Source organism: Ensifer canadensis (assembly GCF_017488845.2).
Lineage (GTDB): Bacteria > Pseudomonadota > Alphaproteobacteria > Rhizobiales > Rhizobiaceae > Ensifer > Ensifer canadensis.
Map to the genome: position 1 here is coordinate 675,453 of NZ_CP083374.1, position 57,406 is coordinate 732,858.

The 57,406-nt window shown below is 59.0% G+C and carries 52 protein-coding genes, 1 tRNA gene and 1 pseudogene (1 of these 54 running past the window's edge); 30 read left to right on the plus strand and 24 right to left on the minus strand.

Annotated elements, in window-relative coordinates; genetic code table 11:
• The first annotated feature begins 16 nt into the window (after positions 1-16).
• Entirely contained in the window at positions 17-577 is a 561-nt protein-coding gene (locus tag J3R84_RS36505; RefSeq protein WP_057216586.1) for an NADPH-dependent FMN reductase, read from the plus strand.
• On the opposite strand, the gene J3R84_RS36510 is transcribed toward J3R84_RS36505, so the two are convergent.
• The 3 genes from J3R84_RS36510 to J3R84_RS36520 form a co-directional block, all read right to left on the minus strand.
• Positions 564-803: a hypothetical protein gene (locus J3R84_RS36510; protein WP_203528489.1), complete on the minus strand. Its 240-nt coding sequence runs from the start codon at positions 801-803 to the stop codon at positions 564-566. The genes J3R84_RS36505 and J3R84_RS36510 overlap by 14 nt on opposite strands.
• An 85-nt stretch (positions 804-888) precedes the next feature.
• Entirely contained in the window at positions 889-1,119 is a 231-nt protein-coding gene (locus tag J3R84_RS36515) for a hypothetical protein (RefSeq protein WP_057206861.1), read from the minus strand.
• On the minus strand, positions 1,116-1,445 hold the full coding sequence (locus J3R84_RS36520; RefSeq protein WP_146160925.1) for a hypothetical protein: 330 nt from the start codon (positions 1,443-1,445) through the stop codon (positions 1,116-1,118). The genes J3R84_RS36515 and J3R84_RS36520 overlap by 4 nt, the downstream gene beginning before the upstream one ends.
• 169 nt (positions 1,446-1,614) lie before the next feature.
• On the opposite strand from J3R84_RS36520, the gene ku (J3R84_RS36525) reads away from it, so the two are divergent.
• From ku (J3R84_RS36525) to J3R84_RS36535, 3 genes are all read left to right on the plus strand, one after another.
• Positions 1,615-2,475, plus strand: a complete 861-nt coding sequence (ku, locus tag J3R84_RS36525; protein WP_057216577.1) for a non-homologous end joining protein Ku — start codon at positions 1,615-1,617, stop codon at positions 2,473-2,475.
• A gap of 3 nt (positions 2,476-2,478) precedes the next feature.
• Positions 2,479-3,273 carry a non-homologous end joining protein Ku gene (gene ku, locus J3R84_RS36530; protein ID WP_203528490.1) on the plus strand — a complete coding sequence of 265 codons (795 nt, stop codon included), beginning with the start codon at positions 2,479-2,481 and terminating at the stop codon, positions 3,271-3,273.
• A gap of 286 nt (positions 3,274-3,559) precedes the next feature.
• Positions 3,560-3,817 (plus strand): hypothetical protein, encoded by a 258-nt coding sequence (locus tag J3R84_RS36535; protein WP_156408052.1) that lies wholly within the window; start codon positions 3,560-3,562, stop codon positions 3,815-3,817.
• 126 nt (positions 3,818-3,943) lie between these two features.
• Here J3R84_RS36535 and J3R84_RS36540 read toward each other — a convergent pair whose 3' ends face one another.
• Both J3R84_RS36540 and J3R84_RS36545 read right to left on the minus strand, forming a co-directional pair.
• A complete protein-coding gene (locus J3R84_RS36540; RefSeq protein ID WP_057216568.1) occupies positions 3,944-4,942 on the minus strand; it encodes an ABC transporter permease in 999 nt (332 codons plus the stop codon).
• A gap of 37 nt (positions 4,943-4,979) precedes the next feature.
• Positions 4,980-5,777, minus strand: a complete 798-nt coding sequence (locus J3R84_RS36545; RefSeq protein ID WP_057216565.1) for an ATP-binding cassette domain-containing protein — start codon at positions 5,775-5,777, stop codon at positions 4,980-4,982.
• Positions 5,778-5,909: 132 nt separating this feature from the next.
• On the opposite strand from J3R84_RS36545, the gene J3R84_RS36550 reads away from it, so the two are divergent.
• The 4 genes from J3R84_RS36550 (at position 5,910) to J3R84_RS36565 (ending at position 10,005) form a co-directional block, all read left to right on the plus strand.
• Entirely contained in the window at positions 5,910-6,890 is a 981-nt protein-coding gene (locus J3R84_RS36550; protein ID WP_057216562.1) for an NAD-dependent epimerase/dehydratase family protein, read from the plus strand.
• A 47-nt stretch (positions 6,891-6,937) separates the two neighbouring features.
• Positions 6,938-7,927: a sugar-binding protein gene (locus J3R84_RS36555; protein ID WP_057216559.1), complete on the plus strand. Its 990-nt coding sequence runs from the start codon at positions 6,938-6,940 to the stop codon at positions 7,925-7,927.
• Between the two features lie 183 nt (positions 7,928-8,110).
• Positions 8,111-9,007 (plus strand): NAD-dependent epimerase/dehydratase family protein, encoded by an 897-nt coding sequence (locus tag J3R84_RS36560; RefSeq protein WP_057216556.1) that lies wholly within the window; start codon positions 8,111-8,113, stop codon positions 9,005-9,007.
• 212 nt (positions 9,008-9,219) lie between these two features.
• The gene (locus tag J3R84_RS36565) at positions 9,220-10,005 is read left to right on the plus strand and encodes an alpha/beta fold hydrolase (protein ID WP_225906357.1); all 786 of its coding nucleotides are present in this window, start codon (positions 9,220-9,222) and stop codon (positions 10,003-10,005) included.
• A gap of 96 nt (positions 10,006-10,101) precedes the next feature.
• Here J3R84_RS36565 and J3R84_RS36570 read toward each other — a convergent pair whose 3' ends face one another.
• Positions 10,102-10,968 carry an SDR family oxidoreductase gene (locus J3R84_RS36570; RefSeq protein ID WP_057216553.1) on the minus strand — a complete coding sequence of 289 codons (867 nt, stop codon included), beginning with the start codon at positions 10,966-10,968 and terminating at the stop codon, positions 10,102-10,104.
• Positions 10,969-11,058: 90 nt separating this feature from the next.
• Positions 11,059-11,715 (minus strand): O-methyltransferase, encoded by a 657-nt coding sequence (locus tag J3R84_RS36575; protein ID WP_057216550.1) that lies wholly within the window; start codon positions 11,713-11,715, stop codon positions 11,059-11,061.
• 92 nt (positions 11,716-11,807) lie between these two features.
• Between J3R84_RS36575 and J3R84_RS36580 the strand changes: the two genes are divergently transcribed.
• The gene (locus tag J3R84_RS36580) at positions 11,808-12,458 is read left to right on the plus strand and encodes a TetR/AcrR family transcriptional regulator (protein WP_057216548.1); all 651 of its coding nucleotides are present in this window, start codon (positions 11,808-11,810) and stop codon (positions 12,456-12,458) included.
• Positions 12,459-12,762: 304 nt separating this feature from the next.
• Here the strand turns inward: J3R84_RS36580 and J3R84_RS36585 are convergent, their stop codons facing one another.
• Positions 12,763-14,076 (minus strand): MFS transporter, encoded by a 1,314-nt coding sequence (locus J3R84_RS36585; protein WP_435526102.1) that lies wholly within the window; start codon positions 14,074-14,076, stop codon positions 12,763-12,765.
• 326 nt (positions 14,077-14,402) lie between these two features.
• Between J3R84_RS36585 and ertD the strand changes: the two genes are divergently transcribed.
• From ertD to J3R84_RS36605, 4 genes are all read left to right on the plus strand, one after another.
• On the plus strand, positions 14,403-15,773 hold the full coding sequence (gene ertD / locus J3R84_RS36590; RefSeq protein WP_057216542.1) for a hydantoin-5-propionate amidohydrolase: 1,371 nt from the start codon (positions 14,403-14,405) through the stop codon (positions 15,771-15,773).
• 62 nt (positions 15,774-15,835) lie between these two features.
• Positions 15,836-17,074: an N-carbamyl-l-glutamate amidohydrolase ErtE gene (gene ertE, locus J3R84_RS36595; protein WP_309239147.1), complete on the plus strand. Its 1,239-nt coding sequence runs from the start codon at positions 15,836-15,838 to the stop codon at positions 17,072-17,074.
• On the plus strand, positions 17,067-18,434 hold the full coding sequence (locus J3R84_RS36600) for a UbiD family decarboxylase (RefSeq protein ID WP_225906359.1): 1,368 nt from the start codon (positions 17,067-17,069) through the stop codon (positions 18,432-18,434). Before ertE ends, J3R84_RS36600 begins: the two co-directional genes overlap by 8 nt.
• A complete protein-coding gene (locus tag J3R84_RS36605; protein ID WP_082523531.1) occupies positions 18,424-19,047 on the plus strand; it encodes a UbiX family flavin prenyltransferase in 624 nt (207 codons plus the stop codon). The genes J3R84_RS36600 and J3R84_RS36605 overlap by 11 nt, the downstream gene beginning before the upstream one ends.
• Positions 19,048-19,083: 36 nt before the next feature.
• Here J3R84_RS36605 and J3R84_RS36610 read toward each other — a convergent pair whose 3' ends face one another.
• The 7 genes and pseudogenes from J3R84_RS36610 to J3R84_RS36635 form a co-directional block, all read right to left on the minus strand.
• Positions 19,084-20,496 carry a LysR family transcriptional regulator gene (locus J3R84_RS36610; protein ID WP_239637607.1) on the minus strand — a complete coding sequence of 471 codons (1,413 nt, stop codon included), beginning with the start codon at positions 20,494-20,496 and terminating at the stop codon, positions 19,084-19,086.
• Between the two features lie 258 nt (positions 20,497-20,754).
• Positions 20,755-20,928, minus strand: a pseudogene (locus J3R84_RS38970) (helix-turn-helix domain-containing protein); the annotation flags it as partial.
• A gap of 24 nt (positions 20,929-20,952) precedes the next feature.
• Positions 20,953-21,744, minus strand: a complete 792-nt coding sequence (locus J3R84_RS36615; protein WP_272502219.1) for an ABC transporter ATP-binding protein — start codon at positions 21,742-21,744, stop codon at positions 20,953-20,955.
• 85 nt (positions 21,745-21,829) lie between these two features.
• On the minus strand, positions 21,830-22,570 hold the full coding sequence (locus J3R84_RS36620) for an ABC transporter permease (protein WP_203528494.1): 741 nt from the start codon (positions 22,568-22,570) through the stop codon (positions 21,830-21,832).
• Positions 22,567-23,256, minus strand: coding sequence for an ABC transporter permease (locus J3R84_RS36625; protein ID WP_025430551.1), 690 nt, complete (start codon positions 23,254-23,256; stop codon positions 22,567-22,569). Before J3R84_RS36625 ends, J3R84_RS36620 begins: the two co-directional genes overlap by 4 nt.
• A gap of 117 nt (positions 23,257-23,373) precedes the next feature.
• Positions 23,374-24,159: an ABC transporter substrate-binding protein gene (locus J3R84_RS36630; protein WP_203528495.1), complete on the minus strand. Its 786-nt coding sequence runs from the start codon at positions 24,157-24,159 to the stop codon at positions 23,374-23,376.
• Positions 24,160-24,209: 50 nt separating this feature from the next.
• A complete protein-coding gene (locus J3R84_RS36635) occupies positions 24,210-25,442 on the minus strand; it encodes a M20 aminoacylase family protein (protein WP_063991867.1) in 1,233 nt (410 codons plus the stop codon).
• Between the two features lie 131 nt (positions 25,443-25,573).
• Between J3R84_RS36635 and J3R84_RS36640 the strand changes: the two genes are divergently transcribed.
• The gene (locus J3R84_RS36640; protein ID WP_057216525.1) at positions 25,574-26,524 is read left to right on the plus strand and encodes a LysR substrate-binding domain-containing protein; all 951 of its coding nucleotides are present in this window, start codon (positions 25,574-25,576) and stop codon (positions 26,522-26,524) included.
• Between the two features lie 254 nt (positions 26,525-26,778).
• Here J3R84_RS36640 and ggt read toward each other — a convergent pair whose 3' ends face one another.
• From ggt to J3R84_RS36670, 5 genes are all read right to left on the minus strand, one after another.
• Positions 26,779-28,371 carry a gamma-glutamyltransferase gene (gene ggt, locus J3R84_RS36645; protein WP_057216522.1) on the minus strand — a complete coding sequence of 531 codons (1,593 nt, stop codon included), beginning with the start codon at positions 28,369-28,371 and terminating at the stop codon, positions 26,779-26,781.
• Between the two features lie 311 nt (positions 28,372-28,682).
• Positions 28,683-28,922, minus strand: coding sequence for a type II toxin-antitoxin system ParD family antitoxin (locus tag J3R84_RS36655; RefSeq protein ID WP_057226343.1), 240 nt, complete (start codon positions 28,920-28,922; stop codon positions 28,683-28,685).
• 48 nt (positions 28,923-28,970) lie between these two features.
• Positions 28,971-29,047 (minus strand) — tRNA-OTHER (locus J3R84_RS36660).
• A 661-nt stretch (positions 29,048-29,708) separates the two neighbouring features.
• The gene (locus tag J3R84_RS36665) at positions 29,709-30,158 is read right to left on the minus strand and encodes a GFA family protein (RefSeq protein ID WP_203528497.1); all 450 of its coding nucleotides are present in this window, start codon (positions 30,156-30,158) and stop codon (positions 29,709-29,711) included.
• Between the two features lie 303 nt (positions 30,159-30,461).
• Positions 30,462-32,579: a carboxy terminal-processing peptidase gene (locus tag J3R84_RS36670; protein ID WP_203528499.1), complete on the minus strand. Its 2,118-nt coding sequence runs from the start codon at positions 32,577-32,579 to the stop codon at positions 30,462-30,464.
• 698 nt (positions 32,580-33,277) lie between these two features.
• On the opposite strand from J3R84_RS36670, the gene J3R84_RS36675 reads away from it, so the two are divergent.
• The 5 genes from J3R84_RS36675 to J3R84_RS36695 all read left to right on the plus strand — a co-directional run bounded on the left by J3R84_RS36675 (position 33,278) and on the right by J3R84_RS36695 (position 39,418).
• Entirely contained in the window at positions 33,278-34,984 is a 1,707-nt protein-coding gene (locus J3R84_RS36675; protein ID WP_057216513.1) for an arylsulfatase, read from the plus strand.
• An 81-nt stretch (positions 34,985-35,065) separates the two neighbouring features.
• On the plus strand, positions 35,066-36,076 hold the full coding sequence (locus tag J3R84_RS36680; protein ID WP_057216510.1) for an HAD family hydrolase: 1,011 nt from the start codon (positions 35,066-35,068) through the stop codon (positions 36,074-36,076).
• Positions 36,077-36,135: 59 nt separating this feature from the next.
• Positions 36,136-36,966: a hypothetical protein gene (locus J3R84_RS36685; RefSeq protein WP_082557379.1), complete on the plus strand. Its 831-nt coding sequence runs from the start codon at positions 36,136-36,138 to the stop codon at positions 36,964-36,966.
• Positions 36,967-37,017: 51 nt separating this feature from the next.
• Positions 37,018-37,374: a hypothetical protein gene (locus J3R84_RS36690; RefSeq protein WP_203528501.1), complete on the plus strand. Its 357-nt coding sequence runs from the start codon at positions 37,018-37,020 to the stop codon at positions 37,372-37,374.
• Positions 37,358-39,418 (plus strand): alkyl/aryl-sulfatase, encoded by a 2,061-nt coding sequence (locus tag J3R84_RS36695; RefSeq protein WP_082557378.1) that lies wholly within the window; start codon positions 37,358-37,360, stop codon positions 39,416-39,418. The genes J3R84_RS36690 and J3R84_RS36695 overlap by 17 nt, the downstream gene beginning before the upstream one ends.
• Before the next feature lie 648 nt (positions 39,419-40,066).
• On the opposite strand, the gene J3R84_RS36700 is transcribed toward J3R84_RS36695, so the two are convergent.
• Positions 40,067-40,981: a hydrogen peroxide-inducible genes activator gene (locus tag J3R84_RS36700; protein ID WP_057216499.1), complete on the minus strand. Its 915-nt coding sequence runs from the start codon at positions 40,979-40,981 to the stop codon at positions 40,067-40,069.
• A gap of 115 nt (positions 40,982-41,096) precedes the next feature.
• On the opposite strand from J3R84_RS36700, the gene nhaA reads away from it, so the two are divergent.
• Positions 41,097-42,341, plus strand: coding sequence for a Na+/H+ antiporter NhaA (gene nhaA, locus J3R84_RS36705; RefSeq protein ID WP_203528503.1), 1,245 nt, complete (start codon positions 41,097-41,099; stop codon positions 42,339-42,341).
• A 282-nt stretch (positions 42,342-42,623) separates the two neighbouring features.
• A complete protein-coding gene (locus J3R84_RS36710; RefSeq protein ID WP_225906362.1) occupies positions 42,624-43,097 on the plus strand; it encodes an SRPBCC family protein in 474 nt (157 codons plus the stop codon).
• A 523-nt stretch (positions 43,098-43,620) separates the two neighbouring features.
• On the opposite strand, the gene katG is transcribed toward J3R84_RS36710, so the two are convergent.
• Positions 43,621-45,795: a catalase/peroxidase HPI gene (gene katG / locus J3R84_RS36715; protein ID WP_203528505.1), complete on the minus strand. Its 2,175-nt coding sequence runs from the start codon at positions 45,793-45,795 to the stop codon at positions 43,621-43,623.
• Between the two features lie 166 nt (positions 45,796-45,961).
• On the opposite strand from katG, the gene J3R84_RS36720 reads away from it, so the two are divergent.
• Both J3R84_RS36720 and J3R84_RS36725 read left to right on the plus strand, forming a co-directional pair.
• Positions 45,962-46,879: a hydrogen peroxide-inducible genes activator gene (locus J3R84_RS36720; RefSeq protein WP_057216488.1), complete on the plus strand. Its 918-nt coding sequence runs from the start codon at positions 45,962-45,964 to the stop codon at positions 46,877-46,879.
• Positions 46,880-47,116: 237 nt separating this feature from the next.
• Complete coding sequence (locus tag J3R84_RS36725) at positions 47,117-48,490, plus strand: enoyl ACP reductase FabMG family protein (RefSeq protein ID WP_203528507.1); 1,374 nt, start codon at positions 47,117-47,119, stop codon at positions 48,488-48,490.
• 101 nt (positions 48,491-48,591) lie between these two features.
• Here J3R84_RS36725 and J3R84_RS36730 read toward each other — a convergent pair whose 3' ends face one another.
• Entirely contained in the window at positions 48,592-49,557 is a 966-nt protein-coding gene (locus J3R84_RS36730) for a phytanoyl-CoA dioxygenase family protein (protein WP_057216483.1), read from the minus strand.
• A gap of 624 nt (positions 49,558-50,181) precedes the next feature.
• Between J3R84_RS36730 and J3R84_RS36735 the strand changes: the two genes are divergently transcribed.
• The 4 genes from J3R84_RS36735 to J3R84_RS36750 all read left to right on the plus strand — a co-directional run bounded on the left by J3R84_RS36735 (position 50,182) and on the right by J3R84_RS36750 (position 52,924).
• Entirely contained in the window at positions 50,182-50,604 is a 423-nt protein-coding gene (locus J3R84_RS36735; RefSeq protein ID WP_057216480.1) for a cysteine rich repeat-containing protein, read from the plus strand.
• Positions 50,605-50,628: 24 nt separating this feature from the next.
• Positions 50,629-51,198 (plus strand): OmpA family protein, encoded by a 570-nt coding sequence (locus J3R84_RS36740; RefSeq protein ID WP_057206772.1) that lies wholly within the window; start codon positions 50,629-50,631, stop codon positions 51,196-51,198.
• Positions 51,199-51,485: 287 nt separating this feature from the next.
• Positions 51,486-51,932, plus strand: a complete 447-nt coding sequence (locus J3R84_RS36745; protein WP_156408050.1) for a hypothetical protein — start codon at positions 51,486-51,488, stop codon at positions 51,930-51,932.
• A gap of 44 nt (positions 51,933-51,976) precedes the next feature.
• Positions 51,977-52,924: a polysaccharide lyase family 20 protein gene (locus J3R84_RS36750; protein ID WP_373688535.1), complete on the plus strand. Its 948-nt coding sequence runs from the start codon at positions 51,977-51,979 to the stop codon at positions 52,922-52,924.
• A 429-nt stretch (positions 52,925-53,353) separates the two neighbouring features.
• On the opposite strand, the gene J3R84_RS36755 is transcribed toward J3R84_RS36750, so the two are convergent.
• Complete coding sequence (locus tag J3R84_RS36755) at positions 53,354-53,656, minus strand: DUF2147 domain-containing protein (RefSeq protein WP_057206768.1); 303 nt, start codon at positions 53,654-53,656, stop codon at positions 53,354-53,356.
• 227 nt (positions 53,657-53,883) lie between these two features.
• On the opposite strand from J3R84_RS36755, the gene J3R84_RS36760 reads away from it, so the two are divergent.
• From J3R84_RS36760 to J3R84_RS36770, 3 genes are all read left to right on the plus strand, one after another.
• Positions 53,884-54,150, plus strand: a complete 267-nt coding sequence (locus tag J3R84_RS36760; RefSeq protein ID WP_057206766.1) for a hypothetical protein — start codon at positions 53,884-53,886, stop codon at positions 54,148-54,150.
• A gap of 54 nt (positions 54,151-54,204) precedes the next feature.
• A complete protein-coding gene (locus tag J3R84_RS36765) occupies positions 54,205-55,221 on the plus strand; it encodes an Lnb N-terminal periplasmic domain-containing protein (protein WP_203528509.1) in 1,017 nt (338 codons plus the stop codon).
• A 412-nt stretch (positions 55,222-55,633) separates the two neighbouring features.
• Positions 55,634-57,406 carry the 5' portion of a hypothetical protein gene (locus J3R84_RS36770; RefSeq protein WP_057216472.1) on the plus strand. 36 nt of this gene lie beyond the right edge of the window, so 1,773 of the gene's 1,809 nt are visible here — the first part of the coding sequence; its start codon is at positions 55,634-55,636; the stop codon falls past the right edge of the window.

The following is a 57,406-nucleotide window of genomic DNA, read 5'->3' on the forward strand; positions in this document are numbered from 1 at the left end:
CCATTATCTTTTGAGCATGAAGATATTGGCGATTTCGGGCAGCACACGTCAGCTATCCACCAACACGGCCTTGTTAAGGGCTTTCCAAGCCTTGGCACCGGCCGATGTCGCAATCGATGTCTTTGACCGGATCGGTGAGTTGCCGGTCTTTTCTCCTGACCTTGAGGGCCCGAATACCCCAGAAAGCGTCATCCGGTTCATCGAAAAAATTTCCGCGAGTGATGGGCTGATCATTTCGAGCCCCGAATATGTTCGCAGCATTCCCGGTGGCCTCAAAAACGCGATCGACTGGCTTGTCTCCGGTGAGGCGGTGATCGGAAAACCAATAGCCCTCGCCCATGCTTCGCACCGAGGCGAGGACATGCTGGCGGCGCTGCGAACGGTACTTTCGACCGTAAGCTCGAATTTCTCCGAGAGTATTTTCTTTCGATTTCCGGTGATCAAGCAGGCGCCGGACGCAATCAGGGAAAGCCTCATGACTTCGGCTAATCGTTCCGGGGCGGAGAAATTCCTCAAGGACTTTGCAGCGTTCTGCCGGAGCCAGAAAAGCGAGATTCCAGACGCTATTGATATTTGAATGGTGGCAGCGCCCGTAAATGATCTGGATACAGGCCAAAGACACCGAGCGAGCCGTAAAACTCCACAAAACGGCGCCGGAATTCGATGCGGGATCGGCGCCAATTGGCGAGTTCCATCAAGCGCTGCTCGAGCGGCAATCGATGAAAAAAGGTCCCGCCGCTGCAGCGGTGATGCGTAAAAAAGAGAACAAGCAGATAAAGCAGGGGTCTGAGATAGTCTGGCATGCGTGCGTGAACGGAGAGCAGGTACTCGGAGGCGTTTCTCGTAGCTATACGTCACATTGGGCTCGAAAACATAGATCTGAGCGCGTTAATGGGACACCTCACTGGTGCTGCCCGCTCTCGCTCTGATCACAGCGGCGAGCGCTGCACGGCGCCATTCCGGCAGCTTCAATATGAAGGTGTCCATGTCCCGTCCGAAGTTTGACCAGGCCTTGTCGCCCGCTTGTCCGGGATCGATCACGCCGGCCGCCTCGAGGTCGGACCGGTCCATGTTCACACGCGCAAGTGAAATCTGCAGCAGATCTGTGCCGGTGATCATCGCCCTACTCCCTGTTGACGAACGTTGAGCGTTCCATGGCTGGCTTGCTGCGGCGCCTGGTGCGGCTCGGCCGCTTCCTCTTCCTCGACCAGCTTGTGATAACAAGCCTCGATATCATGGGCGATGCCGTCGGCGTCGTAGAGGTAGCCGTCCGTTCCGCCGTCGGTCTCGATGATCTCGGCAAGGGAGTTCATCACCGCGCGGCCGAGGCGCTGCAGAGCGTCGCGATGTCGATCGGCGCCGCCACTTTCAAAGGCGCGATTGGCTTCGTCGAGGGCCCGGTGCATAGCCTCAAATGACCCGTCGATATGGAGCTTCGTGTTCATAGCACCGCCTCCCTCACTCCTGGACTGTGCAACAGACTCCCAAACGCAATACTCGTGGATAGGTTCATCCTACTATCGACAGCCCACTAAACGCCACAATTGATTCGCGTCTTAGCCGGAACAAACGTAATCTGCCTCCGTTGAATCCGGGCTACCGGGAGAAATCGATATGGCCGGACGTGCTCTTTGGAAGGGCTTTTTGAAGTTTGCCGAGATTAGTTGCCCCGTGGCGCTTCACAGCGCTGCGTCGACCTCCGAGCGCGTGAGCTTCAACACCTTGAACCGAAAAACCGGCAATCGCGTGAAGCGGGAATATGTCGATATCGACACGTGGAAGGTAGTTGAGCGCGAGGATCAGATCAAAGGCTATGAGGTCGATGACGGCCGCTACGTGCTGTTTGAACCCGATGAGTTGGCCGCGGCGGTTCCTCCAAGCGACAAGACCTTGCGCATACAATCCTATGTGCCGTTCGGCGAAATCAATGATCTCTATTTCGACAAACCCTATTACCTGCTCCCCGATCGGCTGGGCGAAGAGACCTTCGTCCTGATCCGGGATGCAATGCGTGAGTCCAAGGTCGGCGCCCTTGCCCAAGCTGTGCTTTTCCGCCGGCTCCGGACAGTTCTCATTCGCGCCCACGGTGACGGGCTCATCGCTACCACCCTCAATTTCGACTATCAGGTTCGCTCCGCCAAGGAAGCCTTCGCCGACATTCCCAAGCTCAAGATCGAAGGCGAAATGCTGGATCTGGCTAAGCACATCATCAAGACCAAGGCCGGCCTGTTCGATCCGCGAACCTTCGACGACCGATACGACGCGGCGCTTGCCGAGCTCGTGAAGGCGAAGATGGAAGGCCGCGCGGTCAAGGTGAAGAAACAGCCGAAGGTCGAGCCTTCGACGAACCTCATGGAAGCGCTTCGCATGAGTGCTGGCTTCGGCTCTGCCCGGGCGTCCAAGGCTCGCACCGCTGCGGCAGCTGCGCGAGCCGTCCCGGCGTCCCGGCCGGCAGCTCGAAAAAAGGCGGGCTAAGCCATGGCCGCCGTCAAACCATACTGGAAAGGTTACCTCAAGCTTTCACTGGTCACCTGCCCCGTCGCCCTGTCGCCGGCCACCAGCGACACCGAGAAGATCCGCTTTCACACCATGAACCGCGCCACCGGCAACCGCGTGGCTTCACTCTACGTCGACAGCGTGACCGGCAAGGAAGTCAATACAGAGGACCAGGTGAAAGGCTATGAGCGTGGCGAAGGCGATTACATCATGCTCGAGGAGGAAGAGCTCGATGCGGTGGCGCTGGAGAGCGTCCGGACGATTGAGATCGACATCTTCACGCCACGGGATTCCATCGAATGGATCTGGCTCGAAAAACCGCACTACCTCGTGCCGAACGACAAGGTTGGTGAAGATGCGTTCGCCGTGATCCGCGACGCCATGCGCTCAGAGAACGTCGTTGGAATTTCCCGTCTCGTCTTCGGCCAGAGAGAGCGTGCGGTGATGCTTGAGCCCCGCGGCGAAGGCATCGTTCTATGGACGTTGCGCTATGGTGACGAGGTGAGACCTGAGGAAGAGTATTTCTCGAACATCAAGGCAAAGCCCGAGGGCGGCCTTGCTCCGCTAATGAAGCAGTTGATCAAGCAGCAGACAAAGAAGTGGGTGCCGATCACCGACCCCATTCAGGATCGCATGCTCGAACTGATCGCCGAGAAGAAGAAGACGTTGAAGCCGAAGGCCAAGCGCAGGATTACACCGGCGAAAGACAACGTCGTCGATATCATGTCAGCGCTTCGCGACAGCTTAGAACGAGAGAAGCGCGGCAAAGCCCGGTAGTCCCTTCCCCAAGGCTTTCCTCCCCGGAGGGATCCCAAACTCTGAGAGTAGCGCCATGAGAAATCCGACGCATAATTGTGCTGCTTTGAGATAGACCGGCATGTGGTTGCTTGAACATGTCACACTCCGCGCGTTTTGATCAGGTGGGAGTTTGCGAATGGGATTTCATGACTAGTTCTCGATCCGCTAGAGACACGCGCCCCGTTGATGCGTCGGCTCAAAGTCATCTTGCTACTTTCATTTTGGTGGTGGACAATCTCTCAGCCGACAGACCGAGGAGCGGATGATGAATTTCGAGAAGGTCGGGCGAACCCGAATGATGATGCGGCTGCCACGACACCGGAAACAGATTTCCGATGCCAACTTCCTTGCGATCAACGATCTGCTCGAAGCTTACGGCGTCGCCGCCATGAAGCGTGATGAGTTACGGGAGCAACTGATGCTAGATCCCACGGTGAGGGAGGAGTATGAGGATCTCTGTCAGAAGCTAGAGGACGACATCATCAAGATGTTGGCAGGTGTAAGCCCGCGCATGGTGCGTTAGCCCATTGGGCGAGCCACCTGTGCACTCGCCGCAATCCTTTTCATCTCGTTCCATCTCGGCCGCGCCGGCGTAGATTCCAACTCGCAGAACAATTCATCGAGCGGTTTGCGCGACGAAATCTCGCAGCTACTCGGTCTGCCGGAAATTGCGGATGCGGTCGAAAAGCACCGCCAGGATGGTCGCGCCGCCAATGAACGTTCCCTGCCAGAACGCGTTGATGCCGAGCAGCCCGAGGCTATTGCGGATTACCTCGATGAGCGCCGCACCGACCAGTGCGCCTAAGGCCGTGCCAACGCCGCCGGCCAGGTTGGCGCCACCAATCACCGCCGCTGCGATGACCTGAAGTTCCATGCCAGCGCCGATATTCGTTGTTACCGCTCCGAGCCAGCCAGTCTGGATGATGCCGGCGACACCGGCGGCGAGGGCAGAAATCATATACACACCGACCTTGATCGGACGCACAGGTATACCGGTAGCAGTCGCGGCGTGCTCGTTGCCGCCGATGGCGTAGATATAGCGGCCCAGCCTCGTCCATCGCAGAACGAAACCCGTCAGCAGCGTCAGCACAATCATGTAGATCACCGGGTTGGCGATGCCGAACAGCCAGGCCCCCCCGCCAAGAGCGAGCAGTTTGTCGTGGTCCGGTCCGAACTGGAAAACAACCGTGTTGTTTGACGCTACCATCGCCAGGCTTCGTGCGATCGAAAGCATGCCGAGTGTCACCACAAAAGGAGGAAATCCGACATAGGCGATGAGCACACCGTTGAACGCGCCGATGAAAAGCGCCGTTGCCACCGAGGCGACAATCCCGACCTCGATGCTATAGCCGGAATGCATGACGACCGCCAAGACCATGCTGCATAGGCAAAGCACCGACCCAACCGACAAGTCGATCCCGCCGGTGATGATAACCAGCGTCATGCCGAGGGCAATGATAGCGACGAAGGTGGCGTTGCGGGTGATGTTGTAGAGGTTCTTCGCTGTGGCAAACGAATCCGTTGCGAAGGAAAGGAAGATGCATGCCAGAACGACAGCGACGAACACCCAGAACGTCTGGTTGGCGAGGATCGCAGCGCCCAACGTGCGTTGTTTGTGAGCGATCGTCTGGTCGAGCATTGTTGCCATTTTCTTACGCATTCCTCCGATGCGGCACCTGCAGCGCTCATCCTCTTTCGATGGCGCCCGTAATCAATCCTGTCACTTCTTCAGGCGACGTCTGCAGAATTGGCTTGTCGGCGACCTTTCGGCCGCGCCGCATGACGATGACGCGATCTGCGACATCAAAAACATCCGGCATACGATGGCTGATGAGCACGACCGCGATGCCGCGATCGCGCAAACCACGGATCAGATGCAGCACCTCGGCGACCTGGCGCACCGAAATGGCCGCCGTCGGCTCGTCCATAAGGACGATCTTTGCCTCGGAGATCATCGTTCGCGCGATCGCGACCGCTTGCCGCTGCCCTCCGGACATTTGCCTGACGAGATCGCGGGGGCGAGTTTCGGATCGAAGCTCGCTAAAGATCTCTCCCGCGCGACGGTACATTGCCTTGTAGTCAAGGACCCGCAGTGGGCCAAAGCCGCGCCTGAGTTCGCGTCCAAGGAACACATTTGCCGCCGCCGAGAGATTATTGCACAGCGCCAGGTCCTGATGAACGATCTCGATGCCGTGCTGCCTTGCCTCTATCGGCCGATGCAGCACGATTTCGTTGCCGTCGAGCCGTATCGTTCCCTGGCTCGGGCGATGGTTGCCGGCAATCATTTTGACCAGCGTCGACTTACCGGCGCCGTTATCCCCCATGAGGCCGACCACCTGGCCTGCTTCCAGCGAGAGCGAAACGTCGTTGACCGCCTGAATGGCGCCGAAATGCTTGGAAATGTTGGTGATCTCGAGTGTCGCCACCAGTCGTCTCGCCTCCCGAAGCACGCCGGCACGCCAACGGGCGCGATCGTTCCTCAGTCTTCACCCAGCGGTCTACATCTTTATTTACGCAAATCCTTATGAAGGCGTCAATGACGTCCTATGCCTAGAAACTGTTTTGTATGACAAATACACGTTGCCCTGTATATTAGCCATCAGTGGGAGACAAAAATGCTTATCCTTGTCACCGGTGCAACGGGCAAGGTCGGGCGGAGCCTCATCGCGGGGCTGCTTGACCAACCGCGTTTTTCGCAGGCGCAGATCCGTGCGCTCTGCCACAATCGCCTGCTCGAGCCGTGCGATCGAATCGACATGGTCCGCGGGACGATCGCCGACCGCGACGTCGCAGATGCGGCAATGAAGAGCGTCACCCATGTGGTGCACCTCGCCACCTGCAAGGAAACGCCAGACGCGGTCATGGACATCACGGTTAAAGGATTGTTCTGGCTACTCGAGGCCTTCCGGGTCAGCCCTTCCGCACGCCAGTTTATCCTCGTCGGTGGGGACGCGTCGGTCGGCCATTTCTTTTATCGCCACGATGGTCCCGTGACTGAGAAGACGCCGCACCGCGCTTATCCCGGTTGCTACGCGCTATCGAAGGTCATCGAGGAAGTGATGCTCGATCAGTACGCAATTCAATACGGCACGAACGGTTGCTGCCTTCGCGCGCCGTGGATCATGGAGAAGGACGACTTCAAACAGACGTTGTCGTTCGGCGACGATGTGTTTGGCGGGCCCGACTGGAAGACCTTCTTTGCGCCCGCAGAAGCAAGGCGATACGCCGAGGCCGGAACCGTGCCGCTCCTTCGCGACGCAGATGGCCGGCCGCTCAAACGCAATTTCGTACACGTCAGCGACCTGGTCTCGGCGATCCTCGCAGCGATCGACAATCCCCGCGCCGCACGGCAGTTGTTCAACGTCTCCATGGACCGTCCAGTCGACTATGGCGAGGTGGCAAGCTACCTTGCACGTACGCGCGGCCTCGGCTCGGTCGACGTCCCCAGCGGCTTCCACTCGAACTGGATGGATAACAGCAAGGCCAAATACCTTCTGGATTGGCGCCCTGACTACGATCTCGAAAAGCTTATCGACTCGGCCTGGCAATACGAGCGTCAGTCGAACGATCCTCGTGTCGTCTTTTATCCGGGTTGATTTGTGCCGCGGACAAACAACGTCCGCTTGTTCAATGGGAGGATAGAATGAGAAAGACAGTATTGCTGGCCGCCGTCGCTGTCCTGGCGCTCTGTGCCGGCCAGGCTCTAGCCAAGAAGCAGCTCGTCATCGTCGTGAAGGGGCTCGATAACCCCTTCTTCGAAGCGATCAATCAGGGTTGCCAGAAATGGAACAAGGAAAACCCGGATTCCGAGTATGAGTGCTTCTACACTGGACCAGCCTCGACATCCGACGAAGCCGGCGAAGCACAGATCGTTCAGGACATGCTCGGCAAAGCCGACACGGCAGCAATCGCCATTTCGCCGTCTAATGCCAAACTGATCGCTCAAACGCTAAAGACCGCGAACCCGACGATCCCCGTCATGACGCTCGACGCGGATCTAGCCAAAGAGGACTCGGCCCTGCGCAAGACTTATCTCGGTACCGACAACTACCTGATGGGTGCCCGGATTGGCGAGTACATCAAGAAGGCCAAGCCGGATGGCGGCAAGATCTGCACGATCGAGGGCAATCCGGGGGCGGACAACATTTTGCGCCGAGCCCAGGGCATGCGCGACACCCTGACCGGTAAGGAGGGACTGACGGAACTGAAGGGTGAGGGAGGCTGGACGGAAGTCGCAGGCTGCCCAGTCTTCACCAATGACGACGGGGCAAAAGGCGTGCAGGCCATGACGGATATTCTCGCCGCCAATCCGGACCTTGATGCCTTTGGTATCATGGGTGGCTGGCCACTATTCGGCGCACCGCAGCCCTATCGCGACCTGTTCAAGCCGATCGCAGACAAGATTGCCAGCAACGAATTCGTCATCGGCGCTGCCGATACCATCGGCGACGAAGTTGCCATTGCGCGTGAAGGGCTGGTGACGGCACTCGTCGGGCAGCGTCCGTTCGAGATGGGCTACAAGGCACCGTCTGTCATGATGGATCTGATCGCCGGTAAGCCGGTGGAAGATCCGGTGTTCACCGGTCTTGATGAGTGCACCAAGGATACAGTCGACACGTGCATCCAGAAGTGACGATCTCGTCCGGGCCCCGTTCGCGGGCGCCCGGACAATCGCCGACCGAACCCTTGCCAGCGCAGGCGGTGGCAGGCATCCCCATTGACGCGAGCGACATGCTTCGCCAGCATCGGAACGAATTGATCCGTGGCGTCGCATTGGCGAGCGAGACCTTATCCGCGTCACATTGTGGAGAGCAGAATGGCAAAGAGGATCATCTTCACCGGCGGCAGCGGCAAAGCCGGTCGCCATGTCGTGCAATATCTCATCGAGCAGGGTCACCAGGTCCTCAATCTCGATACCCGGCCTCTCGACAATCCGAAGGTCAGGACGCTCATCACGGACATCACCGATAGCGGGCAAGTCTTCAACGCCTTGTCGAGTTACACCGGACTGCACGAGTTCGACCCATCCTTGAGGCCACAGCCGATCGACGCCGTCGTGCATTTTGCCGCCATCCCGCGCATCATGATCGCTCCTGACAACGAACTTTTCCGCGTGAACGCGCTCGGCACCTACAACGTCATCGAAGCTGCTGTGAAACTCGGTATTCGCAAGGTCATCATAGCATCCAGCGAGACGACCTACGGCCTCGTCTTTGCCAACGAGCCCCGCAGTCCGCGCTACTTTCCGCTCGACGAGGAGTACGACGTCGACCCCATGGACAGCTATGCCTTGTCGAAAGTTATCAATGAGCAGACGGCACGCGCCTTTGCCCTGCGCAGCGGCTTCGACATCTATGCCCTGCGCATCGGCAACGTCATTGAGCCGAGCGAGTACAAACTGTTTCCTGGATGGTTCGCAAATCCGGGCTTTCGAAAACGCATCGCGTGGAGCTACATCGATGCGCGCGACCTCGGTCAGATCACGCTTCGCGCGATTGAGAAGGACGGGCTTGGATTCCAGATCTTCAATGCCGCAAACGACGACACCTCTTCCGATCTGCCTACCCGCGAACTCATCGACCGTTTCTATCCAGGCGTACCGCTCAAGCGGGAACTCGGCGAGTTCGAGACGTTGCTGTCGAACTGGAAGGCGCGTGATATTTTGGGTTTTCGCAGCGAGCATGGCTGGAGAAAATACGTCACCTCAGGCTGAAAACCGCCCAAAGTTTTCCTCGTCACCTTCACGCGTAAACTTGTCGTACGCGCAAACAGCCGCATGGCTCAGAACCGTCTGTGGCAGCCAACGCCCCAGTCACCCAACCGGGTGACTGGCAACCGCGAGAAGATCACGTATATTGCAACTTACACGGACAACGATTGCCGCGATCTTCGAAGGCCGCAAACTAAGGGTTGATGGAGGCTACTATGGCAGAACCAAGGTGGCGAACTCTTCCCGCAACTCCCGAATTGCCCGCGACGACCCGCGAAGGGTATGTCGCGGTCGACGGCATCAAGATCTGGTATGCTGTCTACGGTTCCGGTGAGCCCGTGATTATGCTCCATGGCGGTCTCGCCAATTCCAATTACTGGGGCCATCAGGTTCCGGAACTCGCCAAGTCCTATCAGGTCATCGTTATGGACAGCCGCGGCCACGGACGCAGCACTCGAAATGCGGACCCCTTCAGCTACGACCGCATGGCCTCCGACGTCATCGCATTGATGGATGATTTAACGGTGTCCACGGCTGCGGTCATAGGCTGGAGCGACGGCGCAATCATCGGCCTCAAGCTAGTGATCGCTAATCCTGGCCGAGTTAGCCGCCTATTCGCATTTGCGGCTAACAGTGACCCATCCGGGATCTACGATCTATCCGATAGCAGGATGTTTGAGAACTATTCTCAGCGGACGCGCGATGAGTATGAAAAGCTGTCTTCCACACCCGTCGAATACGACGACTTCCTTGAGCAAATGGAAAAAATGTGGGGCTCGCAACCAAACATAACGAAAAGTGACCTTCGCAACCTTGAACACCCTATCTGGGTTGCAGCCGGCGACCACGACGAAATTGTCAGGCGTACCGATACGCTGTTCATCGCCGAAAACATTCCCGGTGCCGGTCTGCTAATACAGCCGGAAGTCAGCCACTTTTCCCATTTGCAGAACCCGCATGACTTCACACAGGATCTATTTCGCTTCCTGCGCGCGCATTGAGATAGACCGCAAAACGTGAGGCGAGTGTTTGGCGTGCAGTTTCAGTGTAACGCCTGGGGCTCGGCATCAGCGCGGCAGTGAGAACTCGTCTCACGATCAGCGCGGGAAGTAGGCGGGTCGATCGAGATCGGCGATCAGGCCCGGACCACTCGGCTGCCAGCCGAGGAGCGAGCGGGTCCTGGCGCTTGACGCCGCCATGTTCGCCGCTGCAAAGTTGGCAAACCAGCCGAAGTGCTCTCGCGGCCGCGGTTCGACCGGCAGGCCGAGTTGGCGCCCGATCACTTCGGCGATTTCCCTGAACGGAACCGCTTCGACGGCAACCGCATGGTAGACGCTCTCCGTCACGCCGGCTTCAAGGGCCATGCGGTAGACCTGCGCCGCATCCAGACGGTGAACCCCGGACCAGCAGTTCAAGCCGTCATCAACATAGGCGGACACGCCTTTTTCTCGCGCGAGGCCAGCGACGATCGGGATGAAACCATGGTCGCCCACCCCATGAACGGATGGCGCAAGACGCACCGTCGCTGCGCGCACGCCCTGTTCCGCCACCGCCCTTGCGGCAGCTTCCGACTTGCGCGGCGACGCCGGATTGGGAAGGTCTGCTTCGGTTGCGCCGCGTGGCAGACCCAAGAGGCCGGAGGTAACGAGCAATGGGCGGTCCGACCCTTTGAGTGCGCCTCCCAGTGCCTGGATCGCCCGTTCGTCCTGTGCCGCGTTCTCCAGGAACCTCGAGAAGTCGTGGTTGAAGGCGGTGTGAATTACGGCGTCGGCGGCTGAAGCGGCAGCCCGCAGGATGTCGAGGTCGTCCAGCGAACCTTCGACAACCTTCGCACCGATGGCTGCAAGGGCTGATGCCTTCCCCGCCGAACGGACAAGGCCACTGACCTTATGTCCTGAGCGGATCAGGTCCTCGACGACGGCGGAGCCGACCCAGCCGGTCGCGCCCGTTACGAATACATGCATGACAATTCTCCATTGAGGGGGCCGTCCCATTGGGACGGTCCTTTCGTTGTATGTTCGGATTGGTTTGGTGGCAGTTGAACGTTGGCAGGCTCAGGCCGCGCGCATCGACAACTCGATGTCGTCGGCGAACGGTGTTGACAGATAGCCGCCCGAAGTCGCGCGGACGCGATCGAGATAGTCCGGGCAATGATCCGCATCGTCGGCAACGACCAGTGCACCGGGCCGCAGACGGCTCTCGACCAGTGAAAGGACTTCCGGGTAGAGCGGCTTCGCGCCATCGAGCAGGAGCAGATCTATGCTTTCGGGAAGATCCATACTCAGCGTCGTCAGCGCATCGCCCTCGCGGATTTCGACGAGGTCGATGAGGCCCGCGTCAGCCAGGTTTTGTCGTGCCCTTGCAATCTTCGACGGCTCGAACTCGCTGGTGATCAGCTGGCCCCCGCCATTGTCCCGGAGCGCTGCTGCAAGGTAGAGAGTCGAGAGGCCGAACGACGTGCCGAACTCGACGATCGTCCTTGCGCCGCTGCTTCGGGCCAGCATGTAGAGCAGTTCGCCGGTCTGGCGGGACACGGGAAGCCAAAGATCCTTCATGCGGCTGTAGAAGTCGAGATACTCCGTCTTGCTGTGCATGAGGCGGTCGCGCTCCGCGTGGGAGAGTTCTGCCAAACCCGGGCTGGTGGCGGCATCCGCTTCGTCGAAGAGACGGTCGAGAAGAGATGCAAGGCGTATGTCCTTGAGAGTGTTCATCGGAAAATCCTTGGTTCGCTGCGATGACTTGCTTTCGAATTAAAAATACGAATAATTCGTCGCGTTTGCTAATCGCATTGCAAAAGGTCCCGATGACTGATCGCGCAAGTCCCCGTATTTCCACACGAAAACAGCCCAAACAGTCGCGTTCGAACGAGCTTGTCGCCGCCATTCTTCAGGCGGCTGTTCAGGTTTTGGCGCAGGAGGGTGCGCAGCGTTTTACGACCGCGCGGGTGGCCGAACGGGCAGGTGTCAGCGTCGGATCTCTCTACCAGTATTTCCCCAACAAGGCGGCTATCCTGTTCCGACTGCAGAGCGACGAGTGGCGGCAGACATCAGATCTCCTGGGCGACATCCTGACGGACCGGTCCCGTCCGCCGCTCGAGCGGCTCCGTAGCCTCGTGCAGGCCTTCATCCGTTCGGAATGCGAGGAAGCTGCCGTTCGGGTGGCACTTAGCGATGCCGCCCCGCTTTACCGGGATGCGCCGGAAGCGCAGGACGCGCGGGCGGCGGATGACACGGTCATCGAAGCGTTCATGTCCGAGCTTCTTCCGGATGCCTCCGCGGCGGTCCGGGCCACGGCCGGCGACCTCGTCATGACGACCATGACCACGGTCGGGAAGGAGTTCTCAGCCGAGCCGAAGACCGACGCGGAAATCGCAGCATACGCGAATGCCATGTCCGACATGTTCTGCGCCTATATTCGCTGCCTGCGTTCCGATATTTCCGCAACGGCCGGGTGATGCGCGATTGAACGCTCTGATCGTATGGTCGCCAGGAACTCTGGGAAGACTCACCGGTGGAATGGCCGCAAACCGAACCCTACAAATGGAACCGACGACACGATGAGTCCGGGACTTAACCCGCGGCGGCGCTCCCCTCACCGCCTGCGAAGGCATCGTTGCTAATACCGACTTCCATATCGTCGTTGCCATCTCCTCCCCCCAGCCAATCATTGCCTGCGTCGCCGTAGAGAGAGAAGCGCTATCAGCGCCTTGCGCTACGGCGGCGAAGGCTCCCAGCCGCTCGGCGTTGCGGCCGGCATGTTTACCCGACTGGCCTCTTCAACGTGGCGATGGCCAACAACGCGCATGCCGCCGCTGCGGTCATATACCAGGCTGGCGCATAGATTCCTCCTCCTTGGGAGAGCCATGTGAGGATGGCGGGTGCGAAACCGCCAAAGATTGTCGTAGCGGTGTTGTAGGCAAGAGACATTCCGGTCGACCGAACGCGTGTCGGGAAGATCTCGGAAAGGGCCGACGGTGCCACGCCGACATAGAGGCCGACCATGATGCAGAACGCGGTTTGCACAAAGATCAGCGTGGGAAGCGTCGACGACATGTGCAGGAGCCAAAGCAACGGATGGACCGCCGTCGCAAGGATGATTGCTGCCACGACCAGCATCTTCTTGCGTCCAACAACGTCCGACAAGCTTCCCGCCACGACGCAACTGATCAACATGAATACATTGCCGATAAGGGAAGCAAGGAAGGTGTCCGAGCCGCTCATGCCGAAGCTGCGCTGAATATAGATCGGCATGAAGATGACAAGCGTGTAGGTCGACACACCCCACAGCACACACATTCCCGTGCCTTTGAGCAGTTCCCGCCAGAACTCCACGAACGCCGCCTTTAGCGGCAGTCGTTCGGTCACACCGGATTTGTTCTGACGAGCAATCTCCTCGCGGAAATGCGGCGTCTCATCGAGCGTGCGGCGCATCCAGATACCCACCGGCGCGATGAGAAGTCCGACAAGAAACGGCAGGCGCCATCCCCATTCACCGATCTGCTGCTGCGTGAGCAGAGCGGTCACCGAGAAGGCGACAAGTGCGGCGAGAATATTGGAGATTGCCATGCTTCCCTGCAGCCATGATGCGTACTTGCCCTTCTTTCCCTCAGGGGCATGTTCAACGAGAAAGGCGGCTGCACCGCCGAGTTCGCCGCCCGCGGAAAAACCTTGAAGCATCCGGCCGACCAACAGGAGGAGTGGCGCACCAATCCCGATGGCGGCATAGGTGGGCGCGGCGGCGATAACGAGAGTGCCAAGCGCCATGATCATGATCGTCAGCGTCAGGGCCGCTTTCCGCCCTGCGCGGTCCGCGTAGACGCCAATCAGAACTGCGCCCAGCGGACGGATGATAAAGCCCAAACCAAACGCGATAAATGCCTTGACGAGTTCCGTCGTCTGGTCGCCCCCAGGAAAGAAGTTCTGGGCTATATAGACGGCGAACAACGCGTAGATGATGAAGTCGTACCATTCAAGCGCGTTTCCGACCGATGCCGCGACAACAGCCCGGCGTCCAGCGATGACCTGTTTGCGATCTGAGGCCTCCACCCCAGATGTGATGCTGCTCATGACAATGCTCCCTCTTATTTTGCTTATGGTGATGGCGGCAGCGGCGGCTTGTACCACTCCCCAAGTGCCCGTGCCGAATGCGCCTTGCAATCGCAACCCTGCTGGGATGCAAGGCTTCCGTCCAAACAGGAATGGCGAAGTGAGCCATAGCGGACGGCGAACTGCCCAACAGATTTGCGACCTGCGGGGCCACCGCGCTCTCAAATAGCAAACATCCTCGTCAGATCGCCTCGGCGCCTCGGCGAATTCGGGTCCGGCGATAGCCGACTTCGGACAAAGCAATTATCCAGAGACCACCTGCCTGCGCATGCTCATGGCATTGAGGAGACGCTATGAGTGATTTTGACTTGATCCTAACTGGCCGCGTGGTGGACGCCAATCGTGTCCGGGAGAACGGCTATGTCGCTGTGCGCGACGGCATCATCGAACGCATTGGCGAGGGTATTCCCCCAGCGTCGAGCAAGGAGCGGCACGACTTCGAAGATGCCTATATTCTTCCCGGCGCCATCGATTCACAGGTGCATTCGCGCTCGCAGGCCGGTCAGGAGGATTTCATCTGGTCGACACGCGCAGCCGCCGCCGGTGGCGTAACCACAATCGTCGATATGCCGTATGACGACGGCAATCTCATCTGCAACGCCGAGCGGCTTGCCCAAAAGGCATTGGAAGCCGGGCAACAGGCGCGCGTGGACTTTGCGCTCTACGGCACCGTCCATCCCAATGACGGGCCAAAGCATATTGCCCAGATGGTCGGCGCCGGAGCAGCTGCTTTCAAGTTCTCAACATTCGGAACACACCCAGAGCGCTTTCCGCGCATACCTCCGCAGACATTGCATGCGTGCTTCGCCGAAATTGCACGCCACGGGCTGGCTGCAGGCGTTCACAACGAGAACGATGAAATGGTGCGCGCTGCTGACGCCGACGTCCAAGCCTTGGGCATCAGCGACTATCGCGCGCATGGCATGGCAAGGCCAGCGATCGCCGAAGCACTGGCCACGGCTGAGGCATACGAGATCGGCGCTGCAACGGGTTGCTCGGCGCATATCGTGCACTGCTCGATCGGTCGTGGCTATGAGCTGTGTTCAAACCATCGGACAAACGGGTTCGATGCGACGATAGAGGCCTGTATCCACTATCTCGTGCTCGATGAGGAAAACGACGTGTCGCGCCTTGGCGGCAAGGCCAAGGTCAACCCTCCGATCAGACCGCGCAGCGAGCTCAAGGCGATCTGGCGGCACCTTGCCGCTGGCGGCGTGACTGTCGTCTCGACCGATCACGTCAGTTGGTCGGAGGATCGCAAAAGCGACCCCGACATGCTCAAGAATGCATCCGGTGCACCGAGCCTTGAAGTTCTCTACTCGCTGCTTCTCGATGGGCTCTTGCTTCGCGGGTTGAGCCCGACATGGGCCGCCCGGCTGCTCGCAGCAAATCCCGCGCGACTGTTTCGAATAGGACACCGGAAGGGAGCGCTCGAGCCGGGTCGCGATGCCGATATCGTCGTCATGGCCAAAGACCCCAGACGCTATGATCCGGCTGCAAGCGGTCATAACGTTGTTGGCTGGAGCCCGTACCAAGGGCTCGAGATCCAGCACCGCCCGGTTGCGACCTTCCAGCGGGGCCACATGGTTTTCGATGGCACGCAGGTCCTGGCTCACCCCGGAGCAGGCAAGTTCATCACGCCCTCGCGGGAGATCTTGATATGAGCGCCGCGATAAGATTGGGAAGGAATATGCCCCTCGACGCCGAGCGTCTGTGGAGCGATCTCATGGACCTCGCGACGATCACCGAGCCCGAAAGACCTTACACGAGACGCTCGTTTTCGAAATTGTTCATCGAGGGGCGTGAATGGCTCGCGCGGCGCTTCAAGGAAGCGGGAATGACAGTTCGCATCGATGCGGGGGGAAACCTGATCGGAAGGCTGGAGGGCTCTGATACGACTGCCGGAACGATCATAATCGGCTCGCATTCAGACACCGTCCCATCTGGCGGTCGCTTCGACGGCGTCGCCGGCGTTATTGCTGCACTTGAGATTGCGCGGTCGCTGCACCAAGCCGGCCGAAAACTTCGTCATGCCGTCGAGGTAGTGGACTTCCTCGCCGAAGAGCCGTCCGAGTTCGGACTTTCTTGCGTGGGCAGTCGCGCAATGACCGGAATGCTGACCGGCGATCAGCTCGACTTTACGGATCCCACCGGAGAACGCCTTGGCGAAGCGATCGCGCGTGTCGGAGGTGATCCCAAGCGCTTGACCGATGCGGTCCGCGGCGATGTCGTTGCCTGCTTCGAGTTGCACATAGAGCAAGGTGCAGTGCTCGAGGAGAGCCGCATAGACCTTGGCATGGTCAGCGCTATCGTCGGAATCGCCCGGGTTGAGATCGCTTTCGAGGGCCGTGCTGACCACGCCGGCACCACACCCATGACCATGAGGCGCGATGCCGGGCTTGCCGCGGCGATGACAGTGTCTTTCGTGGCCGACAGAGCTTCCAAGGACGCATTGACCGGACAAGGACATTTCGTGGCCACCTGCGGCATCGTCGAACAAGAGCCGAACGCGGCCAATGTCGTGCCCGGCGCATCAAGGATCGTCGTAGATATCCGTGCCGAAGATCATTCGCTCACACAATACTTCATAGCCGCATTGGACCAACGCACCCGTGCGATCGCACACCAATTGGGGATCGGTCGGCCGGTCTGGAAGGTCCTCTCCGATAGCGACCCGGCTCAATGCGACGACACGCTTCGGTCGATGCTCCAAGAGAGTGCAATCTCCCTTGGTTTGTCGAGCCGGACCATGGCCTCAGGAGCCGGACACGACACGGCCTTCCTCACGAGGATCGCACCGAGCGCCATGGTCTTCGTTCCATGCCGCGAGGGTCGCAGCCACGCGCCCGAAGAGTGGGCCGAGCGCGATAGTCTTGCAGCAGGCGCCGCCGTTATCCACGACGCCATCCTAAAATTCGACCTCGTCACAGAACCAGAGCAGGGTTCGGGAGAAGCTATTGTCTAGACCTGATCAAAGTATGCGTAGCTTTCTCGCAACACTTGAACAGCGAGGAGAGCTGCACCGCGTAATCCGCGAGGTTGATAGCCGCTTTGAAATTGCATCCGTCCTGAGCTTGCGCGACCGCGGTCCTGCACAGCTTTTCGAGGACGTACGCGGCCACACCATGCCGGTCGTCGGCAATCTCTACAACAACAGGCAGAGGTATGCCCTCGCCCTGGGTATAGATGCCGCCGAACTCGATGCGTTCTGCCTGTCTGCGCTGCGCGCGCCGATCAAACCGCTTCTGGTTGATCGTGCCCCGGTGCAGGAGGTGACCCATAAGCCGCCCTTCGATGTGGGCGCCTTGTTGCCAGTCCCACACTGGTTCGAGAAGGAAGGTGGCCCGTACATCACAGCAGGCGTCATCATCGCGAAAGATCCGGAGACCCGCCGCCGCAACGTCTCGATTGCTCGACTCCGTCTCGAGGGTGGTCAACGCATGATGGCCGGTATCGCCAAGAACCACCATTTGGCCCAACTGGCGGAGAAGGCCAAGAGGCTAGGACGCGACCTCGAAATTGCAATCGCCATCGGCAACCACGCGGCCGTGCTTCTTGGCTCACAGCTATACCTCGACCTCGGTGATGACGAATTCGACACTGCCGGTGCGCTACTGGGCGAGCCGATCGAGCTCGTGCGATGCCGCACGGTTGACGTCGAAGTTCCAGCGCACGCCGAGATCGTTATTGAAGGGCGCTTGCGGCCCGATGACCTGATCGATGAGGGGGCGGTTTCCGAATTCCCAGGCTTCTATGTTTATTACGGACCCGGAATTGGAGTGGACGTCACCTGTATCACCCACCGTAAATCAGCGCTCTATCAGGCGATCCTGCCTGGTTATGCAGCAGAACACTGCCTCATGGGGGCGGTCTCGATTGGGGCAACGCTCACACGTGATCTGCAACGTGCCATTCCGGCCGTGAAACGCGTTGTGATCACCGACGGCGGCATGGGCCGGTTGCATGCAGTCATATCGATGCGGCGCCCGAGGCTCGGCGAAGGCAAGCGCGCTATCCTGCTTGCGATGGGGTGCGTCAATCTTCTTAAGCTCGTGATCGCCGTCGAAGACGACGTCGAGCCGGACGACTGGCAGCAGGTCGAATGGTCGCTCGCCGCACGTTTCCGCGGCCACGAGGACCTCATCGTTCTGCCCGGGGTCAAGGCCGACCGGTGCGATCCCGTTCACGAAGACCTTGTTGTCACGAAGATCGGAATGGTCGCCACAACGCGCCCCGGCGACGGCGAACCGGGTGGACGATCGGAATTCGTCAAGCCGCCTTCGGATATCTACGAAAGTGTGAGGAGGCAGCTTGATGACTACTGAGAACCTTGTCCCAGACGCGACCAGCGCGAGCCGCAAATTTGTCGTGCATCAGCCCAGGAAGCGTTTCGTGGTGGCGATCACGGGCGCCTCCGGCCATATCTACGGCATCCGTTTGCTCGATGTGCTGCGCGAACTGAACTGCGAAACGCATCTCGTCATGTCCAAATCAGCAATGGTGGCCCTCGCTTACGAGACCGACATCAAGGTGAAGGGCATCCGGGACCGCGCCGATCATGTCTATTCCAACGACGACGTCGCGGCCGCCATATCAAGCGGCTCCTTCCGCACCCAAGGCATGTTCATTGCGCCCTGCTCGGCCAAGACATTGGGTGAAATCGCATCGGGAGCATGTGGCACCCTCGTTTCGAGAGCCGCGGATGTGATGTTGAAGGAGAGAAGGAGGCTCGTCCTCATGTTTCGTGAAACACCTCTTCATCTGGGCCATTGCCGCAATATGGTGTCGGTGACCGAGATGGGTGCGATCGTCATGCCGCCCGTGCCAGCGTTCTATTCCCGCCCTGAGAGCGTGGAAGACATAATCGACCACACCGTCGGGCGCGCGCTGGACCTCTTCGATCTGGACGTCGGCGTCGTCAAGCGCTGGAAGGAATGATGGAGTGTGAGGTTTTCGCGCTATGACCTAGTCGTTCTAACCCGGTTCAAGCGACGCGTGAAACTCCTGTCGGCTTGCATCGGCCAAGCGCATTTTGAGAAGCTCCACGAGCGCGCGTTCCGCATTGGTCAGGCTTCGGTCCGTCGAGAAGACGATCGACAACCGCCGATAGATGCTCGGACTACCGATCGGGTTGAGCTGAAACATCTCGGCATGCGCTACATTCTGGATGGCCGTCTCAGGAAGGATAGTCGCAAGCCGCATCCGACGGACGAGCGCAAGGATCATGGCAATGGAATTGATCTCCATATCAGGCGCGAAAGCCAGGCCCTCGCTCTCTGCGGCCTGGTCCAGCAGTTGGCGAAGACCAAACACAGGACTTGGTAATATCAGCGGTAGCGTCGTGCACTTTGCCAATTCGACATCGCCAGGCGGAAGAATGGCATCGACTGATTTGGTGACCACCACCATCCGATCCTGATTACGCAGATCGAGCTGTGACGATCGTGACACCTGCGTTTCAACGATGGCGAAACTGATCTCGCCAGCCTCCACCCAACGATGAAGTGCTGTGGCCGGTGCCTCGACCAGCTGTAGCTTGATCGCCGCATGCTGGCCGGTCCATTCGCTGATTGCCGCGGCAAGTGCCTCCGAAAGCGGGCCGATATGCGTCGCAAGAGGAACGACACCAATGGTTATTTTCTGAGCGTCGCCGGGCGCGATCCTGTTGGCCTGCACAACGAGTTGGTCGCATGCTTCAACCCCATCTCTGAAAAGCCCCGCTAAGCCGTGGGCATCTGCCAGCGGCTTCAGGCCCGTCCGCTGACGCTCAAAAAGATTGACCCCCAGCGTCGCCTCGAGCTTGCGCAACTGGCTGGACAATGCCGGCTGGACGACGTGAAGTTTGCGAGCGGCGGCTGTAACGTTGAGCTGGTCCATCAATGCCAGGAAATAGCGCATCTGCCGCAAAGTGATCCGCGGGTCGTAGACCACTGGTCTCGGCGGCGAAGACAGAACGCGCTGAAGATGGTCGACGAATGTTCTCGCCGGTTGCGCGGTGCCTGTGACATGCGCCACGACAGGGCTGCTGAGTTCGACCGGCAAAACCGCATAATCGAGCTGCAGGCGCGAAGCGCCCACGGCGACAAGGCTACGTGGTGCAAGCATAGCCCAAGCGCGCGTCTCGCGGGAGAGATAAGGAAAGGTTCCAACATCCTCGGCAGTTGCGATCGGCTCGGGAAGATCATGGGCCGCGCAATAGGCGCGAACCAGTCTGCGCTGCGCCGGCAAAAGCGGTGGCACCAGGATCAGCAACCGCCGGAGTGCATCAAAGTCCAGGCTGCGGCCCGGCTCGCCGGCCCGTTCATAGTTGGTGACAGCGATCCAATCATCGCGATAAAGCAATGCATCTTCGTAAGGGGTCTTATCGCCACCGTAGCGGATAGCCACGTGAGCGGGCAGATCGGATTGGTCCTCCTCAATCGGCACATCAAAACGGACGCGTGGAATGACCTGCGGGTGCTCCTTTCGCAGATATCTGACGGAAAGGCTTATAGCTCTCGACAAACGCCCCAGCGTGAACTGGAGAGGGGTCGAAACCTCCAAGCGGGGTGCTGGCACAGGGATAGCGGCGTATGTGCCGTCTTCGGCCGCTTCGATCCTTTGCAAAATCGGCTCGACTCGTTGATACAGCCATCGCGCAGCCTCAGTCGGGTAATGGCCCAAGGGGCCCCGTTGAAAAAGCTTGATCCCGAGGCCCTGCTCGAGCTGGCTGATGTTTTCGCTAAGCGCCGAAGACGACATGCCTGCGTCTGCGGCCGCCTCTGCATGGTTTCTATACTGGCAAGCGAGAACAAAGTAAGAAAGCTGCTTGGTTTCCAATTGTCTAGCAGCCCTCCCTAGATGTCAGTGCGAGCGCGACAGGAACTGGCGGCAACGCTCGCTCTCAGCGTGCAGAAACACCCGTTCAGGTGGCCCCTGTTCTTCAACGATTCCATTGTGAAGGAACATAACATGGTTCGAAACGTCTCTGGCGAACTTCATTTCATGGGTCACAAGAAGCATCGTTCGTCCCTCCTCCGCAAGGTCCCGGATGACTTTCAGGACTTCTCCGACGAGCTCAGGATCGAGCGCCGACGTGGGTTCGTCGAAAAGCATGACACGGGGATCCATGCATAGGGCACGGGCGATGGCGATCCGCTGCTGCTGCCCTCCGGAGAGATAGGCCGGATACTGGTGTCGCTTTTCGTAAAGGCCGACCTTGTTGAGCAGGTGTTCCGCCTTCTCTCGCGCATCCGCTCGCGAAATGCCGAGCACGTGGATCGGCGCTTCCACGACATTCTGCAGAACCGTCATATGCTGCCAAAGATTGAACCCCTGGAATACCATGGACAGGCGCGTCCGGATGCGTCGAAGCTGCTGGTGATCGACAGGGTGGAGATTTCCGTCGCGATTGGCTTGAAGTTTCAGCTTTTCGCCGGCGACCTCGATTGTTCCCTGCGAGGGAAGTTCAAGTAGGTTGATACAGCGCAGCAACGTACTCTTGCCGGATCCGGAGGCCCCGATCATCGAAACCACCTCGCCCTCCAATGCGTTCAAATTGACGCCTTTGAGAACCTCCAGGGCGCCAAACCTTTTGTGCAGGTTCCCGACCGCCACCGCGATCGATTTCCCCTCCAACTCCTCCTGACCGTTCACTATAAGCACCCTCCCTTGTGAGGGCGGACCAACTCCGACCCTTCGTTATTTTCGTGAGACTGTCCCAATTGTTCCAGCACGGTGCTCACACCCGTGTCTGCCCTACGCCACTCAGGCCCGTGTGAGGCTTCGCAAATGCCAAAAGCCTGCCTTCAAGCTGCCGAAACAGCCAAACGAGAGCGAATGCGATCGATGCATAGAGAACGGCGGCGATACCGAAGGCTTCGAATGAGGCATAGGTCGCCGAATTCACGTCGCGCGCAACCTTGAGAATATCAGGCACGGTCGCAGTGAACGCGATCGAAGTCGCGTGCAGGACAAGAATCACTTCGTTGCTGTAGGCTGGCAGTGCGCGCCTGAGCGCTGACGGAAGGACGATCCGCCGGTAAACCGTAAATGCCGACATGCCATATGCCCGGGCCGCCTCTATCTCACCATGAGGCACGGCGCGGATGGCGCCGGCAAAGATCTCGGTCGTGTAAGCACAGGTGCAAAGCGCAAATGCCAGGATCGCACAGTTGATCCCCTCACGGAAAAAGCTGTCGAGAAGAGGCACCGACCGTACGAAGCTGAAACTGTAGAAACCGGTGTAGAGGATCAGCAATTGCACATAGAGGGGCGTGCCTCGAAACACATAGGTGTAGAGCCAGACCGGAACCCGGATGTATGGATTGGCCGATGCTCGTGCCAACGAAAGCGGTATCGCCAGAACGAATCCAAGGACGATGGAGGCAACAAGGAGCCACAAGGTCATGGCGACGCCGGTAATCCGGTAGCCATCGGTCCACAGATAGGCCTTCCAGTACTCCTGCAGGATCTCAATCATGCGCCTACCCTCCTGACGCCGGTTGAGAAATATCGCTCGAGCATGAACACGACGACATTTGTCGCCGTTGCGAGCCCAAGGAAGATGGCCGCGCTCAGAATGCTAAAGAAAAAGAAGCTGGAAGACGCCTTGCCCGCGTCCTGCGTAACCTTGATCAAGTCGTTGAGGCCGATGAGCGAAACCAGTGCGGTCGCCTTGATCATGACCTGCCAATTGTTGCCGATGCCTGGAAGGGCATGGCGCATCATCTGCGGAAACAAGATCCTGCAGAACGTTTTCCACGGCGTCATGCCATATGCCGCCGCCGCCTCGAGTTGTCCGCGCGGGACGGCCTGGAATGCGCCTCGGAATGTTTCCGTGAAGTAAGCACCATAGATGAATGAGAGTGTGATCGCACCGGCGGCAAACGGATCGATATCAATCTGATGCAGACCGAGGCGATCGGTAACTCCGTTCAGCCACATCTGGAGGCTGTAGAAGAGAAGCAACATCATGACGAGATCGGGTACGCTGCGGATCACCGTCGTATAAACGGTGGCTGCAAGGCGCAGCGAGCGTCTGGACGACAGCTTGCAACTTGCCCCAACGATGCCAACAAAGAATGCGCCTGCGATCGACAGAACGGCGAGCTCAATCGTCGTCAGCAATCCGGCCAATACAAGGGGACCATATCCGTCGAGGGCCATATGTCTGTTCTTTTCGTAAGCGCGTCGTGAATGGCCACGGCAACGCGGGATTTACCCCTGTGCAGCCGATACGATTGCACAGGGCGAGTTGACCAGGCAGGAACATCGCTATCGCGTTTATTGTCCGCCGTAGGCGTCGAAGTCGAAGTACTTGTCATTGATCGACTTGTAGGTGCCGTCAGCGACGATGGCCGCGATCGCCTTGTTGACGTCCTCGCGCAGTTCCGCGTCTTCCTTGCGGAGCCCAAAACCCGAGCCGATGCCGAAGTACATCGGGTCGTTCATATCCTGACCGGCAAACTCGAATTCCTGCCCTTCAGGCTTCTTCAAGAAGCCGTCACTTGCCTGGATTGATGCCTGCAAAGATGCATCGAGACGTCCCGATCCGAGATCGGAATAGATCTGGTCCTGCGTCTGGTAAGCGACAACTTCCACACCGGCGGGCCGCCATACGGCCATAGCGTAGGTCTCCTGCGAGGACCCCTGCTGGACGCCAATCCGCTTGCCTTTCAACGATTCCGGCGTCGGTTCCAGACCCGAACCCCGTCTTGCGACCAGGCGCGACGGCGCGTTCGAGTATTTGTCAGAGAAGGCGATCTGCTCCTTGCGCTTCTCCGTGATCGTCATCGACGACGCGATGATGTCGAATTTTCGTGCTTGCAGCGAAGGAATGATGCCGTCCCAGCTGCTCTCCACCCAGATACATTTGGCGCGTAGTTCGGCGCAGATGGCCTCGGTGATCTCGACCCCGAAACCGGTCAGGCTGCCGTCCGGCTTCTTGAACTCGAGCGGCGGGTAAGTCGGATCGATGCCCAGTTTAATCGTCTGTCCAGTGCGATCCGCGGCATGTGCCGCGACGGAGCCGGAAAGCAGTATGAGAGATGCTGCTATGATCTTGAACACGATGATTTTTCCCCAGTTTGGTTTTCGTTGGTTTCGCCCGAACCGGCCGATTACTCGGTCGCAGCACATGGGCGCTGTGCTGCGATGCCTGCTGTGCGTCGGGTGATGTCGGACTGAGCGGGCGTTGCGAGAAACCGCTCGGCGAGCTTGACCCAATAGGTCGCCCCGATCGCCAATACCTCATCGTTGAAGTCGTAGCTCGGGTTGTGCAGCGGGTGACTCGCCTCGCCGTTGCCGATATTGATGTAGGACCCAGGACAGCGCTCCAGCATGAAAGCGAAATCTTCGCTGGCCATGATCGGGTGCGCGTTCAGGATTGATGCCTCTGGACCGAGCCATTGCCGAGCGACGTCTTGGGCAAATTCCGTCTCGACCGGGTGATTGATAAGCACCGGATGACAGCGCTCATAATTGATGACGGCTCTCGCCCCAAAACTCTCCGCCTGCGCATGCACCAAGCCACAGATCCGCGCCTCGACTTCGCGGCGGACTTCCGGTGACAGCGAGCGCACCGTTACAGACATCTCGGCCGCATCCGGAATGATATTCGACGCGGTTCCGCTGTGAATTGACCCAACCGTGATTACCGCAGCGTCCTGCGGATCGACATTGCGTGAGACCACTGTTTGAAGCGCCATGACGACCGCCGAGCAGACAACGACTGGATCCACCGCCTTGTGTGGAACAGCGCCATGTCCGCCATGACCAATGATACGGATCGTCACCGTATCGGCGGAAGCCATGAACGCGCCGCTGCGAAAGCCGAACGTGCCGACCGGTTGGCCTGGGACGTTGTGCATGGCAAAGACAGCATCGCAGGGAAACCGCTCGAACAGCCCCTCGCCCAACAGCCGCGCGGCTCCCCCAAGGCCCTCTTCGGCCGGCTGAAAGATTAGATGGAGAGCGCCGTGGAAGTCTCGCGACTGCGCCAGATGCCTAGCTGCAGCGAGAAGCATCGCCGTGTGACCATCGTGACCACAGGCATGCATTTTTCCAGGAACGGTACTGCTATAGGATAGTCCCGTCACTTCCTCGATCGGGAGCGCATCCATATCGGCGCGAATGCCAAGCGACCGCCCCTCACCATTGCGCAAAGTTGCGACTACGCCAGTCCCTGCGATCCTCGCAACTTCGTAGCCCCATTCGGCGAGCAGCTTGGCGACCAGCTCACTCGTCGCGAACTCCTCAAAGCCCAACTCCGGATGAGCGTGAATCTGCCTGCGAATCGAGATCGCTTCAGATTGGAAATCGGAAATCCCTGGCAACACGATCGCGTTCTTCATCCACCACTCCGCCCCTGAGAATTCCCGACCTCTGCCTGTGAGGCAGTGCTTCGCAATCTAGTGAATGCGCGCATTGAGCGGGAGACAAAAGTTTATTATGGTGATAACCAATCGTTATCACCGGAGACCGGATGAAGCTGCATCAACTCGAGGCACTGGTTGCCAGCGCCGACACCGGCAGCATCCGCGCCGCAGCGCGCCTTCTGGGGATATCGCAACCCGCTGTAACGCGGGCCTTGAGGGAGATGGAAGCCGAACAGCAGCTACCGCTGCTCGTTCGCTCGCCAAGTGGCCTGAAGTTTACCGATCACGGCTATGCTTTACTGACCCACGCTCGTCTCGTTCTCAATCAGCTCAGGCAGGCGGAGAGCCAGATGAGCATTCGGCGTGGCCAAATTGAGGGACGGCTCTGCATTGCCGTAACGCCGTGGCTTTCCCTGACGCTGCTGCCGGAGGTCGTAACCGAGTTTAGAAGACGCATGCCGAATGTAAGGCTCGAATTCTTCGACAGTTTCGTAATGATCACGCAACCACTTCTTCGCGACGGCTACATGGATCTCGCCATAGGCCAGGCGTCGCCAGCGATGTCTGCTCAGGAATTTCTGATTGAACCGTTGGTTCGCTACGAGACGGGCATCATGGTTCGTCGAGGTCATGCGAAAGAGGGATGCAAGTCCATTCACGAACTGCTGGATCAGGACTGGCTGCTGAACTACGCCCCTGACGGTCGTGATGGCCTGATGCAGGAGGTTTTCTGGCGACACGGCGCGACATTGGATGAAAAGCGCGTTGTACTGGCACACTCGGTGTTGCTTTCTCAGACACTCGTTGAGCAGGCAGATATGTGCACCTGGGTTCCAAGCATCATGACGGCTGTACCCCCTTTCTACGACCGCACGGTATTGTTGGATCTCGAGGAGAGATTTTCACCGCGGGACCTCAGCATTATTTCGAGGCGAAATGGTCCCCAAGGATCTGCAGCCCTTTCCTTTATCGATTGCCTGTCCGGTGTCATCAAGAGACGCCTCCGATCGAGCAACCCGGTAGACCGGCGTGTCTTTGCAACTTTGACGCCTCTTTAATCTGCGAGGTGGGCTCTCCCGCCAACGAAGCTTTTGATCGTAAGCCCATGCAAGAGTCCAACCATCACTTTGGTATTGAAGTAAGGAACAATGGTGACCAGCCGGAAGCCGGACGAGTAGCCCAGCAACCGCTCCGCTTGACCGAGGACTCGCTGCAGAAGCGACCACCTCGTGCCCGCCGTCGCTGTAGCATACGGTGGCTGTCAAACACTTGGGAGAGCCGTCCATCTCATCACTCTACCTGTGAGGCAAAGTTAGTAGCCCAACGCCATCCCGTCCTTACGGGCGTCCGACCCTCCAATCAGAATGCCACGCTCCCAGTCAATCCGGATGGCCTGCGCTCCGCCGATGGCACGAAGGGACGGCTGAACCTTGAAGCCACGCCGTTCCAGTTCGGAGCCGATGCTCGTGCGGATGGCGTCCTCGGCTTCGACCGTCACTGTAGCGGGCAGCGGAAAGAGGCGCGGCAGGTCAATGGCGGTTTGAAGATCGAGACCGTAATCGTAGAGCCGGGATAACAGGTGAGCATGGCCCATAGCCTGGTAGTGGCCGCCCATCACACCGAACGGCATCACGACACGTCCGCCCTCGGCGACCATTCCCGGGATGATCGTATGCATCGGACGCTTGCGAGCCGCGATTTCGTTGGGGTGACCTGCCGCAAGCGAAAAGCTCTGACCGCGGTTGTGGAACAATACGCCTGAGCGTGGCGCCATCAGCCCACTGCCATAGGAACTGAATATCGAATTGATGAAGCTGACCGCGTTGCGGTCGCGATCCACCACGCAAACATAGACGGTATCCTTGTGCTCGACGGTGTCGAACGAGGGCAGCGGTTCGGTGACCCGATCGAGGGAGATGCTTTGGGCAAGGCGATCAGCAAGTGTGCTCGACAGCATGCGCTCGACGGCCCCATCCGACAAAGACGGATCGGCGACCATCGCGTCGCGCGCGGCGTAGGCGAGCCGTGTTGCCTCGAGGAGGAGATGCAGATCATCGGGGTCGAACGGGTCGTTGGATAGCGAGAAACGCGAGAGGATGTTGAGGATCAGCAGGGCGACGACGCCTTGGCCGTTCGGCGGGCATTCGTAGATGGTGCGGCCGCGATAGGTCGTGGAGATGGGTGTAACGTAGTCTCCTGCAGCGCTGGCGAAATCGTCCAGGGAGTGACAGCCGCCGAGGCCGCGCAGATAGTCCACCATGTCCTCGGCGATGGCGCCGCGATAGAAGGCGTCCCTGCCGCCGCGTGCGATCGCGTCGAGTGTATCCGCAAGCAAGGGCTGGCGCTGGACGCTGCCCATCGCCGGCGCCTCTCCCGCGACCAGGAAAGTGGCACGGGTGGTCGGGTGGGCAGCCAGGAGATCGCGCTGCATGCCCAGGTCGGCGGCGACACGGGGCGTCAGCGCATAGCCGTCGCGGGACATCGCGATTGCAGGCTGAAGCACCTCGGCCATCGACATCCGGCCGAAGTCGCTTAGGAGGCGGCACCAGGCATCGACCGCTCCAGGAACCGTGACCGCATGAGGAGAAGAGCGCTCGATTGCTGTCACATCGTCGGCACGCAGCGCATCGCGGCTCAGTGCTACTGGCGTCAGGCCCGAGCCGTTATACGCGCGAATGTCGGTGGATCCTTCCACCGCGATCATTGCGAAACAATCCCCACCAACACCAGTCGAACCTGCCTCGACTACTGACTGAACCGCGACGGCCGCCACCGCCGCATCGATGGCGTTCCCTCCCGCCTTCAGGATCTCGATGGCCGTCAGGGTTGAGGCCGGATGTGAGGTTGCCGCCATCCCGTGACGGGCGATGGCCAGCGACCGACCAGGATCTTCGAAGTTGCGCATGACGTCCCTAAAGTCTTCCCAGCTATCTGCTTCGTCAGTCCCCCGACGCCAGCGCAAGTGACTTTGGCCAGGGGTCGTGCATAGGGTGGTGGGGCACAGCGGGTACAGCCGTGCAAATCTCCGCGCAGTCAGTGACTATCCGACCCCTGCATCCACTGCGGGATATCGCGCTTGGCATGAAGCACACGCCACACGTCGATGCAGCCGGCCTGTCGATGAAGCCCAGCGCGACATCAATCGCAGCCTCGCGTGCGTAATAATCTACGGTCACTTCATGCGCGCCAATTCACGTGGAATAATCGGTTTGTTCTTCACTTGCCCTGCCGACCACGAACTCGATCGCGCAACCCGGTGAAATAAGCGGCGTCGGGCGGTTCAGTCTGCGCAGAGGAGGCTCCGTCAAGCAACAGCCTGCGTAACGTGAGCCGGTCCTGATCTCGACGGATCAATTCTCGGATATACTCACTGCTCGACCCATAGCCCCGCCCAGCGACTTGCTCATCTACGAAGCTCTTCAGATAGTCCGGCAGGGAAATGTTCATTGTACTCATAGGAACGAGCATAGCCGCATGGCAAAAATTGGCAACGACGTCCGCCGGCTGAAATGGCAGCATTCGCACCTGCGACCTTCTGGTTAGAGGCAGACGAGCTACCGGGCTGCTATACGCCGACTTCAGAATTGAAAACGAACCCAGCTGCTCCAGTTTATAAAGTACGGGTAAACACGCTCAGGAGGAGCAGTTATGAGCAGAAACACCGTTATTGGCGTCATTGTCGCCGTAGTCGTAATCATCCTTGCCGTTGTCTTCCTACTCCCTGGCAAAACGACCACAACGGAAACAGCGACACCGCCGGCGACTACGACTGAGCCGACGACTCAGCCCTCGACGACCCAGCCTTCAACGACTGCGCCAGCTCAATAGGGTATACCGACGAGACTACTGTGAGCACGCGACCGACGCCGAGTATCGCGCGAGACGGCGGTCATTGAGTGGACGCGCCTTCGTAACTGGAGAGGCTATGCCTCGAAATTTGATGGTTCGCCCAGACACTTCGAGAGATTTCATCCTCGGTCGCCCATTCGGCATCGGAATCGTTGAGTAGGGTTAGAAACCCACTCTTGCCCTCGACTTCTTCTGGCGATCGATACCCCTGCTCGCACTCCTCGCAGTGTGCGTAGACATCTCCGGTTTCGCTCTCACGAAAGAGAAAAAGCCGGCCGTTCTGACAGCTCGGGCAGTTGCCTGCGTGAAATTGCATCATGGCGGGTCAGAATCCTCACTATGTTGCCAGCTTATGGCCAGTGATTAGGCCACGCGGTCACCTGCCGATTCATCCTAATGTTGGCCGATTGGGAGACCTTGGAAAGGCTCTACCGTGTCGGCGACCTTCACCCACTTATGTTTCGATTGCTCGAATACTGATATGGCAGGTGGCGCGAACGCCGGGTCGGCAAATGAACCTACAGCCACCCCGATCCAGAACGGCGAGACATCGGCCTTCCAATAGACGGTTGAGCCGCAAGTTGGGCAAAAATGCATTCGGACCTTGCGACCGCTCTCGGCAGTACGAATGAATTCTGCAGACGTTCCAGATATTTCGACACAGTTAATCGAGTAGAACGCATTAGCGCTGAACGGTGCACCAGTTCTTCGCTGGCAAGCGAAACAGTGACACAGCGCAGTCAATTGCGGCGGTTCGCGAAGCATCAGTTTAAGAGCGCCACAGGCGCATTGGGCATTGGCCGTGGAAACTCCTCCCGCTTGCGCGGTGAGATTACGTTGCATTGGGGCTGAAGCGCAGGCCCGAACCGCAATTCCATTGCGGTAGGCGATGCGAAGGGGCTGAAACCTGATACAATTTCAGGAAGCACCCAAGGTAGATCGCGGAAATGCCGGAGTCTAGAAGAAACTCTTCGGACCGCCAAACGCGGTCATGCCTGATGTGAAGGGATCTGAACCCCAGTTCAGCATGCCGCGCTTACGACTGGACCATGGCGTGCTACGCCGTACTTCCCCTGTAATCATGCCGCCGCGAAGAACAGAGACATGATCGCAAGCGGCGCATACTGTTGCGCCGGCCGGGTACGATTATTTTCCTTCCGTGTTTTCCGATTGTCCTGTGGCCGCCTTCACCACCCCTTCCTGCAAATCCGCCTCATCGGCAAGAATGGCCGCGGCCTCGTCCAACAAAACGTCTTTTGCGTTCTTGCGGGCATTCTCAATGGCAATATCAGCAATCAGGCTACGCTCGTTTGCACGCAGGCCATCATCTTCGCCAGTATTTGCGCCATCGCCTGCTTGCGCCCGAGACTTCATTCGAATTTCTCGAGCCGTCAATTCCCTACGACGTTCGGCTTCATTGAGGGAGACAACCCCTTTGTTGCGCTGCGCTTCCACGTCCGCAATGTCTTCTAACAGGCGTTGGAAATCCGGATTACTCTCAACCCGAGCTTCATGGCGGCGTTGAAGTGTCGGCAACAACGCCGTTATGGTGCCGATGGGCTTATAGGTCGCAGGTTTGATCTGAGCCCACGGCAGGGCATTGTCATAACTGGTCTCGCCAAAGCGAGCCGGATCAGAAAAACTCGGCAAGCTGATGTCAGGCGTCACACCGTGCAACTGCGTCGTGCCGCCGTTGATCCGGAAAAACTGCGCAATCGTGACTTTCAGGTCACCGAATTCGGGTTTGCTGTTGCGAACCACCTCGTCAAGATTCACGACAGTTTGAACGGTACCCTTACCGAAACTGGGTTCGCCAACGATAACGCCCCGACCGTAATCTTGGATTGCCGCTGCGAAAATCTCCGAAGCCGATGCCGACCCGCGATTGATGAGGACACCCACAGGGCCGGTCCAGACAGGCGCTGGAAAATCAGCGCTTGATACCGCGACCTTACCGTCGCTATCGCGTTGCTGAACGACCGGGCCACTGCCGATGAATAGGCCGGTCAAATCAATCGCCTCCTTCAGTGAACCGCCGCCATTGTTGCGCATATCAATGAGAACGCTGTCGACTTTTTCCTGCTTCAGTTCATCGAGAAGCTTTCGGACATCGCGGCTCGCGCTTCTATAGTCCTTGTCTCCTTTGCGCCGGGCTTCAAAATCCTCGTAGAATGCCGGCAGAGTAATCACCCCGATTTTACGCGTGGCTTCACCCACTTTCACAGACAGCACGGCCTTCTGGGCAGCCTGCTTTTCGAGGCTGATTTTATCGCGCACCAGGCTGATGATCCGATGGGTGGCATCGGCTCCGGCATCCGCCGGCAGGATATCCAGGCGCACGACGGTGCCCTTTTTCCCTCGTATCATTTGCACAACCTCATCAAGGCGCGTGCCAACCACTTCTTTTATCGCCCCATTCTTGCCTTGACCCACGCCAGTAATGCGGTCTCCGACCGAGAGCTTACCCGACAACTGAGCCGGTCCGCCAGGCACGAGTTCACGGATCGTCGTGTAGTCGTCGCGTTCCTGCAGTGACGCACCGATACCAACGAGTGAAAGTTTCATTGCGATATTGAAATCGGCCGAAGCGGTCGCGCCGAAGTAGTCCGTGTGTGGGTCGGTCGACGTTGTGTAGGCGTTCATGAACGACTGGAAAACGTCATCGCTTTTATACTTGTAAGCTCGCTGCAAAGCGTTTGCATATCGCTTGTCGAGTGTTTCGCGAATGGCCGCGTCGGTCTTGCCACCCAGTTTCAACCGCAACCAGTCGCTTTTGACGCGTTTGCGCCAAAGTTCATTGCTCTCGGCCTCCGACTGCGGCCACGGCGCTTTATCGCGCAGCACGGAAAAGTTCTCCTGCGCACCGAAATCGAAGTCCTGCTTAAGCAAGTTGCGCGCAAAGTTCATTCGGTCGACAACGCGCTTTGCATAAACGTTGAAGATTGCAAATGGGATGTCCAAGTTTTTCCGTTCGATGGCGTCGTCGATCTCGTTGCGGTCCGACATGAACCTGTCGATGTCCGCTTGCAGAAAGAGCGCATGGTCTGGATCAAGTGATTGGATGAACCGATCCATGATCCTGGCCGACAAGGCGTCGTCGAGTGGAACGGGCTTATAGCTGAAGCGCGTGAGAAATTCTGCACTCAACTGAGCGGCTTGTGCCTGTTGCTTAAGCGGCTCCAAAACAGGCGGTGAGGCGACTTCAGCAAATGCGGACTGTACGATTGCCAGAAACGCACCAAGGAAAACGTATGATATGCGCATTCTGATCGATCCAATTCTTGATGCCGAGTGTCACTCCACGATCTAGGTGAAGCAATTATGGCTTTTTGGCAACCGGATGGATCATGCGCTCATCCAACGACCCCTTCGGCTGAAGGGTTCACGCAAGACTGCGAGCGCAAAGGAGCGTCGGCAAAACCCTGGTTCTGCGGCTGGCTCTAAAATGGGCCGCCGAGGTGCCGCTTTTGGCATCATGCAACCCTGGACTTCAGCATCGAGAGGGCGGGATGGAGATTAAGAAAGGCAGCCCACGGGCCCATGTTTGAGTAAGGCGTTGGTGTTACTCATTAACGTCTAGTTATCGAAAGTGCAGATTTTTCGACTGCAGCGTGCTTCCAATGAGAATGCAAGTCTTGAAATACCCCACCTCCTGCACCATGATCATGTGTGTGCCAAGCGATTTCACGGCGCATGCATGGGCATATCTTTTGGCGCTACGGGCGGCGGATCCACAAGCAATGTTTAAGTGGAGGCTGTTCGACCTGATGCTATGCAGACCTGGCCAAACTAGACCCGTTTGATCTGAGCCGTTTTAAGAATTAGAGAGCAGCTTTGCAGTGTCGCGCTGCACACTTTCGACTGTGTCGCAATGGCGGCACCTACGCCTTCGCATTCAACTCTTCTTGTGCATCAAATCTGGTGAATGAACCTTGCAAGGTTCTCTGAGGGAGGGACGTGAAATGCCTCGCATAAGAACGACGTGCATCGCAGCAGCATTAACTGCAGTGAGTAGCCTTTGGGCCGGCACCGCTATCGTGCAGGCGCAGGAAACCAAGCCCAACATCCTGTTTATCATGGGCGACGACATCGGCTGGATGCAACCCAGTATCTATCATCAGGGCCTGATGGTCGGCGAAACGCCCAACATCGATCGCATCGGCAATGAGGGTGCGAAATTTATGACCTATTATGCCGAGCAAAGCTGCACGGCTGGTCGTACCGCCTTCATCACCGGCATGCAGCCGGTGCGCGTCGGCATGGTCCTGCCGGAAATTCCCGGAAGCCCGTCCTACCTGCGGGCAGGCACGCCTCACCTTGCCCGGTTCCTGAACGATCTCGGCTATTCGACAGGCGAGTTCGGCAAGAACCATCTCGGGGATACCACCGAGTCCCTGCCGACTGCCCATGGTTTTCAGGAGTTCTGGGGCTATCTCTATCACCTCGACGCAATGCAGGGCGTGAGCTTCCCCGACATCAACAAGACGCCGACAGAGCAGGGGATCGCACCTCCTTGCAGGAATACGCCAATCCCCGGGCTGACCGAGAATCCTGCGGCGGTCGATCCGAAGACAACAACGTGCCTGACACCACCGCGTCCCATGCTAGCGTGCGCATCCTCCGACGGAACCCCTGAGAATCAATCTTGCAAGGACGAAGGGCCGTTGACACTGGAGCGCTCCAAGACGATTGACGAAGAAATCTCCGGCAAGGTCATCGACTTCCTCGACAGGAACGACCCTGAGAAAACCAAGAAGCCCTTCTTCGTCTGGTACAATCCGGCACGCATGCACATCACCACCGTGCTGCCGGACAAGTACCTGAACATGGTTGGCGAGCCGGGCGGCAAGGACTGGGGCGTCAACGAAGCTGGTATGAAGCAAATGGACGACAACATCGGCTACGTGCTGAAGAAGCTCGAGGAGATGGGAGAACTCGACAACACCATCGTCGTCTTTACCACCGACAACGGTGCCGAGACGATTACCTTTCCCGACGGCGGCACCACTCCGTTCAAGGGCGGAAAGCTCAGCACCTGGGAAGGTGGCATGCGCGCTCCGCTGGTCGTGCGCTGGCCGGGCCATATCGAACCGGGAACGGTCAAGAACGAGATCTTCGCATCACTCGATTGGCTGCCGACATTGGTGAACATTGCTGGCGGCCCGAAAGGTGATGGGCTCAAGAAGGAGATCGAAGCGGGCAAGTATCCGAAAGTTGTCAAAACCACTCTCGACGGGATCGATCAGCGCGACTTCCTGGAAGGTAAGGCACCATCCGCACGCGACTCTTTCTTGTACTATTCCGGCAAAGAGCCGTCGGCGGTCCGCTTCAAAAACTGGAAGATGTATTTCGCGATGGTGTCCGATGACCCTGCGGGCTTCATTTCCGGCGTGCAGCCCTATTCCTGGACACAGGTCGTCAACATCAAGCGTGATCCGTTCGAAACTTCGGTCGGTCAGCAGATCAAGACACTCTTCGGCATGGGGGGCGCGATCGCCTCGCCTTCGACGGCCTATGTCTATGACTGGAACATCCTGCCCATCGGGCAGCAGCTGTGGCTGAAGCATCTCGAGACCTACATCAACTTTCCGCCGCTGCAGGACCCTGCAAGTTATAATCTTGAGCAGGTCATGCAGCAAGTTAAGGAAATGAAGACAGGTCACGACTGAAACGCTGTCGGATAGCGACATCACAACGGACGCTCTTCGGGGCGTCCGCATTCTTGTTTTATCCCGGATGGAGGGTTCGACATGCGTTCGGGTCACCTGACTGTAATTTATCTCTGGCTGTATGCGCTCTTCGCGGCCACTGCGGCCCAAGCTCAATCCGATCCCCTGCCCTCTTGGAACGACAACGTGGCCAAGCAGGCAATCGTCGAGTTCGTGCAGGCGACCACCGACAATACAAAGCCCACTTTCGTGCCGCCCGAAGAAAGGATCGCAACCTTCGATCAGGATGGTACGCTTTGGGTCGAACACCCGATGTACAGCCAGGTGATATACTGCCTGGAGCGGGTTCCGGCTCTGGTGAAGGAAAAACCGGAGTTGAAGGACATCGAGCCTTTCAAGACCGTGCTGACCGGCGACAGGGAAGCGATCGCCAAGCTCCCCATGGCGGATCTCGAAAAGATCCTTGCTGCCACGCTTACCGGCATGACGGTGGACCAGTTCGAGGCCGAGGTCAGCAAGTGGATCGCATCGGCAAAGGATCCGCGATGGAAGCGCCCCTTTACCGAACTCACCTACCAGCCCATGAAGGAGGTTCTTGGTTATCTGCGCGACAATGGCTTTAAGACCTACATCGTCACAGGCGGCGGCCAGGACTTCGTGCGTGTCTACTCCGAGAGCACATACGGGATCCCTCCTGAACAGGTGGTGGGTACAGCCGGAGGAACGACCTATGGATATGGAAAGGACGGAAAGCCCTTCCTGACCAAGGATCCCAAGCTTCTCCTCAATGACAACAATGCCGGAAAACCGGAGGGAATCCATCTGATGATTGGGAAACAACCGATCATCGCTTTCGGCAATTCAACGGGCGACAAGGAGATGCTCGAATATACCGAAGCGGGGGACGGCCCCCGGCTTTCCGTTCTCGTGCTGCATGACGACGCAAAACGAGAATATGCCTATGGCCCGGCAAATGGTTTGCCTGAGACCAAGGTCGGCACTTTCACGCAGGAACTTTACGACGAAGCCATCAAGGACGGCTGGATCGTCATCAGCATGAAAAACGACTGGAGACGAGTGTTCGCGGACTGACCGAACAGCTTCGCCAGCTCATACGCATTTCAATTTGCCCTGAAACGCAGGAGGTCGTTATGAAACCCAGAACTGCTGTCTTTCTTTCCGTATTCCTTGCCACGAGCCAATTTCTCATCCCCGGCTCGGTTTTGGCGCAGGACGCCAATACACCACCGCACGTTCCGCTTGCCAAAACGATCGGCCAGGTAAAAGCGACAGGGCCTGTTCCGTCGCTTTTCGTCCTCAACTCTGCGGGCGCGAAATTGGAGGGAACCACACTCACAATGACGGGCGTTTCGATGAATTCAATCGTCTTCGCCGATCGGCCAGTTCGTGCGGCCGGTCACCTCTCGACCGAGCAGTTCGTCATGCAATGGGACGAAGGTAAGGGCAGTTTTTCCACAGATCCGCCCAATGCCACGATTTCGGTCCTTGGCGGGAACGGGTCGAAGGTCGAAGATGCTGTAGTGACGATTATGAAGCCAAAGCTCTCGGGTGGGAACCTGACGTTCGAAGTGGCGGTCCTTGAAGGAAGTCTTTCGGGCGGAACCGGCCCTGCAGCACTGTTCATCGACCGCGGCGGCTTTGGCGGCGGTGGCTTTGGCGGTGGTGGTGGCTTTGGCGGTGGTGGCCGTGACTTTGGTGGTGGCGGCTTTGGCGGCGGGGGCTTCCACGGAGGTTTCGCCGGCGGCGATCGAATGGGGGCCGACGTTCATGTGAACGATGTCCACGCCAACTATTGGCACGCTCCAGATTATCATGGCGCTTGGTATGCCGGCGCCGGGCTTGCAACGGGGGCCGCCATTGGCGCAGCCGCCACCGCGCCCTACCGCTACGGCTACGGCTATGCCAACCCTTACTACAACAACTACAACCAGTGTGGATATTACCCCTATCCGCCCTGCTAAAAGTTGTTCACTGAAAGTGGTTCGAAATCTGTCAAGACAAGGCGGAGTGACGTGCAAGAGCCCGTCGCTCCGATCAAGCGACCCGATCTCTTCAATCTGCGCGGAGCCTGCCAACAGGAGCTGCTCGCGGCCGACGACGTTACCGCTTTCTTTCGTGGACGGGGCGCCGAGTTGAAGGAGGGTTTGCTCGATCGTCAAGGCACTGCACGAGCGCAATGTTCGGGTGCGCGTGCTGAGCAACTCGCTCGGTTCGAACAACTAGCTCGCCGCGCATTCGGTCTATGCCAAAACCCGCAGGCGCCGCTCGAGAACGGCTTGGAGCTTAACGACCTGCTCGTAGTCCTGATGGCGGCGCCTAACGCGCGCTTCAATCTGTCGAAGGGAGAAGGCCGTGAGCAGACTACTTAGACTTTGGGCATTTGGTGCAATTGTTGCCGGGTCACTCGCAGGCGCGTCGATTGCACAGGATCAACAACATTTTAGTTCGAAGGGAAAGATGCCGTCTCAATTCACGATCGAGGCGCAACAACGCCAACGGCAGCTTCTACCTTTCGCCGACAAACGAGACTTCGCGGAAGCTGAACGCGGTTTCATTGCTGCTCCATCGTTTCGCAAGATCATCAACGACAAGGGCGACGTAGCCTGGAACATGGACAACTGGGAGTTCCTGTTGAAGGGAAAGGACTTCGACAGCATTCACCCGTCGCTGCAGCGTCAAGCTTTGCTCAACATGGAATACGGCCTGTTCGAGGTCATTCCGGGCATCTATCAGGTGCGCGGCTTCGATCTCGCCAACATATCGTTCATAAAGGGCGATACTGGTTGGATCATAATCGATCCCCTGACGGTCAAGGAAACGGCGCGTGCCGCCCTGAAATTCGTCAATGAAAAACTTGGCGAAAGACCCGTCGTCGCCGTGATCATTTCGCATTCCCACGGCGACCACTTCGGCGGTATTCGTGGCGTCGTCGAGGATGCCGCGCTCGCAGCCGGCAAGGTCCAGATCATTGCTCCGAAAGGATTTATGAACGAGGCAATCGCCGAAAACCTCTACGCGGGAAACGTCATGACCCGCCGCAAGACGTACACCTATGGCGACCTCATCCCGCCGAGCCCCTTTGGCCATGTCGACGCCTCAATCGGCAAGGCTGTCGCCAGCGGAGACGTCGGTATTCTGCCCCCGACCATCACCATCGACAAACCCATTCAGGAACTCACCATCGACGGGGTTAGGATGGTTTTCCAAAACACGCCGGGGACCGAAGCGCCGGCGGAGATGAATACCTGGTTTCCGGACCTCAAGGCCTTCTGGGCTGCCGAGAACATCGTCGGCAGCCTTCACAACATCCTGACATTGCGAGGCGCCCCCGTGCGGGACGCGTTGGCTTGGTCGCAATACATCAACGTCGCGCTCTACGAGTTCGGCAGCAAGGCCGATGTAATGTTTGCATCCCATAGCTGGCCACGTTGGGGGAGAGAACGGATCACCGAAGTGATGCGCGGTGAGCGCGACATGTATGCCAACCTGAACAATCAGGTCCTGCATCTGGCGAACACGGGCGTAACCATAAACCAGATTCACAATGTCTACGAACCGCCGAAGAGCCTGCAGGAGCAGTGGTACGCCCGCGGCTATCACGGCTCCTACCAGCATAATAGCCGAGCCGTCATCCAGCGCTATCTCGGCTTCTGGGACCTGAACCCGGCGACGCTGGTTCCGTTGTCGCCAGAGGATTCCGCACCACTCTACATCGAGATGATGGGCGGCGCTTCCAAGGTGATGGCCAAGGGTCATGATCTAAACGCTAAGGGCGAATATCGGCTTGCGACCGAAATCCTCAACAAGCTCGTCTATGCTGAGCCGAACAATCAGGACGCAAAGGATCTGCTCGCCGACACCTACGAGCAAATGGGCTATCAATTCGAGAGTCCCAGTCTCCGGCATAGCTTCTTGGCTGGCGCGAAAGAACTGCGAGACGGCGTCATTGCCGTGAAGGCGGCCAAGGCAGGTAGTCCCGACTTCGTGCGCGGCACCGGTACGGAGCAATTCCTCAACTACCTCGGTATCCAGATGGACAGCCGCAAGGCCGAGGGAATGAACTTCAAGATCAATCTGTTGACGCCAGACAATGGCGAGACGTTCGTTGTCGAGATGAACAATGCCACTTTGACAACCATTGCCGGCTATCAGGCCGACGATGCCGATCTGACGATCACCATCGATCGCGGTGAACTCGAGGATGTAATGATCGGCACGGCGAAGCTGTCGGATAAGGTCTCTGCCGGGAAGGCAAAGATGGACGGCAATCCGCAGGTTCTTAGCCAGCTCGCGTCGACCATGGTCGAATTTGACAATTGGTTCGAGGTCCTGCCGGGGACAAAGAAGCAGACCGCGGTGCTGCCAAAGCCAGAGCTTCTGCAGGACGATGCGACCTACTACCAAGGGCCTTAAGGGCGGCAACTAATGGCCACAACAATAGAGCCGCGGGCAAACTCAAATCATGTCCCCCTTGGAACCGTCCCGAGATCCAGCGACCTCGATTTTGGGATCGGCGCCCCTCCTCCAATGGCTTCGGCATTAACCTGATGTCCGGTTTAGATGACGAGAATCCTCTGCCTTGAAGAATGAGATCGGTGCCGATGGGCAGAGGACACCAGTGGCGAGCGGCTTCTGGCCGACGGCTTCACGATGACACGGATGTGCTCCAGAAATTACCGATCTACAGGCCAACTAGGTCATGCGTCCAAGAGCAGACCGATCTGACAATCGGCGGTGATGATAAGCGAACCTCCTAAGTGTTCTCGTGGTGGAGGCGACCGAGCAGCTCACTTTTGGCGAATCCTCAGATCCCTCCGGTCCCATCCAGTGGCACAACCTCGATATCGTGGCGCCTACCGCCAAAAAAGAGTCTCCCGCGCCGTTGATCTCGCAAAGGGCGGAAGGCTCTCTCCTCGAGATGCCCCGACAGCTTCCCACCGGCTTGGGAGCTGGCTTCTCTTCGGGCCAGAAGCAGACGAAGGTCTGGCAGGAGTGCCGCCAATTGCGGTTGCAGATGATGTCACGACGATAATCCGAACCAAGTTTGGGATCGAACAGAACTCACTGCGTTGACACGGCCCAAGGAGCCACGCACTTTGCTATCAATTCCGCTAGCGCGTTGTAGCTGGCCTGTCGTGGAGATGAGTTGCGCCAAACCATATGAATGTCGCGTGAGGGTGCCCTAGACGATAGCGGTCGCGCTGTCACCAGCGTCTCCCGCATGACATCGGACCTAACATAAAGCGCCGGTAGCAGGGTCAACCCCATTCCGCATGCAACCATCAAGCGCAGCGTGTCCAGCGTGTTCCCAGCATAGTCTTTCGCATGTATCGCGCCCACATCGCTACAAAGCGCCGCGATCTGGTCGTGGATTCTATGGCCGTGCTCCATCGAAAGGATAGTTTCTCCCGCAAGCTGTCCCGGCTCGATCGTTTCCTGCTGCGCAAGGGGATGATCGGATGGAAGCACGAGGTGAAGGGGTTCTCGAATCAGTCGAACGGAACAAAACTCGGAATCATCGACGCCGCATGGAAGAAGCAGCACGTCATGTGCACCGTCAGATAGTTTTTTCGGCAGGTTCTCAAGGCGGTCCTCCCGCACCACAATCCGCAGGCCTGGGTAATCCTGTTTGATTGACGGCATGGCAACAGACAGAATGTAGGCTCCAACAGTTTGAACAACGCCCATCTGTAATGTGCCCTGGAGGCCGTAAGTCTGGTCGTGTCTGGCGACTTCACGGATATCCCCGAGTTTGGCCAGCACCTCTCTGGCCCGGCACACCACCTCCTCGCCTGTTGGCGTAAGGCCGACGCGTGAGCGTGTACGCTCGACCAGATGTGCATCGAGTCGAAGTTCAAGCTCTCGAAGCTGCATGCTCAAGGTGGGTTGAGTGACATGGCATATCTCGGCAGCCCGACTAAAGTTGAGAGTGTCGGCAATGGCAACCAGATAACGAAGCTGTTGGATACTGGGCATACCCTCTCTTATAGATTTGCTCTATAAGAGGCAACACAGCTATCGATTTCCTTCGATCGATAGAACGTGATCAGGTGAAGGACATCCGTCCTTCAAACTGAGAATTGCTTAATCCATGATTAATTCAGCGCTCGCGGCCAAGCGCCCCGCGTCACCCCTCCGTGCCTTTCTCGACAACCACGCCTCCGGCGGCATCATCCTAATGCTCGCCGCTGCAGCTGCGCTGGTCGTCGCCAATTCGCCGTTCGGCTCGTCCTATGAACAGGCACTGCACCTCTACGTGGGCGGTTTGTCTGTCCTGCACTGGATCAACGACGGACTGATGGCGTTTTTCTTTCTGATGGTCGGTCTTGAGATCAAACGGGAGGTACTTGACGGACAACTATCGACATGGTCGCGCCGCGTCCTCCCCGGAAGTGCTGCAGTCGGCGGCATGGTCGGTCCGGCATTGATTTATCTTGCCTTCAACCTAGGTGAGGGCGGACATCCGAACGGATGGGCAATCCCTGCTGCGACGGATATCGCGTTCGCCCTTGGGGTGCTGTCGCTTCTTGGTCCGCGGGTGCCAATATCTCTCCGCGTCTTTCTCACAGCACTCGCCATTATCGATGATCTTGGAGCCGTTGTGATCATCGCCTTGTTCTATACAAGCTCGTTGAGCGGCCTAGCGCTGGCTGGCGCAGCGGCGGTCACCGTCGCACTCGTGGCATTGAACAGGACAAACGTGAAGCACCTGTTTCCCTATATCGCTCTGGGTGCGGTCCTCTGGTTCCTTGTTCTGCAATCCGGTGTTCACGCAACGCTGGCTGGTGTAATCCTTGCCTTGACTATCCCATTGCGTTCAAATTCTGCAAAGCCCGACGACATGTCGTCACCGCTTCACAAAGCCGAGCATGGGTTGGCTCCGTGGGTCACCTTCCTGATCGTTCCTCTCTTCGGTTTCGCAAACGCCGGGGTGTCCTTCGACGGAATGACGGTTTCATCACTCGCCGAACCCGTTCCGCTTGGCATCGCGCTTGGCTTGTTTGCGGGAAAACAGCTCGGCGTTTTTCTGGCGTCAGCTGCTGTCATCCGTCTGGGCTGGGCGCGACTGCCTAGCGGCGCGAGCTGGAAACAGGTCTATGGGGTAGCGATGCTCTGCGGGATCGGATTCACGATGTCTCTGTTCGTTGGACTGCTCGCATTCCCTGATGCGATTGCGCTTCAAAACGAGTTGAAACTTGGTGTGTTGCTCGGTTCGGTCTCGTCGGCCATTTTTGGTGCTGTGTTGCTGCGGGCCCCAGGAACAAAAGACGCCCAGCGCTCCAACAAAAGGACGTCTCGGGACCAAGGAACCAAAGTTCATGGAGCTTCCCAATAACCGCCACGTGGCTGGCAGCTCCTGCGAAACAAGAGGTTTTGAAGCCTTGCTTGGCGCAGTGTCGTGTCCTCGCTCATGCGACAGGCGACACGCCATCGCGTCGGCCAATCGCAAGTTAAGTCAAAATGGTATCAACAGATTAGCTTGGCGCCTTGAGCCGCTGATTTTTGGGGTTGGAGCGGGCCAGAAGCACGCGCCTTTCCTGAACAGGATGGCCGCCGTTTCTGCCAGGACGGGTTGTTCGAACAGCCGCTCACACCGAGTCTGGCCCGGAGAACAGCAATGAAACTGCAGGATGAGCTCATCGCCAACGCCGAAATGCTGATCCGCCGGCCAGTCGCCGAGGCGTTCGAGGCCTTCGTCGATCCTTCGATAACCTCGCGCTTCTGGCTTTCGGAAGGAAGCGGCCGGCTAGAGCGGGGCAGGCGCATCACATGGACTTGGAGGTGGTACAATTTCTCTGTCGACGCTGACGTCAAGGCGGTCGAGCCCAACCAGCGCATCCTAGTCGAGTGGTCTGGTTACGGCTATCCGACGCCTATCGAATGGATCTTCACCGAGGGGCCCGACAGCACCATTTTCGCCAAGGTTACCAATAAAGGATTCCGGGGCGCCGCCAAGGAGGTCGCGCAGATGGCGGTGGACGCTACCGAGGGTTTCTCTTTTGTGCTCGCCGGCGCCAAAGCATGGCTCGAACACGGCATCCAGCTGAACCTCGTGCCGGATCGGTTCCCGGACGGGTTGCCGTCAGACTAAGCACCGGCCTGCACGCGGTGGACGCTCACCGCCCAGATCCGAGGCGTTTGGCGATTTCCGCAGTCCTGCAATTTCGCAAGATGCGAATGGTCTCGATATCCAGTTTCGCTATAACGCCCTGCCCCTCGCAGTGGCAGCCGTGGCAGACCTCTTGAATTGCATCGAACGAGGAATATCCGCGTTTTTGCGATAGCACGGAACCAGACGTCGGCGGCGCCGTTAAGGTTGCGTCTTGCAACGGAGGAAGGGAAACAATGGAAAAAGAAGCTGAAGCGCACAAATCGAAAGAAAACGATCGCCGGGATAGTTCCAAACCTGGCACGATCGTCGCCGGCCCGGAAGCCCACGCGCGGGAAGCGGCTGGAAAGATGCCGTCAGGCCGGAGTGCCAAATCCGAGAAGCCTGCGAAGAAACCGGCAAGCCGTTCCTAGCGTTCGAGCATGAATGCGGATGTCCAGGGACGGCGGATCCGAGGGCCTCCCCCGTTTGACGGGGGAAGGCGTTGACTGGGTGATCCCAGGGATCATGGAGCCAGATCGAAACGATCCGCATTCATGACCTTGGTCCAGGCCGCAACGAAGTCCTTGACGAACTTCTCCCTGTTGTCATCCTGGGCATAGACCTCCGCATAGGCGCGAAGTACGGAGTTCGACCCGAAGACAAGGTCGACGCGGGTCGCCGTGTATTTGGTCGCGCCGGTCTTGCGGTCGCGGATTTCGTACAGGTTGTTGCCGGTCGGAACCCAGGAATAGCCCATGTCTGTCAGCGTGGCGAAGAAGTCTGTCGTCAACGCGCCGACGTGGCTCGTGAAGACGCCGTGCGCTGTGCCTGCATGGTTCGTGCCGATGACGCGCAGACCACCGACGAGCGCTGTCATCTCGGGCGCGGTCAGGCCCATGAGCTGGGCGCGATCGAGCAGCAACTCTTCCGGGCTCACCACATAGTCCTTCTTCTGCCAGTTGCGGAAGCCATCGGCGAGCGGCTCGAGAGGAGCGAAGCCGTCGGCGTCCGTCTGCTCGGCGGTCGCATCGCCACGCCCTGCGGCGAAGGGCACTTCGATGTCGAAGCCTGCGGCCCTTGCCGCCTGCTCGACGCCGTAGTTGCCGGCGAGCACGATCACGTCGGCAAGGCTGGCACCCGATGCCGCGGCAATCGGTTCGAGAACGGAAAGAACACGGGACAGACGTGCGGGCTCATTGCCCTCCCAGTCCTTCTGCGGGGCAAGGCGGATGCGGGCACCGTTTGCGCCGCCACGGAAATCCGAACCGCGGAAGGTGCGGGCGCTGTCCCAGGCCGTGGCAACCAGATCCGCGATGGAAAGACCTGATGCCGCGATCTTCGCCTTGACGCCCCCGATATCGTAGTCCTTGCGGCCGACCGGGATCGGATCCTGCCAGACGAGGTCTTCGGCCGGCACATCAGGGCCGAGATAGCGGGACTTCGGACCCATGTCGCGGTGCGTCAGCTTGAACCAGGCGCGGGCGAAGGCATCCGAAAAGGCCGTGAAGTCGTTCCTGAAGCGAAGCGAGATTTCGCGGTAGATCGGGTCCACCTTCAGCGCCATATCCGCATCGGTCATCATCGGAATGGTGCGGATCGAGGGATCCTCGACGTCGACTGGCTTGTCTTCCTCTGCGATGGTGATGGGCGCCCATTGAGAGGCGCCCGCAGGGCTGTGCGTCAGCGTCCATTCATGGTTGAACAGCATCTTGAAGAAGCCGTTGTCCCACTTCGTCGGCTGGGCGGTCCAGGCGCCCTCGATGCCCGAGACGACCGTGTTACGGCCGATGCCGCGACCCTTGGTGTTCATCCATCCGAGGCCCTGGAATTCAGGGCCTGCGGCTTCCGGATCGGGGCTGAGGTCACCAGGGTTCCCGTTGCCGTGGGACTTGCCGATGGTGTGACCGCCGGCGGTGAGTGCCACGGTTTCCTCATCGTCCATGCCCATGCGCGCGAAGGTCTCGCGCATCTGTGCGGCGGTCGCCAGCGGATCGGATTTGCCGTTCACGCCTTCCGGGTTGACGTAGATGAGGCCCATCTGCACGGCAGCAAGCGGGTTTTCCAGCGTCTCTGGCTTGGAGACGTCGCCGTAGCGGCCGTCGCTCGGGGCGAGCCACTGCTTCTCGTCACCCCAGTAGACGTCCTTTTCCGGCGCCCAGATGTCCTCGCGACCGAAGGCGAAGCCGAAGGTCTTCAGGCCGGCAACGTCGTAGGCGATGGTGCCGGCAAGCGCGATCAGGTCGGCCCAGGAAATCTTGTTGCCGTATTTCTTCTTGATCGGCCAAAGCAGGCGGCGACCCTTGTCGGTGTTGACATTGTCCGGCCAGGAATTGAGCGGGGCGAAGCGCTGGTTGCCGGTGTTGGCACCGCCGCGGCCGTCGGCGGCGCGGTAGGAGCCGGCCGCGTGCCACGTGACGCGCGCCATCATGCCGACATAGCTACCCCAGTCAGCCGGCCACCATTCCTGGCTGTCCGTCATCAGGGCGCGCAGGTCCGCCTTCAGCGCTTCCACGTCCAGCTTCTTGAGCTCTTCGCGATAGTTAAACCCCTTGCCCAGCGGATTGGTCTTCCTGTCGTGCTGGTGCAGGATGTCGAGGTTGAGTGCGTTGGGCCACCATTCCATGACGGAGTTGCCGAGAGCCGTGGCGCCGCCGTGCATGACCGGACACTTGCCGGCCGTGGTTGTCTTCGTATCCATTTGGTCCTCCAACGGGTTTTCTTCAATCTACGGACACTGGAAGGGCTTCGCGGGCATACCTCTTGGGTCAGCGCCACCGGCAAGTGCCTTCCGAGTGGCCAATGAGTAACAAGCCCACCTCATAAATTCCAATTGTATATTCTAAAGGCAGCGATATGCTGAGGTTATGAATGGCCTGACGATGAAACATCTCCGCTATTTTGACGCCCTTGCCCGGATCGGCCATTTCGGCCGCGCCGCAGAGAGCTGCGCCATCTCGCAGCCCGCGCTATCCGTGCAGATAAGGGAACTGGAGGAACTGCTTGGCGCGCCGCTCGTGGAAAGAGGCGGGCGCCGCATACGGCTGACGGGTCTCGGCGAGGAGTTCGTTGGCCGTACCCGCGCGATCCTGCGCGCTGTCGACGAACTGGCAGATCTCGGACGGGCGGCCCACGGGCCGCTCGCCGGCCGCCTTCGCCTCGGCATCATTCCAACGGTAGCGCCTTATCTGCTGCCAACCATAATAAAGTCGCTGACACGACTGTATCCAGGACTCGATCCGCGGCCGCGTGAGGCGATCACACAAAGACTGATCGAGGACTTGGCGGAGGCGAAACTGGATATCGCCATCGTCGCGCTGCCGATTTCGGAGCCTGCCCTGGAGGAAATCCCGCTCTTTGACGAGGAATTCGTGCTGGTACGGCCCCTGGAGGATGCGGGCAAGCCGGTGCCGTCTTCGGAGAGACTTCACGAGATGCGCCTACTCCTGCTGGAGGAGGGACATTGCTTCCGGGATCAGGCCCTGTCCGTCTGCAACATCACGACTGCGTCGACGCGCGATGTGATGGAGGGGAGTTCGCTTTCGACACTCGTGCAGATGGTGGGCGCGGGCATAGGCGTGACGCTTATTCCCGAGATGGCCATAGAGACCGAAACGCGGTCCTCATCGGTCTGCGTGTCACGGCTTGCCGGCCACCGCCCCACCCGGACGATCGGGATGGTCTGGCGAAAGACCAATCCACTGTCGACGCAATTCGCTCGGATCGCCGACATCGTGCGCGAGGCTGGACTGAGCAGGCAAAAGCAAATGGATGACGCCGCCTGAAATGAAACCGTTATGTCGGCCACCGACATGGCGACAAGAGGCAACCTCAGCCCCAAGATCGTCGCCGGATCTCCTTGAATGTCGACCCACTGCGCCCAGCGATCCCCGGCGGCACATCACGTTTTGAAATGAACGGTCACTTAATATGACTTCCCATTACGGATCAGTCCGGTCATGTAACGATTGAAGGTCGTCCGACTCACCGCTCGACGACGAACGGACCAAAGAGCTGACAGTATGGAAAACCCGATCGCATTGAATCGCCTTGCCGAGAACAACGTCTTTCGCAAAGGTGATGTTTTCGTCCTTTTCGGCGAACTGTTCGGCCGCGGATACGCAACTGGCTTGCTCGACCAAGCCCGACAGGCAGGCATGCAGATCGTGGGAATCACGGTCGGGCGCCGCGACGAGAACAACGCACTGCGACCTCTGGACGCCGAGGAACTCTCTGCCGCCGAAGAGCGACTGGGCGGCAGGATCATCAACATCCCCCTTATGGCCGGCTTCGATCTCGACGCTCCGGCAGGTGGTCCCACTCCGACTGATCTCCTGGCCAATATGACACTGGAGAGTTGGGAACAGGACAGGCTCGACTGGGACTACATCCAGCAGTGCCGGGACATTGCCACTTCGCGCTTCACGAATTCGCTTTCACAGGTCATGGCCGTTCTCGACGGAATGATTGCCGACGGCCGCAATGTCATTTTCGCCCATACGATGGCCGGAGGCATCCCGAAGGCGAAGGTATTCCTGGTCGTTGCCAATCGGGTCTACAAGGGGCGTGGTCCCCGCCACATGTCATCGCAAGCCCTGCTTGATAGCGATATGGGCAAGCTCATCCTGCAGAATTTCGACGAAGTCTCCGCGATCACCTTTCGGCACCTCATCGAGTCCAGTTCGGCGATCCGCGCACGTGTGGAGGCATCGGGCGGTCAGGTCCGGTACACGGCCTACGGCTACCATGGAACGGCGGTCCTGATCGACGGCAGCTATCGCTGGCAGACTTACACCAACTACACCCAAGGCTACGCCAAGATGCGGCTCGAAGGCATCACGCAGGAAGCCTGGGCGGCGGGTATCAAGGCAACCGTTTATAACTGCCCTGAAATCCGGACCAATTCCTCCGACGTCTTCACGGGTATCGAGCTTCCCCTGATACCGCTGCTGCTCGCCTTGAAGAAGGAAAACGGCGGTCAATGGGCCGAAGAACAGTGGCAGGCATGTGAGCGGCTTCTGGCAGACGGCTTCACGATGACGGATGTCATCCAGAAAATTACCGATATGCAGGCCAACGAGGTCATGCGTCCGTTCTATGATTTCTCGGCGTGGCCCATGGCAAACAGCCAGGCACAATCCGATCTGACCATCGGCACGTCCAACGAGATCACGCAGATGCATCGGGACGGCAAGGCGATGATCAGCGACCACCTGAGTGCCCTCGTGGTGGAGGCGACCGGGCAGCTGATTTTTGGCGAAACCTCGGATCCCTCCGGTCCCGTCCAGTGGCTCAACCACGACATAGTGGCGCGCCGACTTAACGCATCCCACGTGCAAAAGCAGGCGCCCGCGATCTCGCATGGGGCGATAGGCTCTCACCTCGAGGTTGCCTGACAGCTTCCCAATCTAGCTTGGACAGTCGTTTCTCTTAGGAGCCAGAACGAGACGAAGGTCCGGCAGGAGTGCGCCAACCGTAACCAATCTGGCGTCTTCGTTCACCGCACGACGGGTTCACCATGATAGCGGCGGTTTGACGGCTTTGACACGCCGAATCCAACTTCCATCATCAGGCGCGGCGACTGTTTTGCCAATGTTCCCATATGAAAGCCAAAAGGATCCTCCACAAAACCCGTACCCGCGTTTCCGATCATGGTAATGGCACTGTCCTCACCGTAGAAGCCCAGCACCTCATCTGCCGGATGCCCGACAAGTAGCGTCAGTTGATGCTTGACACGTCGGCGGTTGTGGCTGCCCCGCACATAAACATGCGGCCCGGCGTCCGCATCGACGTCGGTGAGGTAGAAGAAGAACTTCAACATCCGCCAATCGTCGAGATCGAAATGGAACTTGAACGAGGCGCGGCTGAGATCGGCCTCTGAAGCAGACTTCGTCGGAAAGCTCCACCAAGTTCGCGTCGTGATGAGTGTGGCTTGGCCGCCGAGATAGTGCCTTGCGACGTTGAGGAGCAATGGGTCCCGCTGCACGGCCAAAGCGGCATCGCACTGCAGAACCCGCTCGAAATGATGGCCGCTCAGTATCGTGCGGCCAAAACGCCGCTCGGCGTCCGCGTGCTCATCGGCGAGAAACTCCACCTTGCGCTCGAAGTTGCCAAAACACGGCGTTTCGCGGCCGAACCGGGCGATTTCCTCGCGGATCGGCGCAGGCAGCGTCAGACCGGCAAAGATGCCGGTTCGCCTGAGTTCGGTCGCGATTGCCTCCGCCTGAAGGTTGCCGAACATCGAAGGCGTAGCGTCGTCAGTGGAGCGCACGGGTTTGGCGGTCAGCCAGTGGGCCTTGCGGAACGGCATTGTCCGCGCCAGCAGGAACATCGGCAGCCAGGCGGGATTCTCCCGCACGTCCGTTAGATAGGTTGGTACGCGTGCAGCCATGCGGCGGAACGCCCCGCCGCTGCGGGCTATGGTTTCCAGGTCGTTCGATTTGGATTTGGGTGTGTCGAACATCTGATATCCTTAAATGGCGACGAGGTTTTGGTGACAAAACCTTGTTCTTGACCCCACAGTCCCGGCCAAACAGTAAGCGCTAATGTTTGTGTTGCATTGCAGCAAAATTAAGATCGCGGGCATGTCGCGACCGGGTATGTCGATGGGCCGTCCAGCGACCAGCTCCGGATCCGGAGCTGCGGCGAATGACGTTGATGACGTCACGGGCGAACTCAGTTCCGTCTGCGCACTGCTCAACGACCACCCGAGACCGCTTTGAAAGCCGCGCCAAGTGTCACGAACCATTTGCGTTCCGGTGGCGCTCCGGCGACCAAGTCTTCAGCAGCCTACGCAATTCGATTTCGTGCGCATTTCAGCGTTGTTCCCGGGCGTTCGACCGTAGCGGTTGGCGCGCTCGGTCGAGCCGGTCGTCTCGTTGCCATGCATGGTAGCATCAACGACAAATGGTTCGTGGACATTCACGCGAACTGGCCGTGACGTTCTAGCCGGAGCTCGGTTGCGGCTCGTTGAAGCCGTATCCTACGATCAATGTAACCGTAACATACTTCCCCTCGCGCCCCCGATAGCGCAACAGATGTGTGCGGGGAGTTTCTCCGGCGATCAACCGTTCACTATGGGGGTAGCATGTCGATGAGAACCAGACTGTTAGGAGGGGCGCTGGTCGCGTTCCTCGCGCTGACGGGCGCGGCCCGTGCCGACACCATCAGCTTCGCCGATGCGGTGAGCACGCTCGCCAGCGACTGCGGATCCGACATCAAGAAGTTCTGCAAGGGCCTGAACCTCGGAAACGGCCGCATCCAGAACTGCTTGGTGGAGCATGCCGCGAAGGTCTCGCCCACCTGCACGGCGACACTGGTGGGCGTCACTGCCTCGATCGAGCAGCGCCTTGCCGCCCAGCAGTCGTTCACGACGATCTGCAAGCATTACGTCGCTCAGTACTGCGGCGACGTGAAAGGCGAGGGCAACATTCTTGCCTGCCTGAACAAGGCGACACGCGTGAAGGAAGGCCAGTGCGGCCAGGCTATCACCGATGCCGGATGGCGGTGAACAATGTTGAAGGGACACAGAATCATGAAGAGCTTTCGACTTGCAACGATGTTTGCCGCCGGACTGCTGCTGGCACCCGGCCACCCATTCTCGCAGGACCTGAGCGGCCCGCAGGTCGTGCGCACGCTCGACAGACTGGCGGGAGCCGCTCCCGCCGTAGACATCGCGTTGCTTGTGGAAGAAGCGGCTGCGAGTGCAGGCAAGGGCGTCGCCGCGCTTCCTAACTGGCAGAAACTTTCGCAGCTGTCGCAGCTCATCGTCGAGATCGACTTCGAGAACGATTCCGTCGCCATCGAACCGAAATCCTATCGTACCGTCGGCCTGATCGCCGACGCCCTGCATCATCCGAACCTGCGGCGCTACAAATTCCTTGTCGTCGGACACACGAGCTCAACGGGCGATGCCAAGCACAATCTGGATCTCAGCCAGAAGCGGGCGAATGCGATTACGGAGGCCCTATCGACGACATTCGCTGTCGCGCCGGACCGTCTGTTCGCGATCGGCGTCGGCGAGGAATGGCCAGTAGATCCGGCGAACCCGAAGGCTGCCGACAATCGACGCGTTCAGCTCGTGAACCTCGGTCTCGTGAAGTAACATGAGTGATTGGTTTTTCATCCTGTAGTCAGGGGTCTCGCTGTCCCTGCCGGTTGCGTCAGAACCAGCATCGCCGCGCCATCGCGTGGCGATGCTGTGGGCGTTTACGACCAAACTTGTGGCGGCCGTCACCTCGTGGGCAACATCGACTGAGTTAGTTTCATTTCGTGACAAAATTGGATCTTTTTGGAGGGATCGTCATGAATATTATGCGAGGTGAGGTTGTCGGGATGTCTCAGCAGCTGACCGTCCCTCCCAACCCGGGTTCATACGAAAGGAGCCGCTGCATGACACATGCGGAGTTCCTCGTGTACCTTCGCCAAACTTATGCCGGCCTCTTCGATCCAAGCACGAGCGAGGAGGCTTGGTCCCTTTTCCTAACGGCGAACACGGGCTGGAACGAATTAATCGAAGAGTATGTACGGCGTGTCGAAGTCTTCCTCGCCAAACACGGGCTGCTTTCCAAGCTCTACATTCGGCAAATAGAGGAAAAATGGGGTGGTCTCCGTTGCTATCTCAGTCCGACGAATGGCTATCGGCCGTCGGCAGAAGTAGCCGCCGCGCTTGGTGTGATCTACCGCGAGATTGCGGAGCGATCCTACCACACGTGTGACGTCTGCGGTGGGGCCGGTCGATTGAAGTCAAACAACGGCTGCTACCTAACCCGGTGCAACGACCACATCGCTGACCGGAGGCTCGCAATGGACTGTCGCAAGATAGGAACGGAGCTTTAAGCACGAAATGCCTTGCGAGTATGGATGGTATGGAGGAGGTCGAATTGGATACCGCTGGCAACGCACCTGACGGGAATGGCGACGCCGCGACGCCGTTGTCCTGGGAAGCCAACCTTGTTGACGGCTTCGAAGGCGACAACTTCTCGCCTATGGGTGGGCTCTATTACCGCGACAATGTCGAGCAACGTGCAGGCTCAGTCGAATTTCAGCGCGACGTCACCTTTCGTAGTGCCGGCGCGTTGAAGCTAAGCGTCCGACCGCTCTGGGAGGGCGAAGACGATCGAAGCGAGCGGGCGGAGGTGTGGGAACGCACGACACTGCGCGTACCTTATGAGAAGGCGGTCTGGTACGGCTTTTCCGTCAGGTTTGCCGATCCCATCCCGCAAGGGGACCACCGCCATGTGATCGCCCAATGGAAGCGCGAGATCGGTCCGGAGGCGAGGGGTGACTTCAGTCCGTTCCTGGCGCTTCGTCTCGTTCGCGGCCGACTGTTTGCGACCGTTGAGACCACTTTTCCGGTGATCTGTCGGCGCTCTTCTTTGTCGACCGACGCATCGGCCCTCACGCCGGTTTTTCTGCGGCCGGAAAAGCGGCAGATGCGTGCGCTGGTTGCCACCGACCCTGGCTGGAAGCCACAGGACGGGCGCCTGTTCACCGCCTACACGGATCGCATCACCGTCATCCACCGGGGTAATGAGCTGCCGACGCCGCATAGTGGATGGATTGACTTTGCAGTGATGACCCAGCCGGGACCGGATGGAACAGGGCATATCGAACTCTTCGCCAACGACCGCTGGATCGTGACGGTCCGAGGCCATATCGGGCATGAAGAACATGGGCTTGGCTCTCGGCAGTATTTCAAGTTCGGCCCGTACCGCTCGGCAGCCCAAGGCGAATGGTCGCTCTACTTCGACAACTTTCGCCGCTCCACACGCAGTGAAGACGTTCTTGGACCCGCCGGACTTGCGGCGCTACGCTCAGCATCAGATTAAATTCGACCGACCGCTTGAAAGGATCCCGCAATCGCACCGTCCTGATCCTCGACCACGTCCAGAGGCGAGATCTCAACCGCGCCTGACGCGGAGGCCGCGCACGCCGATGTCGCCATGCCCGCCGGCCCCGTCTAACGTGACCTATTCCAGACGTTGTCAATGACGGTCGGTCCCGGCCCCGAGATGTCGGCCGCAGCCGAAGGAGCTGCCGCTGCGAGAGCTGCATGCAGCAAGTCAAAGTGCGACAGCGACCTTTTCGCGTCTAATAGGGCGCGCGGCGCTGTAGCGCGAGATATCCCTTTCGAGGCCCTGTCAAGCCGCTGTGCCCGATCCACTTGCCCGGCCGATCACCGGAATTTAATCCCGGTGCGAGAACCGCAGGTCCCGACAGAAACGCCGGTATGTTACCGTATCATCTGGTCCCGCGGACTAAAGGCGTGACCATTTCTGCGACTCGCAGACTATCTTCATCACGCAGCCCTTGAGGGTGACCGTGTCGCCAGAGACGCTGATGGTTCCGTTGTAGGTCTTCTTCGCGTCAGGATCGGTGATCTTGCCAGAATAGCTGCCGCTATCTCCTTCAAACGTGCCGATCTTCTCGCCTGCGTGTTTGCCGCTCTTCAGCGTAATGCAGAAGCCGCCGCCGCACGGCTCGATCGCGGCGGTGTCGCCGAGCGTCGTCTTCCAGTTTCCGACGATCGGGTCGGCTGCGCTCGCCAGTCCGGTCGACATTAGTAGCGCTGTGACGGAGATCAGGATGGGTTTCACGGCAACGTCCTCGCATGGCTGGGCCCACCAAGGGCCGATGTCCGATTTGGACCACACATCCGCTGCCAGCCGCAAGAAACTCGCCGTATGTTACGGTAACCTACATGGCGTCGTCCGGATTCTGTGCCATCTTCATGACGACTGCGCGGATGTGAGGGAACCCCTCACGTCGCCTGTCCGGGGGCGATGCAATGGAATACGATACGGCGTTCGCCAAGCGCAGATTTCCCGGGCAGGCGCGCGAGATCGACGCGCTTGCCTCCCGCAATGAAAGCTTTCGAGAACTGTGCAACGATTTTTCCATCGCGGACCAACTCGTGCGGGACTGGGAGTCGTCCACGGCTCCGGAGCGAGACGAGCGGTACGCCGAGGCGCTTGAACTCATAGATGGCCTTGGCAAGGAAATCCACACCATGCTGGATCTTGACAAGGTCGTGCCATTCCCTGCCGCCCGTTGAACGCGCGATCTCCGCATCAACGCGGCACAGCAGCGGCTACAGAAAAGGAACAACATGCCTCGTTTGATGGCGATCATCCTCATCTTCGCGATCGCGCTGATCGTGGCGGCTTTGACAGCCTGGGGTTCCCTGGCCCTCTGGTTTCGCCTTTCCCTGCCTGATGCCGGACGGGCAATTGGCGCTGGCGTCTTCCTCGTCTTCGGTCTCTTCACTGTAGCGGCGCTTGCCAGCCGGCTGCGCGTGAGGGCCATCCTTTCGTTCGCTGGCGTCTTCGCCCTTGTTCTCTTCTGGTGGAGCTCGATCAAGCCGGAAGCGAACGCAGCATGGGCACGGGATGTCGCCCGGCAGGTCACGGGTAGCATTGACGGAAATTCGCTGACCTTGACTGATGTCCGGGACTTCGGGTGGCGAAGCAATTCCGACTTCACGGAGCGCTGGACGACACGGACCTACGATGTGAGCAAAGTGAAGACCGTCGACCTGTTCATGTCATACTGGGCGGGGCCGAAGATCGCACATGTCATCTTCAGCTTCGGCTTCGAAGACGGAGAGCAACTCGCCTGGTCGATCGAGGTACGCCACAAGGTCGGTGGCGCGTTTTCTCCTCTTGCCGATCTCTTCAAGAACGACCCTCTGGTGATCCTTGCCGCGGACGAACGCGACGTTGTCGGCGTCCGCTCCAACGTGCGTGGCGAGGACGTCCAAGTCTATCGGCTGAGGGCCAGTCCAGAGCAGGCACGAAATCTGCTACTCGAATACGTGGCCGAGGCCAACGCTCTCGCCCGGACTCCGCAGTTCTACAATTCGATCACGACGAACTGCACGACGACCGTCGCCAAGCTGATGCGAGTCGCCGGAGACAAGGTCCCGTTCGACTGGCGGCTGATCGTCAACGGTTATCTTCCCGACTACGCCTATGACCGGGGAGCCATCGACACGTCGATGCCGCTTGCCCAGTTGCGAGAGATTTCCAAAATCGATGAGCGGGCGCGGGCGGACGGATTGTCGCCCGACTTCTCGAAGGCAATCCGCGTCGGAGTGCCCTCCCCGGCCGCCGCCGCCACACCGTAACCTACAGCAACATGCCGAGGAAATCGCGACGATGTCGCGTGATGCGCCCTGTCAGGAGTCGGCCAGGCGAAGTTTCGCCTACGCCCTCAACCAGGACGGAACTCATGAAGCTCGTTAAGCACGTTCAGAACACCGCCACGGCTGCGGCCCTACCGATGATGGCGACCGCACCATGCCGACTCCGGCCGAAGCTCGCCGTGCTGTGGTTGGCTGCGGAGCGAGAGGATGTGCAATATCGTACACTGTTCACCACCCTATATTTCTCCCGGTGGTTCTGTCTCGACAGCGCCACACTTTACGGCTGCGAAACCTCTTTCAAGTGTGGACGAGATGCCCTTCGGGAGGTAGGTTGCATAAGGGATTCCAATACAAGCAAAAACTGCTCGCGTTCTGTGACCGGTGAGGAGAATGCATGCAGACCTCGGTGTCGTCGCCGGTTGATCGGGCAGAGCGCCCCTACCCGACCCATGAGGAGGTCAGGGCGCAACTTGTGCGGATTATGTCCAGCCGCGAATTTCCTAGTGGTGGACGCGGCGCTGCCTTCCTGAAGTATGTTACCGAGGAAGCGCTTGCAGGCCGGGCGCACCGTCTCAAGGCGTATTCGGTTGCCATCGAGGTGTTCAACCGCAGCGCGGACTTCTCTCAGGACGATCCCATCGTGCGGATCGAGGCCGGACGTTTGCGCCGGGTCATCGAACGCTACTATCTTACTGCAGGCCAACACGATCCGATCCGCATTGACATCCCCAAGGGTGGCTACGTGCCAACCTTTACATGGAATGACGCGCCGGCGCCGGCAGAGGCGGCCGACGATGAACTGAGCGAAGACGGCGGCGGACGCCGGGCCTTCACATGGCGGCATCTCGGTTGGCCCGTGCTGGCCGTGTTTGTAGCATTCGTTTGCGCCGGACTTGGCTATTACGCAGGCGGTCTGACGGGGGCAGCCTCCAGTCGTTCCGTCGGGCAGATTCCGGACGAGCCGACACTCGTGATCGCACCCTTCGCGGACCTGGGCGATGGCCCGCAGGCTGCACGCTATGCCGTCGGGCTGACCGAGGAGCTTCTCACCGCCCTCCCCCGCTTCAAGGAGATTATGGTCTTCGGCCGCGAGACATCGAAGTCACTGCCTCCCGATATCGAGACATCGAAGGTTCGCGATGGACTGGGCGCGCACTACCTTCTCGCAGGTGGGGTCCGCGTTGCGGGGGACAAGGTTCGCGTGACAGTGCGCCTGGTCGAAACCTCCAACGGATCGATCCTGTGGTCGCAGGACTACGACGAGGATCTGGACACCCACGAACTCTTCGCCATCCAGTCCGATGTCGCCAGCAAAGTGGCTACGGCCATAGCCCAGCCTTACGGCATCATCGCGAAATCATTGGCGGCGAACCCGCCGCCGGACGATGTGGGCGTCCATGACTGTATGCTGCGTTTCTACGCCTACCGCGAGAAGCTGGCCCCGGAAGAACACCTGGCTGCGCGCGACTGCCTAGAGAGCGCCTTGGCGCGTTTCCCGGCCTACGCCACAGCTTGGTCGATGCTCTCGATTGTCCAACTCGACGAGGGCAGATTCCAGTTCAACCCGCAGAGTGACAAGGTTCCCGCGATGGAGCGCGCGCTCGGTTCGGCGCGGCGGGCGGTCTCACTCGAACCTGACAACACGCGCGCCCTGCAGGCGCTCATGACGGCCCTCTTCTTCAATAACGAGCCGAAGGAGGCGTTCGAGGTCGGCGAGGAGGCGCTCGCCGCCAACCCGAACGACACGGAGTTCCTCGGAGAGCTCGGAACGCGCGTCGCGTTCTCGGGGCAATGGGAGCGTGGTGCGGAACTGCTGGATCGTGCGATCAAGCTCAATCCAGGCGGAGCCGGATATTACTTCGGGACGCGCGCTCTGATCGCCTGCATGCTCCAGGATCATGAGAAGGCTGTGCGGCTGATCCGCAAGGCCGACCTGAAGAAATTTCCGCTCTTCCATGGCGTTGCGGCGGTCATCTACTCTGAGGCCGGACTGTTGGCAGACGCAAAGCGTGAGGGCGAGGTGTTCATGAACATGCGCCCCGACTATCTGCCCAACATCGTGGCCGAGAACAGGAAGAGAAACCTGCCGCAGAAGGACAGCATGCGCATCATCGCAGCGCTTCGACGGGTCGGACTGCCAGTGCCAAGTGCGAGAGATGTCGAAGCT

Coding starts and splice junctions, on each gene's coding strand:
- J3R84_RS36505 (WP_057216586.1), top strand. CDS start 17: ATGAAGATATTGGCGATTTCGGGCAGCACACGTCAGCTATCCACCAAC.
- J3R84_RS36510 (WP_203528489.1), bottom strand. CDS start 803: ATGCCAGACTATCTCAGACCCCTGCTTTATCTGCTTGTTCTCTTTTTT.
- J3R84_RS36515 (WP_057206861.1), bottom strand. CDS start 1,119: ATGATCACCGGCACAGATCTGCTGCAGATTTCACTTGCGCGTGTGAAC.
- J3R84_RS36520 (WP_146160925.1), bottom strand. CDS start 1,445: ATGAACACGAAGCTCCATATCGACGGGTCATTTGAGGCTATGCACCGG.
- ku (WP_057216577.1), top strand. CDS start 1,615: ATGGCCGGACGTGCTCTTTGGAAGGGCTTTTTGAAGTTTGCCGAGATT.
- ku (WP_203528490.1), top strand. CDS start 2,479: ATGGCCGCCGTCAAACCATACTGGAAAGGTTACCTCAAGCTTTCACTG.
- J3R84_RS36535 (WP_156408052.1), top strand. CDS start 3,560: ATGAATTTCGAGAAGGTCGGGCGAACCCGAATGATGATGCGGCTGCCA.
- J3R84_RS36540 (WP_057216568.1), bottom strand. CDS start 4,942: ATGGCAACAATGCTCGACCAGACGATCGCTCACAAACAACGCACGTTG.
- J3R84_RS36550 (WP_057216562.1), top strand. CDS start 5,910: ATGCTTATCCTTGTCACCGGTGCAACGGGCAAGGTCGGGCGGAGCCTC.
- J3R84_RS36555 (WP_057216559.1), top strand. CDS start 6,938: ATGAGAAAGACAGTATTGCTGGCCGCCGTCGCTGTCCTGGCGCTCTGT.
- J3R84_RS36560 (WP_057216556.1), top strand. CDS start 8,111: ATGGCAAAGAGGATCATCTTCACCGGCGGCAGCGGCAAAGCCGGTCGC.
- J3R84_RS36565 (WP_225906357.1), top strand. CDS start 9,220: ATGGCAGAACCAAGGTGGCGAACTCTTCCCGCAACTCCCGAATTGCCC.
- J3R84_RS36570 (WP_057216553.1), bottom strand. CDS start 10,968: ATGCATGTATTCGTAACGGGCGCGACCGGCTGGGTCGGCTCCGCCGTC.
- J3R84_RS36575 (WP_057216550.1), bottom strand. CDS start 11,715: ATGAACACTCTCAAGGACATACGCCTTGCATCTCTTCTCGACCGTCTC.
- J3R84_RS36580 (WP_057216548.1), top strand. CDS start 11,808: ATGACTGATCGCGCAAGTCCCCGTATTTCCACACGAAAACAGCCCAAA.
- ertD (WP_057216542.1), top strand. CDS start 14,403: ATGAGTGATTTTGACTTGATCCTAACTGGCCGCGTGGTGGACGCCAAT.
- ertE (WP_309239147.1), top strand. CDS start 15,836: ATGGACCTCGCGACGATCACCGAGCCCGAAAGACCTTACACGAGACGC.
- J3R84_RS36605 (WP_082523531.1), top strand. CDS start 18,424: ATGACTACTGAGAACCTTGTCCCAGACGCGACCAGCGCGAGCCGCAAA.
- J3R84_RS36620 (WP_203528494.1), bottom strand. CDS start 22,570: ATGATTGAGATCCTGCAGGAGTACTGGAAGGCCTATCTGTGGACCGAT.
- J3R84_RS36625 (WP_025430551.1), bottom strand. CDS start 23,256: ATGGCCCTCGACGGATATGGTCCCCTTGTATTGGCCGGATTGCTGACG.
- J3R84_RS36635 (WP_063991867.1), bottom strand. CDS start 25,442: ATGAAGAACGCGATCGTGTTGCCAGGGATTTCCGATTTCCAATCTGAA.
- J3R84_RS36640 (WP_057216525.1), top strand. CDS start 25,574: ATGAAGCTGCATCAACTCGAGGCACTGGTTGCCAGCGCCGACACCGGC.
- ggt (WP_057216522.1), bottom strand. CDS start 28,371: ATGCGCAACTTCGAAGATCCTGGTCGGTCGCTGGCCATCGCCCGTCAC.
- J3R84_RS36655 (WP_057226343.1), bottom strand. CDS start 28,922: ATGAGTACAATGAACATTTCCCTGCCGGACTATCTGAAGAGCTTCGTA.
- J3R84_RS36665 (WP_203528497.1), bottom strand. CDS start 30,158: ATGCAACGTAATCTCACCGCGCAAGCGGGAGGAGTTTCCACGGCCAAT.
- J3R84_RS36670 (WP_203528499.1), bottom strand. CDS start 32,579: ATGCGCATATCATACGTTTTCCTTGGTGCGTTTCTGGCAATCGTACAG.
- J3R84_RS36675 (WP_057216513.1), top strand. CDS start 33,278: ATGCCTCGCATAAGAACGACGTGCATCGCAGCAGCATTAACTGCAGTG.
- J3R84_RS36680 (WP_057216510.1), top strand. CDS start 35,066: ATGCGTTCGGGTCACCTGACTGTAATTTATCTCTGGCTGTATGCGCTC.
- J3R84_RS36685 (WP_082557379.1), top strand. CDS start 36,136: ATGAAACCCAGAACTGCTGTCTTTCTTTCCGTATTCCTTGCCACGAGC.
- J3R84_RS36700 (WP_057216499.1), bottom strand. CDS start 40,981: ATGCCCAGTATCCAACAGCTTCGTTATCTGGTTGCCATTGCCGACACT.
- nhaA (WP_203528503.1), top strand. CDS start 41,097: ATGATTAATTCAGCGCTCGCGGCCAAGCGCCCCGCGTCACCCCTCCGT.
- J3R84_RS36710 (WP_225906362.1), top strand. CDS start 42,624: ATGAAACTGCAGGATGAGCTCATCGCCAACGCCGAAATGCTGATCCGC.
- katG (WP_203528505.1), bottom strand. CDS start 45,795: ATGGATACGAAGACAACCACGGCCGGCAAGTGTCCGGTCATGCACGGC.
- J3R84_RS36720 (WP_057216488.1), top strand. CDS start 45,962: ATGAATGGCCTGACGATGAAACATCTCCGCTATTTTGACGCCCTTGCC.
- J3R84_RS36725 (WP_203528507.1), top strand. CDS start 47,117: ATGGAAAACCCGATCGCATTGAATCGCCTTGCCGAGAACAACGTCTTT.
- J3R84_RS36730 (WP_057216483.1), bottom strand. CDS start 49,557: ATGTTCGACACACCCAAATCCAAATCGAACGACCTGGAAACCATAGCC.
- J3R84_RS36735 (WP_057216480.1), top strand. CDS start 50,182: ATGTCGATGAGAACCAGACTGTTAGGAGGGGCGCTGGTCGCGTTCCTC.
- J3R84_RS36740 (WP_057206772.1), top strand. CDS start 50,629: ATGAAGAGCTTTCGACTTGCAACGATGTTTGCCGCCGGACTGCTGCTG.
- J3R84_RS36745 (WP_156408050.1), top strand. CDS start 51,486: ATGACACATGCGGAGTTCCTCGTGTACCTTCGCCAAACTTATGCCGGC.
- J3R84_RS36755 (WP_057206768.1), bottom strand. CDS start 53,656: ATGTCGACCGGACTGGCGAGCGCAGCCGACCCGATCGTCGGAAACTGG.
- J3R84_RS36760 (WP_057206766.1), top strand. CDS start 53,884: ATGGAATACGATACGGCGTTCGCCAAGCGCAGATTTCCCGGGCAGGCG.
- J3R84_RS36765 (WP_203528509.1), top strand. CDS start 54,205: ATGCCTCGTTTGATGGCGATCATCCTCATCTTCGCGATCGCGCTGATC.